The organism is Streptomyces sp. NPDC020489 (assembly GCF_044386545.1).
GTDB lineage: Bacteria > Actinomycetota > Actinomycetes > Streptomycetales > Streptomycetaceae > Streptomyces.
The window spans coordinates 80,359-122,314 of the sequence record NZ_JBIRUZ010000010.1 but is presented as its reverse complement, the minus strand read 5'-3'; the positions used below and the strand labels follow the sequence as shown (position 1 = coordinate 122,314).

The 41,956-nt window shown below is 71.8% G+C and carries 42 protein-coding genes; 18 read left to right on the top strand and 24 right to left on the bottom strand.

Annotation, left to right across the window (positions count from 1 at the left end):
• Nucleotides 1-185 precede the first annotated feature (185 nt).
• The 7 genes from ACH41F_RS26355 to ACH41F_RS26325 all read right to left on the bottom strand — a co-directional run bounded on the left by ACH41F_RS26355 (nt 186) and on the right by ACH41F_RS26325 (nt 8,675).
• Nucleotides 186-1,862 carry a dipeptide ABC transporter ATP-binding protein gene (locus ACH41F_RS26355; protein WP_398837779.1) on the bottom strand — a complete coding sequence of 559 codons (1,677 nt, stop codon included), beginning with the start codon at nt 1,860-1,862 and terminating at the stop codon, nt 186-188.
• Entirely contained in the window at nt 1,859-2,857 is a 999-nt protein-coding gene (locus tag ACH41F_RS26350; RefSeq protein ID WP_391244740.1) for an ABC transporter permease subunit, read from the bottom strand. Before ACH41F_RS26350 ends, ACH41F_RS26355 begins: the two co-directional genes overlap by 4 nt.
• 48 nt (nt 2,858-2,905) lie before the next feature.
• Nucleotides 2,906-3,895: an ABC transporter permease subunit gene (locus ACH41F_RS26345; protein ID WP_391244742.1), complete on the bottom strand. Its 990-nt coding sequence runs from the start codon at nt 3,893-3,895 to the stop codon at nt 2,906-2,908.
• Nucleotides 3,896-3,898: 3 nt separating this feature from the next.
• Nucleotides 3,899-5,617: an ABC transporter substrate-binding protein gene (locus tag ACH41F_RS26340; RefSeq protein WP_391244745.1), complete on the bottom strand. Its 1,719-nt coding sequence runs from the start codon at nt 5,615-5,617 to the stop codon at nt 3,899-3,901.
• A gap of 150 nt (nt 5,618-5,767) precedes the next feature.
• Complete coding sequence (locus ACH41F_RS26335; RefSeq protein ID WP_391244748.1) at nt 5,768-5,860, bottom strand: Ms4533A family Cys-rich leader peptide; 93 nt, start codon at nt 5,858-5,860, stop codon at nt 5,768-5,770.
• 56 nt (nt 5,861-5,916) lie between these two features.
• Complete coding sequence (locus ACH41F_RS26330) at nt 5,917-7,488, bottom strand: DUF3152 domain-containing protein (protein ID WP_391244750.1); 1,572 nt, start codon at nt 7,486-7,488, stop codon at nt 5,917-5,919.
• Between the two features lie 8 nt (nt 7,489-7,496).
• Nucleotides 7,497-8,675, bottom strand: coding sequence for an alpha/beta fold hydrolase (locus ACH41F_RS26325; RefSeq protein ID WP_391244753.1), 1,179 nt, complete (start codon nt 8,673-8,675; stop codon nt 7,497-7,499).
• 164 nt (nt 8,676-8,839) lie between these two features.
• On the opposite strand from ACH41F_RS26325, the gene ACH41F_RS26320 reads away from it, so the two are divergent.
• The 4 genes from ACH41F_RS26320 to ACH41F_RS26305 all read left to right on the top strand — a co-directional run bounded on the left by ACH41F_RS26320 (nt 8,840) and on the right by ACH41F_RS26305 (nt 10,741).
• Nucleotides 8,840-9,058, top strand: coding sequence for a hypothetical protein (locus ACH41F_RS26320; protein ID WP_391244756.1), 219 nt, complete (start codon nt 8,840-8,842; stop codon nt 9,056-9,058).
• A gap of 191 nt (nt 9,059-9,249) precedes the next feature.
• A complete protein-coding gene (locus tag ACH41F_RS26315) occupies nt 9,250-9,891 on the top strand; it encodes a TetR/AcrR family transcriptional regulator (RefSeq protein WP_155060749.1) in 642 nt (213 codons plus the stop codon).
• 128 nt (nt 9,892-10,019) lie between these two features.
• On the top strand, nt 10,020-10,247 hold the full coding sequence (locus ACH41F_RS26310; protein WP_391244759.1) for a DUF3107 family protein: 228 nt from the start codon (nt 10,020-10,022) through the stop codon (nt 10,245-10,247).
• A gap of 224 nt (nt 10,248-10,471) precedes the next feature.
• Nucleotides 10,472-10,741, top strand: coding sequence for a hypothetical protein (locus ACH41F_RS26305; protein WP_391244838.1), 270 nt, complete (start codon nt 10,472-10,474; stop codon nt 10,739-10,741).
• 211 nt (nt 10,742-10,952) lie between these two features.
• Here the strand turns inward: ACH41F_RS26305 and ACH41F_RS26300 are convergent, their stop codons facing one another.
• Nucleotides 10,953-11,690 carry a ferritin-like fold-containing protein gene (locus ACH41F_RS26300; protein ID WP_391244762.1) on the bottom strand — a complete coding sequence of 246 codons (738 nt, stop codon included), beginning with the start codon at nt 11,688-11,690 and terminating at the stop codon, nt 10,953-10,955.
• A 503-nt stretch (nt 11,691-12,193) separates the two neighbouring features.
• Here ACH41F_RS26300 and ACH41F_RS26295 point away from each other — a divergent pair.
• Nucleotides 12,194-14,815 (top strand): DEAD/DEAH box helicase, encoded by a 2,622-nt coding sequence (locus tag ACH41F_RS26295; RefSeq protein ID WP_391244765.1) that lies wholly within the window; start codon nt 12,194-12,196, stop codon nt 14,813-14,815.
• 136 nt (nt 14,816-14,951) lie between these two features.
• A complete protein-coding gene (locus tag ACH41F_RS26290) occupies nt 14,952-15,833 on the top strand; it encodes an alpha/beta fold hydrolase (protein ID WP_391244767.1) in 882 nt (293 codons plus the stop codon).
• A 159-nt stretch (nt 15,834-15,992) separates the two neighbouring features.
• Here ACH41F_RS26290 and ACH41F_RS26285 read toward each other — a convergent pair whose 3' ends face one another.
• A complete protein-coding gene (locus ACH41F_RS26285) occupies nt 15,993-16,886 on the bottom strand; it encodes an NYN domain-containing protein (protein ID WP_391244769.1) in 894 nt (297 codons plus the stop codon).
• A gap of 195 nt (nt 16,887-17,081) precedes the next feature.
• Here ACH41F_RS26285 and ACH41F_RS26280 point away from each other — a divergent pair, with 195 nt between their 5' ends.
• On the top strand, nt 17,082-17,234 hold the full coding sequence (locus tag ACH41F_RS26280) for a hypothetical protein (protein ID WP_391244772.1): 153 nt from the start codon (nt 17,082-17,084) through the stop codon (nt 17,232-17,234).
• Nucleotides 17,235-17,329: 95 nt separating this feature from the next.
• Here the strand turns inward: ACH41F_RS26280 and ACH41F_RS26275 are convergent, their stop codons facing one another.
• The 3 genes from ACH41F_RS26275 to ACH41F_RS26265 form a co-directional block, all read right to left on the bottom strand.
• Nucleotides 17,330-17,935 carry a MarC family protein gene (locus ACH41F_RS26275; protein ID WP_398837776.1) on the bottom strand — a complete coding sequence of 202 codons (606 nt, stop codon included), beginning with the start codon at nt 17,933-17,935 and terminating at the stop codon, nt 17,330-17,332.
• 79 nt (nt 17,936-18,014) lie between these two features.
• Nucleotides 18,015-18,872 carry a PHP domain-containing protein gene (locus tag ACH41F_RS26270; protein WP_391244777.1) on the bottom strand — a complete coding sequence of 286 codons (858 nt, stop codon included), beginning with the start codon at nt 18,870-18,872 and terminating at the stop codon, nt 18,015-18,017.
• A 238-nt stretch (nt 18,873-19,110) separates the two neighbouring features.
• Entirely contained in the window at nt 19,111-19,752 is a 642-nt protein-coding gene (locus ACH41F_RS26265) for a DUF6758 family protein (protein WP_391244780.1), read from the bottom strand.
• Between the two features lie 162 nt (nt 19,753-19,914).
• Here ACH41F_RS26265 and ACH41F_RS26260 point away from each other — a divergent pair, with 162 nt between their 5' ends.
• Complete coding sequence (locus ACH41F_RS26260) at nt 19,915-21,138, top strand: MFS transporter (RefSeq protein WP_391244782.1); 1,224 nt, start codon at nt 19,915-19,917, stop codon at nt 21,136-21,138.
• A gap of 30 nt (nt 21,139-21,168) precedes the next feature.
• On the opposite strand, the gene ACH41F_RS26255 is transcribed toward ACH41F_RS26260, so the two are convergent.
• Nucleotides 21,169-21,753, bottom strand: a complete 585-nt coding sequence (locus tag ACH41F_RS26255) for a suppressor of fused domain protein (RefSeq protein ID WP_391244784.1) — start codon at nt 21,751-21,753, stop codon at nt 21,169-21,171.
• Between the two features lie 511 nt (nt 21,754-22,264).
• Here ACH41F_RS26255 and ACH41F_RS26250 point away from each other — a divergent pair.
• Together ACH41F_RS26250 and ACH41F_RS26245 are read left to right on the top strand one after the other, a co-directional pair.
• Nucleotides 22,265-23,383: a CorA family divalent cation transporter gene (locus ACH41F_RS26250; protein WP_391244786.1), complete on the top strand. Its 1,119-nt coding sequence runs from the start codon at nt 22,265-22,267 to the stop codon at nt 23,381-23,383.
• A gap of 23 nt (nt 23,384-23,406) precedes the next feature.
• Nucleotides 23,407-23,919: a hypothetical protein gene (locus ACH41F_RS26245; RefSeq protein ID WP_391244789.1), complete on the top strand. Its 513-nt coding sequence runs from the start codon at nt 23,407-23,409 to the stop codon at nt 23,917-23,919.
• Here ACH41F_RS26245 and ACH41F_RS26240 read toward each other — a convergent pair whose 3' ends face one another.
• The gene (locus ACH41F_RS26240; RefSeq protein ID WP_391244792.1) at nt 23,920-24,675 is read right to left on the bottom strand and encodes a hypothetical protein; all 756 of its coding nucleotides are present in this window, start codon (nt 24,673-24,675) and stop codon (nt 23,920-23,922) included.
• A 174-nt stretch (nt 24,676-24,849) separates the two neighbouring features.
• On the opposite strand from ACH41F_RS26240, the gene ACH41F_RS26235 reads away from it, so the two are divergent.
• The 3 genes from ACH41F_RS26235 to ACH41F_RS26225 are packed head-to-tail and all read left to right on the top strand — an operon-like array spanning nt 24,850 to nt 27,986.
• A complete protein-coding gene (locus ACH41F_RS26235) occupies nt 24,850-26,133 on the top strand; it encodes a magnesium transporter MgtE N-terminal domain-containing protein (protein ID WP_391244794.1) in 1,284 nt (427 codons plus the stop codon).
• Nucleotides 26,123-26,809: a DUF1003 domain-containing protein gene (locus ACH41F_RS26230; RefSeq protein ID WP_391244797.1), complete on the top strand. Its 687-nt coding sequence runs from the start codon at nt 26,123-26,125 to the stop codon at nt 26,807-26,809. The genes ACH41F_RS26235 and ACH41F_RS26230 overlap by 11 nt, the downstream gene beginning before the upstream one ends.
• A 43-nt stretch (nt 26,810-26,852) precedes the next feature.
• On the top strand, nt 26,853-27,986 hold the full coding sequence (locus ACH41F_RS26225; RefSeq protein ID WP_391244800.1) for a P-loop NTPase: 1,134 nt from the start codon (nt 26,853-26,855) through the stop codon (nt 27,984-27,986).
• Between the two features lie 64 nt (nt 27,987-28,050).
• Here ACH41F_RS26225 and ACH41F_RS26220 read toward each other — a convergent pair whose 3' ends face one another.
• The 5 genes from ACH41F_RS26220 to sigE all read right to left on the bottom strand — a co-directional run bounded on the left by ACH41F_RS26220 (nt 28,051) and on the right by sigE (nt 33,614).
• Nucleotides 28,051-28,713: a hypothetical protein gene (locus ACH41F_RS26220; protein WP_391244803.1), complete on the bottom strand. Its 663-nt coding sequence runs from the start codon at nt 28,711-28,713 to the stop codon at nt 28,051-28,053.
• Nucleotides 28,714-28,975: 262 nt separating this feature from the next.
• Complete coding sequence (locus ACH41F_RS26215) at nt 28,976-29,407, bottom strand: sec-independent translocase (protein ID WP_391244806.1); 432 nt, start codon at nt 29,405-29,407, stop codon at nt 28,976-28,978.
• Between the two features lie 171 nt (nt 29,408-29,578).
• Nucleotides 29,579-31,831, bottom strand: coding sequence for a trypsin-like peptidase domain-containing protein (locus ACH41F_RS26210; protein ID WP_398837770.1), 2,253 nt, complete (start codon nt 31,829-31,831; stop codon nt 29,579-29,581).
• 158 nt (nt 31,832-31,989) lie between these two features.
• The gene (locus tag ACH41F_RS26205; protein ID WP_391244811.1) at nt 31,990-32,922 is read right to left on the bottom strand and encodes a zf-HC2 domain-containing protein; all 933 of its coding nucleotides are present in this window, start codon (nt 32,920-32,922) and stop codon (nt 31,990-31,992) included.
• The gene (sigE, locus tag ACH41F_RS26200) at nt 32,919-33,614 is read right to left on the bottom strand and encodes an RNA polymerase sigma factor SigE (protein WP_391244814.1); all 696 of its coding nucleotides are present in this window, start codon (nt 33,612-33,614) and stop codon (nt 32,919-32,921) included. The genes ACH41F_RS26205 and sigE overlap by 4 nt, the downstream gene beginning before the upstream one ends.
• A 235-nt stretch (nt 33,615-33,849) precedes the next feature.
• On the opposite strand from sigE, the gene ACH41F_RS26195 reads away from it, so the two are divergent.
• Complete coding sequence (locus ACH41F_RS26195; RefSeq protein ID WP_391244841.1) at nt 33,850-34,548, top strand: class I SAM-dependent methyltransferase; 699 nt, start codon at nt 33,850-33,852, stop codon at nt 34,546-34,548.
• 96 nt (nt 34,549-34,644) lie between these two features.
• On the opposite strand, the gene ACH41F_RS26190 is transcribed toward ACH41F_RS26195, so the two are convergent.
• Nucleotides 34,645-34,812 carry a DUF3117 domain-containing protein gene (locus ACH41F_RS26190; RefSeq protein ID WP_003966491.1) on the bottom strand — a complete coding sequence of 56 codons (168 nt, stop codon included), beginning with the start codon at nt 34,810-34,812 and terminating at the stop codon, nt 34,645-34,647.
• A gap of 351 nt (nt 34,813-35,163) precedes the next feature.
• Here ACH41F_RS26190 and ACH41F_RS26185 point away from each other — a divergent pair, with 351 nt between their 5' ends.
• Nucleotides 35,164-35,955, top strand: coding sequence for an enoyl-CoA hydratase-related protein (locus ACH41F_RS26185; protein ID WP_391244816.1), 792 nt, complete (start codon nt 35,164-35,166; stop codon nt 35,953-35,955).
• A 67-nt stretch (nt 35,956-36,022) separates the two neighbouring features.
• Here the strand turns inward: ACH41F_RS26185 and ACH41F_RS26180 are convergent, their stop codons facing one another.
• Both ACH41F_RS26180 and ACH41F_RS26175 read right to left on the bottom strand, forming a co-directional pair.
• On the bottom strand, nt 36,023-36,607 hold the full coding sequence (locus ACH41F_RS26180; RefSeq protein WP_398837768.1) for a DNA-3-methyladenine glycosylase I: 585 nt from the start codon (nt 36,605-36,607) through the stop codon (nt 36,023-36,025).
• On the bottom strand, nt 36,604-36,978 hold the full coding sequence (locus ACH41F_RS26175) for a DivIVA domain-containing protein (protein ID WP_391244821.1): 375 nt from the start codon (nt 36,976-36,978) through the stop codon (nt 36,604-36,606). Before ACH41F_RS26175 ends, ACH41F_RS26180 begins: the two co-directional genes overlap by 4 nt.
• A gap of 142 nt (nt 36,979-37,120) precedes the next feature.
• On the opposite strand from ACH41F_RS26175, the gene folP reads away from it, so the two are divergent.
• Nucleotides 37,121-37,981: a dihydropteroate synthase gene (gene folP / locus ACH41F_RS26170; RefSeq protein WP_391244824.1), complete on the top strand. Its 861-nt coding sequence runs from the start codon at nt 37,121-37,123 to the stop codon at nt 37,979-37,981.
• Between the two features lie 87 nt (nt 37,982-38,068).
• Here folP and ACH41F_RS26165 read toward each other — a convergent pair whose 3' ends face one another.
• Together ACH41F_RS26165 and dapE are read right to left on the bottom strand one after the other, a co-directional pair.
• Nucleotides 38,069-38,827, bottom strand: coding sequence for a TIGR00730 family Rossman fold protein (locus ACH41F_RS26165; RefSeq protein WP_391244827.1), 759 nt, complete (start codon nt 38,825-38,827; stop codon nt 38,069-38,071).
• A 110-nt stretch (nt 38,828-38,937) separates the two neighbouring features.
• Entirely contained in the window at nt 38,938-40,017 is a 1,080-nt protein-coding gene (gene dapE, locus ACH41F_RS26160; protein ID WP_391244830.1) for a succinyl-diaminopimelate desuccinylase, read from the bottom strand.
• Nucleotides 40,018-40,101: 84 nt separating this feature from the next.
• On the opposite strand from dapE, the gene ACH41F_RS26155 reads away from it, so the two are divergent.
• Complete coding sequence (locus tag ACH41F_RS26155) at nt 40,102-41,064, top strand: heavy metal transporter (protein WP_391244832.1); 963 nt, start codon at nt 40,102-40,104, stop codon at nt 41,062-41,064.
• Nucleotides 41,065-41,374: 310 nt separating this feature from the next.
• Nucleotides 41,375-41,821 (top strand): ATP-binding protein, encoded by a 447-nt coding sequence (locus ACH41F_RS26150; protein ID WP_391244835.1) that lies wholly within the window; start codon nt 41,375-41,377, stop codon nt 41,819-41,821.
• Nucleotides 41,822-41,956: the final 135 nt, after the last annotated feature.

The following is a 41,956-nucleotide window of genomic DNA, read 5'->3' as shown; positions in this document are numbered from 1 at the left end:
ACCTCGGGCCCCCCCCCCCCCCGGGGGGGGGGGGGGGGGGGGGGCCGGGGGGGGCCCCCGGGGCCCCCCCCGGGGGGGGGGGGGCGGGGGGGGCCCCCCCCCCCCCACCAGAAGGGGTGAACGGTCGTAACTTTCCCGTGCGGGTCGCGTTCGATCGCGCTAAGAGATCAAACAGTTACGTTACGTCAGGCAACGGCCAGTTCCCGACGTGCGGCTCTGCGTCTCGCGGCCACCTCGGGATCGAGCGCCGGGACGGCCGCCAGGAGTTGCCTGGTGTACGGGTCCCGGGGGTTGTCGTACACCTCGTCGGCGGGTCCCGACTCCACGATCCGGCCGCGGCGCATCACCGCGACCCGGTCGCTGACCTGCCGTACCACGGCGAGGTCGTGGGCGACGAAGACGAGCGCGAGTCCGAGTTCGCGCTGGAGCTCGCCGAGCAGGGCGACCACCTGGGCCTGGGTCGTCACGTCGAGCGCGGACACCGGCTCGTCGCAGACGATGACGCGCGGGTCGGCCGCGAGCGCCCGCGCGATGCCCACGCGCTGGCGCTGACCGCCGCTGAACTCGTGCGGGTAGCGGTCGTAGTGCGCCCCTTCGAGCCCCACGCGCTCCAGCAGTTCGCTCACGCGCCCCCGGATGCGTCCCTCGTCCTTCTCGCCGCGCGCGCGGAGCGGGTCCGCGATGGACTCGCCGACGCTGCGCCGGGGGTTGAGGGAGGAGACGGGGTCCTGGAACACCATCTGGACGGCGGCGTTCACGCCCACGCGCGCGTGCCCCTCGTCCCGCACCTCTCCCGCCGTGGGCTCCAGGAGCCCGACGAGCATGCGTCCGAGCGTTGTCTTGCCACTGCCGCTCTCACCGACGACGCCGAGGGTCTCCCCTCGCCGGACGGTCAGCGACACGTCGTCCACGGCCGTGAACGCCCGCTTGCCACGCCCGAACTCCCGGTGCAGGCCACGCGCTTCGAGAACGACGTCGGCCGCCTCGGAGGACCCCGCGCCGGGGGTCGCCCCCACGACCCGCTGCCCCGCGTCCGAGCTGACGGCCACGCCGCGCCCCGCGTCCGCCGCCGTCGCCGCGACCCGCCGTGTGTCCACCCGCGGCACCGCCGCCAGCAACTCCCGCGTGTACGTCTGCGAGGGCGCCCCCAGCACGTCCCCGACCGGCCCGTGCTCGACCACGCGCCCGTGCCGCATGACCAGCACGTCGTCGACGCTCTCGGCCGCCACGCCCACGTCGTGGGTGACCAGCAGCAGGCCCATGCCGGTCTCCTCGCGGAGCGTGTGCAGCAGGTCGAGGATCTGGGCCTGGACGGTGACGTCGAGGGCGGTGGTCGGTTCGTCGGCGATCAGCAGGTCCGGCTCGCAGGCCAGCGCCATCGCGATGAGGGCACGCTGACGCATGCCGCCGCTGAACTCGTGCGGCCGGGACCGGGAGCGGCGCCGTGCGTCCGGAATTCCCACCCTCTCCAGCACCTCCACCGCACGCGCGCGTGCCGCTCGTCGCGACGCACGCGCGTGTACGCGGTACACCTCGGCGATCTGGTCGCCGATCGCGTAGTACGGGTCGAGGGACGACAGCGGGTCCTGGAAGACCATGGCCGCCCTGCCGCCCCGCAGCCGCCGCAGCTCGGTGTCCGAGGCCGCGCCCACGTCGACACCGGCGACCTGGATCGAGCCGCCCACCGTCGCGCCCGTGCCGCGGTGCAGCCCCAGCAGGGCGGAGGCGACCGTGGACTTGCCGGAGCCGGACTCGCCGACCAGGGCGAGGGCGGCGCCCTCCCGCAGCCGGAAGGACAGCCCGTCGACGGCGCGCAGCTCGCCGAACTCGACCGTCAGGCCGCTGACTTCCACCAGGCTCATGCGAGCACCACCCGTCGGTCGGCCACCGCGTACAGCACGTCCGCGACGGCGTTGGCGACGACCACGAAGAATCCGATGACCAGGACCATGCCGACCACGACCGGCAGGTCGATCACATTGACGGCATGGACGAGTTCCTGTCCGATGCCGGGCAGCCCGAAGAGCGTCTCGGTGAGCACCGCGCCGCCGACCGCTCCGCCGAAGTTGTTGGCGTTGAGCGCGATGACCGGTGCGAGCGCCCCGCGCAACGCGTGCCGCCCGATGACCGACCGCTCCGCCACGCCGTAGGCGCGGAAGGTGCGGATGTGGTCCTCGGCGAGCGTCTCCAGCATCGCCGCGCGCGTGAGGCGGGCGAAGGCGGCCGCCTCGATGAGGGCCAGCGACAGCCAGGGCAGCAGGAGGTTCCACGCCCACTGTTCGGGGTCGTCGGTGAACTTCACGTACTGCGGGAACGGCAGCAGTCGCAGCTGTCCGCAGACGACGATCATCAGGACGAGTCCGATGACGAAGACCGGCGTGGCCACACCGGCGAGCGTGATGCCGGTCAGGACGCGCTCGGTGAGCCGGCCGCGCCGCCAGGCCGACAGGACGCCCGTGCCGACGCCGAGGATCAGCCACAGCACCATCGCGCCGAACACCAGCGACAGGCTGACCGGCAGCTTGGCCAGGATCAGCTGGGTGACCTGCTGGTCGCTCTGGTACGACAGTCCGAGGCAGGGCGCGGAGCAGTGCTCCACGGAGGTGCCCGTCGAGTAGTCCTGACCGGCGACGAGCCCTTGCAGGAAGTGCCAGTACCGCGTGTACAGCGGGTCGTCGAGGTGCAGTTGCTCGGCGACCTGGTGCACCTGGGCCGGTGAGCAGCGCGGGCCGCAGGTGATCTGGGCGACGTTGCCCGGGGTGACGTAGAAGACGACGTAGACGATCACCGAGACGGCGAACAGGGTGACGACGGCGCCCAGGAGACGGCGCAGGACGAATCCGGTGAAGCCGTTCATGCCCCGGCCTCCCTCGTGCGACTCATGCCTTGGCCTCCCTCGTGCGGGTCATGCCTTGGCCTCTCTCTTGCGGCCCGTGCCGACGCGCAGCCGGGAGGCCGCGCGCGGGTCCAGCGCCGTGCGGATGCCGTCGCCGAGGACGGTGAGGGCCAGCACGGTCACGAAGAGCGCGCCGGCGGGCAGCAGCAGGTACTGCGGGGCCGCCTGGTACCAGACGTCGGCGGCGGTGAGCATCTGTCCCCAGGAGGGCGTCGGGGGCTTCACGCCGACGCCGAGGAAGGACAGGGCGGCCTCGACGGTGATGTTGATCGGGACGAGGAGGGCGGCGTACGTGATGACCGGCGCGGCGAGTCCGGGCAGCAGCTCCCGGCGGGCGATCCGCCAGGTGCTCCAGCCGCTGAGCCGGGCGGCGGCGACGTAGTCGAGCCGCTTGAGGGTGAGGGTCTGCGCGCGCGTGATCTTCGCGATGTTGCCCCAGGCGATGAGCCCGATGACGAGGGCGACCAGGACGGGCCGGGGGAAGTCCGACGGCACGATCGCGAGCAGCGCCAACGCCATGATCATGAGCGGCAGGGCGACGATGATGTCGGTGAGCCGGCTCAACAGTTGATCAACCCATTGACTGCCGAGTGCGGACGTCACGCCCACCACGACACCGATCAACACCTGGACGACGGTGGCGGCCAGCGCCACCCCCAGTGACACACGCGCCCCGTAGACGAGCCGCGCGAACAGGTCGCGCCCGGTCTGCGGTTCGACACCGAGCCAGTGGTCGCCGCCGGCACCCCCGAAGGAGCCGATGGGCACGCCACCGCGCGCGGAGTCCACGAGCGAGGGGTGGTAGGTGGTGGGGTCCTGGCCCTCCAGGGCGGTCAGCAGCGGTGCCGCGAGCGCGACCAGGACGAGCAGGGCGACGACGGCCGCCGCGACGAGGGCGGCGCGCTGCGTCCGCAGCCGCCGCCAGAACTGACGGGCCCCCGAGGCCCCCGGGACGACGGACGCCCCGGGAGCCTGGGTGGCGACAAGTGCCTCGCTCACGGCCTACTTCACCGCGACCTGCGAGATGTCCAGCACGCCGGTCCAGTCGCTGATCACGACGTTCTTGATGTCCTTGCCCACCAGGCGCTTGTAGACGGGGTGGAACAGCGGCACGGTCAGCGCCTGCTCGCCGATCTTCTTGTCCAGCGCACCCCACCTCTTGGCGGCAGCGTCAAGATCGGTCAACTTGTTGATCGCGTCAATCTCGGCATTGACCGACTTGTCGTTCAACAGGCCCGTGTTGAAGTTCGCGCCGTCCTTCACGATCTGCCGGCCATCGAAGATCGGGGCGAGGAAGGGCCCGCCGGACGGCCAGTCAGCGCCCCAGTGGGCGAGGAAGAACCCGGGCTCCGTCTTCACGTTGTGGATCTTGTCCGAGTAGTCGTTCTCCTCCAGCCCCTGGAGCTTGACCGTGATACCGGCCTTCTTCAGCGCGTCCTGGATGGCGGTCGCGATCTCCGGGCTGGTCTCGAAGTCCTTGGCGTTGGAGTGGGTCAGCGTGACGGTCAGCCCGTCCGCGTACCCCGCCTCCTTCAGCAGTTCCTTCGCCTTGGCAGCGTTGCCGGAGTCGCCCGCCGGGAACAGGTCGTAGGGCTCGTGGCCGAAGGACTTCTGGTTCGGCAGGAAGGTGGTCGCGGCCTCGGCGAGCGAGGACCCACCGGCGGCGTTCACGACCGACGACCGGTCGATGGCGTACGAGATCGCCTGCCGCACCTTGACGTTGTCGAACGGCTTGACCTTCGGGTTGAACGCGATGTAGTTCGTGTAGCCGAAGTGCCCGGTGCCGACGCGCGCGGCGAGTTCCTTGTCGCCCGTCACCTTGGCGAGCTCGGCCGGTCCGAGGTTGGTGTCCGTGGTGACCGCGGTCGCGTCCGCCCCTCGGGACGCGGACAGCCGCTGGTTGATCACGGAGGAGTCGAGCCCGGACCGTACGTCGATTCGGTCCGGGTAGGCCTTGCGCTCGGCGTCCGTCGCGGCGGACCAGTGCGTGTTGCGCTCCAGGACGAGGTGCTCACCGTCGTTCTCGTTGGTGACGACCTTGTACGGGCCGGACGAGACCGGGTGCTCCTCGTACTTCGTCCCGGTGTCCTTGGCCTTCGGCACCGGCGTGAACTGCGTCTGCGTGGCGAGGTACGGGAACTCGCCCTCGGGCTTGTTCAGATGGAAGACGATGGTCCGGTCGTCCGGCGTCTCGATCGCGTCCAGCCCGCCCTTGTCCTTGTACGGCCCCTGGTAGTCCGCGGCACCGACCAGCCAGTCCCGCAGGTAGGGCGCACCACCCGACAGCTCGGGCGCGAAGGACCGCTCGATGCCGTACTTGATGTCGGCGGACGTGATGGCGGTGCCGTCCTCGTAGGCGAGCCCCTTCTTCAGGGTGTACGTCCACACCGTCGCGTCCTTGTTGGGCCGACCGGTGTCGGTCGCGAGGTCCGGGACGACCTCGGCGCCGGCCTCGCCGTTCTCCCGGTTGCGGGTGGTGAGCGTACGGAAGACCAGGGAGGGGACGTTGCCGCCGCCGGAGGTGTAGAGGCGGGCCGGGTCGAAGTCCTGCTGCGGGTTGGAGTTCAGGACCGTCAGGGTGCCGCCCTTGTGGGGCGTGGAGTCACCACCGGAGCCCTTGGCATCGTTGTCCTCAGGGCCGCAGGCGGCGGCGCCCGCGGCCAGAACCAGGCTTACGGATGCCGCGGCCACGCGGCGCGCTATGACGGACGGGTGACGCATCGGAGACGACCTCTCGAATGGTGAGACAAGTAGACAAGGGGTGAGACGAACGTGAACAGACGTCTGCCCGGGCGTCAGGTCGCCGGAAAACCGCGACCGAGGGTCACGGAAAAAAAGAGAGATCGCGACGCGAGCGCCTGAGGGCGAACGTCAGCGACAGTGGATGTCGGCCACGCACAGAGCGGTCACACCGATGAGCGCCAGCTCGATGGCTGCGCGTGCGGAGGCGTGACGGGTCGACATGCGCAGAAATATGTACGACTTTTCTGCGCATGTCAACGTGACGTCCGAGGCGTCCGTCAACTCCCGGGATAGGCCCAGGGGTTGGGCTTGCAGGTGACCCCGCCGTAGGACAGGAACTTGGTCTGCTGCTGCATGACCGGGGCGAGTTCCCCGCTCTTGTCGCAGGTCACGTGGTGGTAGCCGAGCCGGTGGCCGACCTCGTGGTTGATCAGCATCTGCCGGTAGGCGTGAATTCGATCACCGTAGGTCCGGGATCCCTGGGCCCATCGGTACGCATTGATCATCACGCGCTCGGTGGCGGCCGAATCGCAGGACACGTTGTCCACGGTCGTGTCCAGACCGGACTTCGCGCACCACTTCGCGGTCGTCCCGGGACTGGCGAGCGTGATCACGAAGTCGGGCTTGCCGGAGTGGATCCGCTCGAAGGTGCGGGCACCGTTGTGCGCCCAGCTGCGGTCGTCGTTGAGCGTCTTCTGCACGGCCTCGGCGAACAGCTCGCCGTCGAGCCCGAGCCCCTGCTCCACGTCCACCCGGTAGGTGAACTTCTGCCCGGTCCCGGGCGCCTTGGCGATGCCCTCGACCGCGTCGAACTTCCCCGACCCGGCGAGCTTCGCGCTGAGCGCGTACTTCTGCCCCATCTTCTGCTCGTACGTCAGCGCCACGGCCGGCGACGTGGACGGCGTCGGCCGCCCGTCCGACCGCGAGGCCGAGTCCCGGGCGTCCCGCGCCTGATCGGTGGCGGCCTGCGACCGTACGTCGCCGCCGTCCCGCCCGTCGGTGACCTGCCCGGCGACGACGACGGCCAGCACGGTGGTGACGGCGGCGGCCGCGATACCGGTGAAGGTCCGGCCCTTGCCGCCCTTCTGCCGCACGGGCTCACCACTGGGCGGCGCGTCGTCGTCCACGTCGGTACGCGTCGGCGGGGCCGCCGGCCAGTCGGTGACGGAGGCGTACGGATCGGCCGGGCGCCGAGGACCGCGGGGTCCCCGGGCCGCGAAGAGGTCCACGTCCTCCCCGAAGGCGTCGAGATAGTCCTGGCGAGGACCGCCCCGCCGGGCCCCGTCGGGCGGCGCCTGCCGCTGCCTCGGGAAAGCGACCCCGGGCGCGGCAACCGCCCCGTGCGCCCCCGTGTCACCCCAACCGCCCCCGCGTTCCCGCTGCTCGGGATGCCCACCACGAACCCCGGGCACGCCACGCGCGGGAGTGCCGTCAGGAATTCGAGGCGTCCCGCGGGCGGGCGTCCCCTCCGGGAACCGGGACACACTCGGCGTCCCGTGAGCGGGCGTCACACTCGGCGTCCCGTGAGCGGGCGTCCCCTCCGGGAATCGGGGCACCCCACGCGCGGGAGTGCCGTCAGGCATCCGCGGCACGCCTCGCGCGGGCGTTCCCTCCGGGGCCCGTCGACCCCCCGGAGCGACCCGGTAGACCGGGTCCCCGTAGGCCACGGGGCCGACCGCGGGCATCCCCTGCTGCGGCGGTGCGCCCTGCTGCCATGCGGAGGCGGGACCTGGCCGGGGGGAGGTTCCTGTGGGCGGCTGAGGGCTCTCGGTCCCCCGGCCGCCCGGTCTTGCGGTGATGTCCGCGGAGTCACCCTTGGGAGCGGGCCCGCGACGGCTGTGCCGTCCCACGTCGCCCCTCAGCTCCCCGCGCTCGAAGACTCGACGGTGCCGGACGCACCGGCCGTCCCGGACGACTCCGGCGCACGCGAAGAGCCTGCCGCAACCGAGGACCGGGCCCCGCCCGACGCCCCACCCGTGCCGGACGCCCCCGGCGCACCCGAAGAACCCGGCGGTTCCGGGGACCCGGCCGCATCCGAAGATCCGGTGCCACCCGACGATCCAACCCCGTCCCCGCCCCCGGCGCCCCCCTTGTCCGCCACGAACTCCCGGAACGCCCGGGACACCGTCTGCGGGTACTCCATCATCGCCACGTGCCCCGCCTCCGGCAGGCTCAGCAGCCGGGAGTCACGGAAGGTGCGGGCCGCCTTCTGGGCCATGCGGTGGCCGATGAGCTGGTCGCGGGCGCCGTAGACGAGCAGGGTGGGCGCGAGGACCCGCTCGGCCTGGCGCCACAGGGCGTGCTGGCCGCCGAGCGTGTAGGCGTTGACCAGCCCGCGCGCGGACCGGGTCATCGCGTCCCAGAAGTACGGCAGTTGTTGTCGGCGCTCCATCTCCTCGACGGCGTGCCGGAACCCCTCCGGCGTCACCCGCGTGGGATCGCCGTAGCAGAGCGCCGTGACCCCGCGGACCCGCTGCTCGGCCGTCCAGTCGCGGCTGAGGCGCGTGAACAGCGCGGCCACGCCCGGCACCGCCAGCAGCGCGGTCGGTACGGCGGTGCGCTGGATGCGGATCTCGGGAAGCGCCGGCGACACGAGCGTGAGCGTCCGGACGAGGTCGGGGCGGACCGCGGCCACGCGCGTGGCGACCGTGCCGCCGAGGGAGTTGCCGAAGAGGTGCACGGGCCCGCGGCCGGAGGCGTCCAGAAAACGAATCACCGCACGCGCGTGTGCGGTGATGGAGTAGTCGCCGTCGTCCGGCGGCGGCGAGTCCCCGAAGCCCGGCAGGTCGACGGCCTCGCCGTCGAGGTCGCCGTCGAGCTCCTGCATCAGCGCCGACCAGTTCTGCGAGGAACCGCCGAGGCCGTGGACGAAGAGCGCGGGCGGCAGACCCTCGCGCGCGGGCGGCCGCGACCGCACCGTCAGAGTGAACCCCCGCAACCCCACCGACCTCAGCCGCTCGCCCTCCGCCACCCTGACGGGTGCCACCTTCGGGAGCACATTGGCGGCCGGTACGGGCGGCGACTCGGTCGAAGACATGCGGCAATGTTACGAGACGATCACGCACTGGTTCATGTGTTCGCCGTCACAAAGACTGCGCACATCGCATGGCGTCCAGATCGCGTGTCTCCTAGGCTCGTACGCAGGGCACCCGTACGTGGCCCCCTGTGTAAGTCAGGGACGTTCTAGGAAGGGAGCCCGTGATGGCCTACGACCCCAGTGACCCCGACACCTTCGAGGACAGCGGCGGTGACGTCGAGCTCGACGTGGAGGCCCCCGAGGGGGACGCCGCCGAGCAGCACAAGGACGTCGCCCCGGATCGCGACGACCCGCTGACCGGCGTCGATCCCGGCGTGGCGAACGAGGCCGACCTCGTCGAACAGGCCCGGGTGGTCCAGATCGACGAGGACGACTATCGGTGACGCCCCCGAGCCCCGGTCCGGGCGGGAGCGCGAGGGTCGCTGCCCGCTACATACCCGTTTGAAACCTTCGTGCGGCTGTCGTCACCGTCCGGTACGTGAAATTCTGCGCTCTCACCGCGCACAGCACGGTTACCGAAAAGTACGATGGCGGCGCGGCGCACACCGCACGTGGACGACTTTTGGGAGGCGGCGTGACAGCCATCGAGCAGACAGAGGCGGCACGCCCGCGAGGTACGCGCCTGCCGCGCCGTGCCCGCCGGAACCAGCTGCTGGGCGCCGCACAGGAAGTGTTCGTGGCACAGGGTTACCACGCGGCCGCGATGGACGACATCGCCGAACGCGCCGGGGTCAGCAAGCCGGTGCTCTACCAGCACTTCCCGGGCAAGCTCGACCTCTACCTCGCCCTGCTGGACCAGCACTGCGAGTCGCTGATCCAGTCCGTACGGCACGCGCTGGCGTCGACGACCGACAACAAGCAGCGGGTCCGGGCGACCATGGACGCCTATTTCGCGTACGTGGAGGACGACGGCGGCGCCTTCCGCCTGGTGTTCGAGTCGGACCTGACGAACGAGCCCGCGGTGCGCGAACGCGTCGACAAGGTCACCAACGAGTGCGCCGAGGCGATCTGCGACGTCATCGCCGAGGACACGGGCCTCTCGCGCGCGGAGTCCATGCTGCTGGCCTCCGGTCTGGGCGGACTCGCGCAGGTCGTGGCACGGTCCTGGCTGCACAGCGACCGCAGTGTCCCGCGGGACCAGGCGGTCCAGCTGCTGACGTCCCTGGCGTGGCGCGGCATCGCCGGGTTCCCGCTGCACGGCATCGACCACCACTGATTCATTCCCGGCCGTTGTTCGCTCTTGGCGTTCTTGCGCGGAGCGTGCACGTCCCCTCACCGGGCTAATGTGTGCGGGGTACGGCGCGGAAGGTCGCGCACTTCACTGACCGTCGGAGGGACATAGCCGTGGAGGTCAAGATCGGCGTGCAGCACGCGCCCCGCGAGATCGTTCTGGAGAGCGGTCAGAGCGCCGAGGAGGTCGAGCGCGTGGTGGCCGACGCACTTGCCGGAAAGTCGCAGCTGCTGAGCCTCACGGACGATCACGGCCGCAAGGTCCTGGTCCCGGCGGACCGCCTGGCCTACGTGGAGCTCGGTGAGCCGGCCCCGCGCAAGGTGGGCTTCGGCGCGCTGTAGGCGGACGTATGACGAGAGGGGCCCGGCGACTTCAGGTCGCCGGGCCCCTCTCGTCATGCCTGCTCGTCGGCACTCTGCGGCGCCCATAGCGAGCCCCGCACGGTTGTTTTATCCACGTATGGAGCACACTGCGAGCCCGGAGGAGGATTGCATTCCGCAGGTCACGGGTATGACGGGCTACGACCGTGATACGCAGCGTGGCCATGTGGGAGGGACCCTCGATGATGTTGCTGGAAGCGCTCGGCTCCGCTCTGCTCGGTCTCGCGCTGGCCGCTCTGGCGGCCCACAGGCTGGGGCACCGGCTGCCCACCCGCTCCCTGGTGCTGGCGACGGGCGTCGCCGGAGCCCTGTTCGGCGCCTTCGTGACCCACACGTCCCTGGGCCCGGGCAGCATCCTGCTGAACCTGATCGGGGCGATCGTCTTCTCGGCGGCGTCCCTGTCGCTCCTGCTCCGCCCGGCGCGCAGATTCCGCCGCAGGTCCGCACCGGCGTAAACGCCGAGGCCCCAGGGGCGAGCGGAACCCACCACGACGTACCCAGGGGGCGAGCGCGGACCCGCGCGACCCACCGCGACGTACCCGGGGGGCGACCGCGGACCCGCGCGACCAGCCACGACGACCCCGCAGTCGGCCATCCACGGACCTCGCCCCGCGCGGAGCCCGCGCGCTCCCCCGCGGACCTCGCCCCCGCTCCCGCAGCGCTGCGTTACGCCGCCAGCCCCAGCGCGGCCATCCGCTTCGTGTGTGCCTCCGTGATCCGCGAGAACATCCGCCCCACCTCGGCGAGATCGAACCCGTCGGCGACGCCGCCTACCAGCATGGTCGACAGCGCGTCCCGGTCGGCGACCACCCGCTGCGACTGCGACAGCGCCTCGCCCATGAGACGCCGGGCCCACAGGGCGAGCCGCCCGCCCACGCGCGGTTCGGCGTCGATGGCCGCCCGCACCTTCTCCACGGCGAACTCGGCGTGCCCGGTGTCGTCGAGGACGCCGAGCACCAGCTCACGCGTGTCCGAGTCCAGCCGCGCCGCGACCTCCCGGTAGAAGTCACTGGCGATGGAGTCGCCGACGTACGCCTTGACGAGCCCCTCCAGCCAGTCCGAGGGTGCCGTCTGCCGGTGGAAGCCGTCCAGGGCGGCGACGAACGGCTCCATCGCGTCGGTCGGCTCGGCACCGATCTCGGTCAGCCGGTCCCGCAGCTTCTCGTAGTGGTGGAACTCCGCCGACGCCATCTTGGCCAGCTCCGCCTTGTCCGCCAGGGTCGGCGCCAGCTTGGCGTCCTCGGCGAGGCGCTCGAACGCCGCCAGCTCCCCGTACGCGAGCGCGCCGAGCAGGTCGACGACCGCGGCCCGGTACTGCGGTTCGGCGGAGGCCGTCGCCCAGTCCTGGGCGGCGACTCCGGTGGGTTCGGGAGCAGCGTCAGAGGTGTTGTCAGGCGTCGTCATGAAGCGCACAATAGCCCGCTCCCAGCGCCGGGGAAGTCCCTGGTGAACCAGTGTGACAACGGCTACGTGACCGAATCGGCCATCGCATGTGCGCGTTTCCGGGGTATGGTGGTAATGCGCCTGCTGAATACGTACGTCTCCAGAAGACACCGTAGACCGCGTATCTCGACGGGCCGCACGTATGAGGATGCCCGGTCGGTGGCCCGATCGGCTCCGACCTGACAGCTCTCCTTGGCCGTACGGCACTGTGCGTACGGCATCCGGAGGGACCCTCAGCGGTTCGAGCGCTAGAGCGTCGGCAGAGGTCCCGTGCCATTACGGCCCGCCCGTAAGGCAGTCGACGTCCCCAGCACGGTCTTTCAGAGACCCCCGCGCTCGCCTCGCACCGCGCACACAGAAGAGGCAGCACCCTGACTACGACCTTCCGCGATCTCGGAATTCTGAACGAGACGGCCGAGGCCCTCGAAGCCGTCGGCATCATCACCCCCTTCCCCATCCAGGAGATGACGCTCCCGGTCGCCCTCTCGGGCTCCGACGTCATCGGCCAGGCCAAGACCGGCACCGGCAAGACGCTGGGCTTCGGCCTCCCGCTCCTCGAGCGCGTCACCGTCCCCGCCGACGTCGAGGCCGGCCGCGCCAAGCCCGAGGCCCTGACCGACGCCCCGCAGGCGCTCGTCGTCGTCCCCACGCGCGAGCTGTGCACGCAGGTCACCAACGACCTGCAGACCGCGGGCAAGGTGCGCAACGTCCGCGTTCTCGCCATCTACGGCGGCCGCGCCTACGAGCCCCAGGTCGAGGCCCTCAAGAAGGGCGTCGACGTCGTCGTCGGCACCCCGGGCCGGCTCCTGGACCTCGCGGGCCAGAAGAAGCTCAACCTCGGCCACATCAAGGCGCTCGTCCTCGACGAGGCCGACGAGATGCTCGACCTGGGCTTCCTGCCCGACGTCGAGAAGATCATCAACATGCTGCCGGCCCGCCGCCAGACCATGCTGTTCTCGGCGACCATGCCGGGCGCGGTCATCAGTCTCGCCCGCCGCTACATGTCGCAGCCCACGCACATCAACGCCACCTCGCCCGACGACGCGGGCCGGACGGTAGCGAACACCAAGCAGCACGTGTACCGCGCGCACAACATGGACAAGCCCGAGATGGTCGCGCGCATCCTCCAGGCCGAGGGCCGCGGGCTGGTCATGGTCTTCTGCCGTACCAAGCGCACCGCCGCCGATCTGGCCGACCAGCTCCAGCAGCGCGGCTTCGCCGCCGGCGCGGTCCACGGCGACCTCGGCCAGGGCGCCCGCGAGCAGGCGCTGCGCGCCTTCCGCAACGGCAAGGTGGACGTGCTCGTCTGCACCGACGTCGCCGCCCGTGGCATCGACGTCGAGGGCGTCACGCACGTCATCAACTACCAGTGCCCCGAAGAGGAGAAGACGTACCTGCACCGCATCGGCCGTACCGGCCGCGCGGGTGCCAAGGGCATCGCGATCACCCTCGTCGACTGGGACGACATCCCGCGCTGGCAGCTGATCAACAAGGCGCTGGAGCTCAAGTTCAACGACCCGCCGGAGACGTACTCCACCTCCCCGCACTTCTACGAGGACCTGAACATCCCCGCGGGCACCAAGGGTGTCCTGCCGCGGGGCGAGCGCACCCGCGCGGGGCTCGCCGCGGAGGAGCTCGAGGACCTGGGCGAGACCGGCGGCCGCGGTGGCCGCGGTCGCGGTGACCGCAACGGCGGTGACCGGGGAGGCCGCGGGGGTCGGGACGAGTCCCGTTCCGCCGACCGCGAGCGCCCGGCCCGTACGCCGCGCCGTCGCCGCCGTACGCGCGGCGGGACGGAGCTGGACGGAACCGCCGCTCCGACGGGCGCCGTCGCGCCCGAGGGGACCGCGGCCGCGGTGACCGAGGACGCCCCGGCGTCCCGCACCCCGCGTCGCCGTCGCCGCACCCGCAACAACGGCGCCGCCCCGGCGGAGTCGGCGCCGGCCACGGTCACGACGCCCTCGGACGTCGTGGAGGCCGCCGAGAGCGCGGTCGACACCGTCGAGGCCGTGGAGGCCAAGCCGCGCCGCCGCCGCACCCGCAGGTCCGCGGAGACGGCCGCCGTCGAGGTCGCGGAGCGCGCCCAGGAGGTCGTCGCGGAGGTCAAGGAGCCCGAGGCCCCTGCCGCCGAGGTCACCGAGACGAAGCCGCGCCGCCGGACCCGCAAGGCCGCGGAGCCGGTCGTCGCCGAGGCGCCGGTCGCCGTCGAGGTCGCGGAGGCCGAGGCCCCCGCCGCCGCGCCGCGCCGCCGTACGCGCAAGACGGCCGCCGCCGCGGAGACCGCGGTGGACACGGCCGAGGGCACGGAGACCAAGCCGCGCCGGACCCGCAAGGCAACCGTCACCGCCGACGCCCCCGCCGAGGCCCCTGAGGTCACGGAGGCCAAGCCGCGCCGTACACGCAAGACGGCTGCCGCCGCCGAGACCGCGGTCGACACGGCCGAGGCCGTCGAGGCCAAGCCCCGCACCCGCCGCACCCGCAAGGTCGCCGAGGCACCCGAGGCCGCCGCCCCGGTCGCCGAGATCCCGGCCCAGGCCGCGGAGGAGCCGGTGGCCGCCAAGCCGCGCCGCACCCGCAAGACGGCTGCCGCCTCCGCGGAGACCGCGGTGGACACGGCCGAGGGCACGGAGGCCAAGCCGCGCCGCACGCGCAAGACGGCCGCCGCTTCCGAGGCCGCCGCCGAGGTCGCGGAGGCCGCGCCGCGTCGCCGTACCCGCAAAGCGGCCGACGCCGAGCCGGCGCCGGAGACCACCGAGGCCAAGCCCCGTCGTACGCGCAAGACGGCCGCCGCCGAGACCGCGGTCGACACGGCCGAGGCCGTCGAGGCCAAGCCCCGCACCCGCAAGGTCGCCGAGGCACCCGAGGCCGTGACGGCGTCGGAGACCACCGAGGCCAAGCCGCGCCGCGCGCGCAAGACGGCCGCCGCCACGGAGACCGGTGCGGAGACCGCCGCCGCCAAGCCGGCGCGTGCGCGGAAGACCGCCGCAACCGCCGGCATCCCGGCCCAGGCCGCCGAGGAGCCGGAGGCCAAGCCGCGCCGCCGTGCCCGCAAGGCCACGGCCGCCGCGGAGTCCGCGGAGAGCTGACCGCTCACCCGACGGCCCGGTCCTCATGCGATGTGAGGGCCGGGCCGTCGGCGTTCCCCGGCCGACTGAGCCACATGGCCCACCTCACACGACCGCCCCCCGGCCCCCGGCCCGCCCCGCCGGATAGCCTCGTGCCATGAGCAGGCCCCCCACCTTCACCCCGCCCCCAGGCGCCCGCGCCTCCTCCCTGCGCACCGCGCGGGGTGCGTTCGCGGTCGTCGACGCGCCCGTGGCGGACGGCGTCGCGGCGCGGGGGACCGTTCTGCTGCTGCCCGGGTTCACCGGCAGCAAGGAGGACTTCAACCCGCTGCACGTGCCGCTCGCGGCGCGCGGGTACCGGACGGTCGCCGTGGACGGGCGGGGACAGTTCGAGACGGACGGTCCGGCGGACGACGAATCGGCGTACGCGCAGGACGAGTTGGCGAAGGACGTGCTCGCGCAGGCCGCGGCTCTCGGTGCCCCCGTGCATCTCGTCGGGCACTCCCTGGGCGGGCTGATCGCGCGGGCCGCCGTCCTCCTGGACCCCGGGCCCTTCCTCTCACTCACCCTCATGTCCTCGGGCCCCGCCCAGATCTCCGGCTCCCAGCAGCAGCGCGTGAAGCTGCTCCGGGACGCGCTGGCCGTGATGAGCATGGCGGAGGTGTGGGACGCCATCCAGGCCATGGAGCCGCCCGAGGAGACCGACACCGGGGGCGAGTTGGACTCGGGGCTCGACGACCGCGAGGACCTGCGCCGCCGCTGGCTGTGCAACCAGCCCGCGCAACTCATCGCCACCGGGCGGCAGTTGTGCGCCGAACCGGACCGGGTGGCCGAACTGGCCGCCGTACCGCTGCCGTTCCACGTGCTGTCCGGCTCGCACGACGACACCTGGCCGATCCCGCTGCTCGACCGGATGGCCGTCCGGCTGCGCGCCCACCGGACCGTCGTCCCGGGCGCCGACCACTCCCCCAACACCGACCGCCCCCTGGAAACGGCCCACGCCCTCGCCGACTTCTGGGACGGCACCGGGCAGCCCTGACGACCAAGGAACGGCAGCGCCGGGCAACCCTGACAGCGCACCAGAAGCCCCCGACGCCCCAAGGGACGGCAACACCGGCCAGCCCACCGCCCCGAGGGGGACGGCAACACCAGCCGGCCCTGACGCGCCCCAGCGCCACCCGGCACCCCCCGACCGCCCCTAGAACTGCCCCCGCACGTGCTCCCAGAACCCGTCCCGCAGGGCCCGCCGCAGATCCGCCTGGCCCCGCAGGGAGTACTGGAGCAGCCCCTCCGCCTCGACCAGCAGATCCTGGTCCACGGACCCGGGCAGATACGGATAGCCCGGCAGCAGCTCCCCCACGGACTCCCGCCCCCGCGCGGCCAGCCACTTCGCCGCGACCTGGGCGCCGACGAAACGGACGTCCTCGCGGGTGGGCCGGTTCACGGAGGCGTCATAGGCGGCGCCCGTACGCCGTGACACGTACGGCTTGAAGAAGTCGAGGTCGAGGACGCGCTGGCTGTCGACCTCCCAGAGCAGCGGCTCGGCCTGGTTGCGGCCCTCCGGCGCCTCGATGCCCCACAGATGGACGCGGGCGCCGTACCCCTGGGCCGCCTCGACCGCCGACACCAGGTCCTCGTCGCCGCCGAGCAGGGCCGCGTCGCTGATCGCGCGGTGCCGGGCGAGGGACTCCAGGTCGCTCCTGATCAGCGAGTCGACGCCCTTCTGCTGATTGTTGGCGTTGAGGTTGCCGAGCCGCACCTTGACGTCCGGGAGCTCGGCGATGGTCTGCTGCTCGGCGGTGTGGATACGGCGCCGGGCGCCGTCGTACCAGTAGACCCTCAGCAGCCTGCTGTCCGCGAAGATGGTGCGGGCCCGGTCGATGAGCGCCTCGATCAGCCCCTCGGCGTCCAGGTCGAAGGCCCGGCGGTCCTCGGTCCCGGCGACGAGACGGCCCGCGGCCGCGTAGAGGTATCCCGCGTCGACGAAGATGGCGTGGGTCGAGGGCGTCTTCGCCACCTCGGCGAGCATGCGCGTCAGCAGCCCGTTGGTGTGGTCGATGCGGGCGGCGAGGGCCGCCAGGTCGTCGTTCATCAGCACCATTGTCCCGGCGGTCACGCTGCGAACACAACCGGTCCCGATCAGTCCCGGAGGGGTCGCTTACCCGTCAGTAGTTAGTTGTTCGAAAAATTTCTTTAGCGTAGGGAATGTTTGTAACACGCACCCCGTTGACTACTTCTGTACGCAGTAATTCTCCGCAGGAGGATGACCAGACGAAGGGAGAAGCCCATGCGCTTCGAAATCATGCGACTCGACGACGTCGACGGCACGCCCGTGGACAGCACCGTTGTGGACGCCGCCTCCGTCAATCGGATCGTTCAGCAGGCCGCCGCAATCGGCCAGCGACTCTGGATCCGCCCGACCGAGGCCGCGGCCTCGTAACACACACGCTTCGGAGCCCCGTACGACATCGATGTCGTACGGGGCTCCGTGCATGTCGGCCGAGCGCGTCAGCTGCCCTGGTCAGCCGCTCCGGATCAACTGCTCTGGATCACCTGGGTGACGCCGTTGATGATCTGCTGCACGGCGATCGCGGAGAGCATCATGCCCGCGAGCCGGGTCACCAGGACCACTCCGCCGTCCTTGATGACCCGGATGATCAGCAGCGAGTACCGCATCACCAGCCACAGCACGACATGGATGGCGAGGATCGCCGTCCACACCGAGGCCTGCGTCGCGACGCTGTCCGCCTTCTGCACGGCGAGGATGACCGACACGATCGCACCCGGACCGGCGAGCAGCGGCATGCCCAGCGGTACGAGCGCCACGTTGACGTCCTTGGTCTGCTTGGGCTCGTCCGTCTTGCCGGTGAGCAGGTCCAGGGCGATCAGCAGGAGCAGCAGCCCGCCCGCGATCATCAGCGCGGGGACGGAGACATGCAGGTAGTCGAGGATCTGGTGCCCCAGCAGCCCGAAGACGGCGATGACACCGCCGGCGACACAGACGGCCTGGAAGGCCATCCGCTTCTGCACCTTGGCGGGCCGGCCGGAGGTCAGCGCCAGGAAGATCGGGGTGATCCCGGGGGGATCCATGATGACGAACAGGGTCAGGAACAGGGAGCCGAAAACGGCGACGTCGAACACAGCGGAGCCTTGCGAGGAGAAGGACGTACAGGTGGGCGCGGGGAACGGCCCTCGAGCCGAGGAGGCGTGCGGACCGGTCTCAGGCCCCGCCGGTCCCCGGCACCGGGAAGGCGCCGGTGGCGCGCCGGGTGATCTCGCCGTAGACCTCGGGATCGGTGCGGTACTCGCCGAGCGTGACGGTCTTGCGGCTGCCGTGGTAGTCCGAGGAGCCCGTGACGAGCAGTCCCAGGTCGGCGGCGAGCCCGCGCAGCGCGGTGCGTGTGGCGTCGTCGTGGTCCATGTGGTCGACCTCGATGCCGTCGAGCCCGGCCGCGGCCATCTCGGCGATCGTGGACTCCGGCACGGTGTGCCCGCGCTTGCTCGCCCCCGGGTGGGCGAAGACGGTGACCCCGCCCGCGGCCTTGACCAGCCGGATCGCCTCGAAGGGGTCAGTCTCGTGCTTCTCCACATGGGCCCGGCCACCGTCGGCGAGCCAGTCCTCGGTGAAGGCGTCGCTCACGGCCGGTACGACCCCGAGCTCGACGAGCGCGGTCGCCACGTGCGGCCGCCCCACGGACCCGTCCCCGGCGATCCGCATGACCTGCTCCCAGGTGACGGGCACGCCCAGCTCGTTGAGCTTGCCGACCATGCCCCGAGCGCGAGGCACCCGGTCGTCCCGCACGAGCTCCCGCTCGGCGAGCAGCTGCGGCTCCTCGGGGTCGAAGAGGTAGGCCAGCAGGTGCAGGGACACCCCGTCGACACGGCAGGACAGCTCGGCCCCGGTCACCAGCGTGAGCCCGGCCGGCAGCGCGGCGATCGCCTCGGCGTACCCACGGGTGGTGTCGTGATCGGTGAGGGCTACGACGTCCAGCTCGGCAGCGGCGGCGTTGCGCACCAGCTCAGCGGGCGTGTCCGTCCCGTCGGAGGCCGTGGAGTGGGTGTGCAGGTCGATACGCACGACACGAACTCCAGACACTGACGGGACACAAGGGGACGCTCAAGGATAGCCGCAGTTCCAGCCCTCCCTGTCACACCCCAAACCTGCGAGCACCCTTTACACACACCGACCCAGGGGCGCGGGGACCCGCGCGATCAGCCACACCGAAGCCGAAGCCGAATCTGAAGCCGCACCCACAGCCACAACCGGCACCCCAGGCACCCCACCTCTCAGGCGCCACGGCTCGGCCAGCGCAGCGCTACGACTCCAGCAAGCGCGGCGACAGCGCCCCGCAGGGAACCAGTTCCACCTCGGCCCCCGCGTCCCGCAGATCCGTCAGCACCAGCTCGTCGTACATCAGCAGCCCGGACTGCTCGGGCCACACGACCGCCCACAGCCACAGCCCGAGCGCCTCGCCCGCGAACACCGCGCGGTCGTCGGGGACCCCGGCGACATGCCACAGCGGAGTGGGCCGGCCGGCGGCCAGCACCTTGGCCTGGGGAGGTTTCTCGACGTTCATGTACGGCCCCGGGTCCGGTCCGTCGATGCCCGCGTACCGCGCGCCGAGCCCGACCCCGAGTTCCTCGGCGACCAGGATCAGCTCGCCGATGCCGCCGAGCGGCCCGGGTCCCGAGCAGGCCACCGCCGTGGCGCGCCCTCCGCTGCGGTCGTCGCCCGCGCAGGTCACGCCCGTGAACAGCCAGCCGACCGGCAGGGGCCACGGCATCCACACCGGTACCTGCGTGCGGTGCACCACGACGCCGAGCGCCTCGACGCTGGGCGGGATCACCGGCTGGAGCGGATGCACCGTCCCGTGCACATCGCACTGCCAGGTGTCGGCGAAGAGTCCGGGAGCCCTGACCCGGCCACCACACTTCGGGCAACTGGGTTCGCCCCTCATAGGGCCCCACGGTCCTACCCCTGCCGCCTCACGTCAAGGACGATCACCCGTCCGGGCGGAAACGTCCGCACCACGCAGAACTAGATGTAGCTTGCATTATTTAGCCGTCCTAACTTACTATGTGTATATAGCAACCATTGCCTCGCCGGAATTGGAGAAACCATGGACGCCTTCGACGCGGGGGCGGGCAGCCTCCTGCGACAGCCCAAGGCGGTCTGGGCCACGGCCGGTGCGTCCGTCGTCGCCTTCATGGGCATCGGCCTGGTCGACCCGATCCTGCCGTCCATCGCCCAGGGCCTCGACGCCACGGCCAGCCAGGTCTCCCTGCTCTTCACCTCGTACTTCCTGATCACCGCGATCGCGATGCTGGTCACCGGCTTCGTCTCCAGCCGCATCGGCGGCCGCAAGACCCTGCTGCTCGGCCTCGCGCTCGTGGTCGTCTTCGCGGGCCTCGCCGGCACCTCGGGCTCGGTCGCCGAACTGGTCGGCTTCCGCGCGGGCTGGGGCCTGGGCAACGCCCTCTTCGTCTCGACGGCCCTCGCTGTCATCGTCGGCTCGGCGGCCGGCGGCAGCGCCGCGGCGATCCTGCTCTACGAGTCCGCGCTCGGCCTCGGTATGGCGTGCGGGCCGCTGCTGGGCGCCCTGCTCGGCGACGCCAGCTGGCGCTACCCGTTCTTCGGCACGGCCTTCCTGATGGCGGTCGGCTTCCTGTGCATCACGGCGTTCCTGAAGGAGCAGCCGACGCCCGCCAGGAAGACCTCGCTCCTCGACCCGCTCAAGGCCCTCGGCCACGGCGGCCTGGCCTCCGCGGCCGTCTCGTCGTTCTTCTACAACTACACGTTCTTCACCGTGCTGGCCTTCACCCCGTTCGTCCTGGACATGACCCCCTACAAGTCGGGGGCCGTGTTCTTCGCCTGGGGTGTGCTGCTCGCCGTGTTCTCGGTGCTCGTGGCGCCGCGCCTCCAGGAGCGGTTCGGCTCGCTGAAGGTGCTCGGCGGCTCACTCGTGCTGCTTGCCGTCGACGTCCTCGTCCTCGGCTACGGCGACCACACCACCGCGATCGTCTGCACGATCCTGTCCGGCGCGTTCATCGGCGTGAACAACACGGTCTACACGGAACTGGCGCTCGGCGTGTCGGACGCGCCGCGCCCGGTGGCGAGCGCCGGCTACAACTTCGTGCGCTGGTTCGCAGCCGCCGCCGCGCCGTTCTTCGCGCCGAAGATCGAGGAGTGGACCGACATCCACATCCCGTTCGTGGTGGCCGCGGTCACCGCGCTCCTCGGCGCGCTCGTGGTGCTCGTGCGCCGCACGGCGCTCACTCACCAGGCGGCGGAGCTGGAGTCGAGGCACGCCACCGAGGACAGCGTGGCCGTCTTCGCCAACTGACGGCCTTCAGGCACTACTTGGTGACCTTGCTCACCCCAGCGGGACGGATGTGCGGGAGGGATCCCGCAGGTCCGTCCCGTGCGTCAGCCAGCGTTCCTGGAGGGCCTGGGCGCCGTGGACGCGCTTCCAGGCGGCCTCGTTCGGGGTCATGGGCAGCAGCGGCAGGAAGTGCACCGGGTCCATGGGCGCGTCGAGCTCCAGGTCCTCGACCAGGCCGCCGGGCTCGGCCACCAGCACCGAGGTGAACGGGGCGCCGGGCCACAGGGGTTCGCCCACGTCGAGAGAGGCGCCGGGGGTCACGACCACCCCCTCGACCTGCGGGGACGCGGCCAGCACGGCGAGCGGGCGGAGCACCTTGTCGGTGTCCGCCAGACCGCCCCTGACGGAGAGGACCAGCTCGGCACGGGGGCCCTTGACCGGGTCGGCGAGCATCGCGGTGGGGTCGCCCATAGGCTGCGCGGACATGCCGAGGGTGGCGTAGCGGACGACGTCCCCGTCGGTGAAGCGGAGCACCTCGATACGGTCCGTGCCCAGGAAGGTCACCGCCGCGCGCGCGTCCGGTTCGCCCAGCGCGTTGCGCAACCGGGCCTCGACCAGAGGAAGAACATCAGCCATGCCGCGAGCATAGAACTCGTCAGTACCGGGCAAAGCAGCGCCTTGACACTTCAGCCGGCTGGTACTCTGGCCCGGTCGTTCGGGCAGCACGCAGAAGCGTCGCGATCGAGTCCCGACGCCAGTGAGACTCCCTTGCGGGAATGGATCGTCCCTTACGAGGGACCGGCCGGAGGAGGTGGGGCTGTCATGGATCGAAGTCACCCGTGCAGTACCACTCGCTCTTCCGCCCAGTGAAGTGAAGTAGCTGATCCAGCCCCGGCTGACCGCCGCCTCTCACCTTCGCGCCTTCGTCATCGGAAGAGCACTTCGTCTCGTCTTGCCTGATCTGTTTGATCTGTATCAGCAGCGAAACCCGCCACCGCAATGGTGCGGTGCTCCCCGCTTTGTGGACGTGCCAAACATCCTTCCCTGGTTTTCGAGGGCGGGAGTTCCTCCTCGTCAGGACGTCCCCATTCCGGGCAGTTCCACCCGTTGAAGCGGCTTTTCGTTGCCTGTCGCGAAGGAGCCCGCCATGTCGATGATCCGCGACCTGCGTGCCGTGGTCCGTCCCTCCCGTGTCTCGCTGCGCAAGAGCAGCAGCGCCGACTACGACACCACCCGCGACCCCGGCACCCCCTCGGCCGTCGTCGACTGCGCCGTCTACCGCGACGGCGCCCGCGTCCAGACCCCCACGCCGCTGGCGCCGCACGAGGCGATGCGCCAGGTCCGCCGGGACGGCGGTTTCGTGTGGATCGGGCTGCACGAGCCGACCGAGGCCGAGTTCTCCGGTATCGCAAGCGAGTTCGGGCTGCACCCGCTGGCCGTGGAGGACGCGGTCCAGGCCCACCAGCGGCCCAAGCTGGAGCGCTACGACGACTCCCTGTTCACCGTCTTCAAGACCATCCACTACGTCGAGCACGACGAACTCACCGCCAACAGCGAGATCGTCGAGACCGGCGAAGTCATGTGCTTCACCGGACGGGACTTCTTCATCACCGTCCGGCACGGCGGGCAGGGCTCGCTGCGGGCCCTGCGCCACCGGCTCCAGGACGACCCCGAGCTGCTCGCCAAGGGCCCTTCGGCGGTGCTGCACGCCATCGCCGACCACGTCGTCGACGGGTACATCGCGGTCGCCGACGCGGTGCAGGACGACATCGACGAGGTGGAGACCGAGGTGTTCTCCCCGGGCCGCAAGGGCACGCCGCGCGGTACCGACGCCGGCCGGATCTACCAACTCAAGCGTGAGGTACTGGAGTTCAAGCGGGCCGTCTCACCGTTGCTGCGTCCCATGCAGCTGCTGAGCGAGCGGCCGATGCGGCTGATCGACCCCGACATCCAGAAGTACTTCCGCGATGTCGCCGACCACCTCGCCCGGGTCCAGGAGCAGGTCATCGGCTTCGACGAGCTCCTCAACTCGATCCTCCAGGCCAACCTCGCGCAGGCGTCCGTCGCGCAGAACGAGGACATGCGGAAGATCACCTCGTGGGCGGCCATCATCGCCGTACCGACGATGGTGTGCGGGGTGTACGGCATGAACTTCGAGCACATGCCCGAGCTGCACTGGCGGTACGGCTACCCGGTGATCATGAGCGTCACGGTCTGCATCTGTCTCGGCATCCATCGCACCCTCAAGCGCAACGGCTGGCTGTGAACCCGCCTCGCTAGGCTGGGCGCATGACAAGCGAGCTGCTCGACAAGGCCCTCGTCGAGGAGGCCACCAAGAAGTCCGGCCTCATCTGGGTCCGGGGCCCCGAGGGTCCGGCCCGGGCACTGTGGCACGTGTGGCACGAGGGTGCCGCGTGTCTGGTGGGCGACGGGCCGGGCGAGCAGCCCCTGCCGGGACTAGCCGACAGCGCCGGGGCCGAGGTGACGGTCCGCAGCAAGGACAAGGGCGGCCGGCTCGTCACCTGGGCGGCGAGGGTCGTGCAGCTGTCCGCCGGTTCACAGGCCTGGGAGGCGGCGGTCGCCGAGCTGAAGGGGAAGCGGCTCAACGCGCCCGACGGCGAGGCGATGACGGAGCGCTGGGCGCGGGAGTGCCGGGTGCTGCGGCTGGAGCCGACGGGGTCGACATCACCGTTGCCCGACGGCTCGCTGGCCGAGGCTCCCCTGCCCACGGCGGCCACGACCCGGCAGCCGATCCCCGCCGGGCTTCCCCGGCTGCTGCTGAAGAAGCGCCGACGCGGATAGTCAGGACGTCGGCAGCTGCTTGCCGTAGTCGACCGTCTCGTCCTTGCCCGGCTCCTTCAGCGCGAAGGACCTGCCCCAGGCCGAGAAGGTCAGCGTGCCCGCGCCGCCCGCCCGTTCCAGGCGCAGCGGGTACGGCTTGCCCTCCAGGGAGACGTCGAGCCGGCCGCCGGCGCCGTCGCCGCCGGTGATGCGGATGGTGCGGATGCCGGACTGCTCGTGGTGGCCGTCGGTGGACAGCTCGCCGTGCAGGGTGAGCAGACCCGCCAGCAGGACGTCCTTGTCGGTGAAGCCGCTGAACTTCTTGTACGAGGGGTCCGCCTGCGGCACCTTCACGAACTTGCCGTCGAGCTTCTCCGCGGCGGCCGTGTCCGAGGTGCCGTCGTCGTCCTCGCCGTCCTCGTGGCTCCAGAACTCCGCGTCGGCCTTCAGATAGAGCTGCTCGCCGATGCGCAGGAGGCCGAAGGTGGCCCCTTCGGAGGTGACCGATCCGCTCGCGCCGTCGGACTTCAGACGCATGTCGAGTTTGTAAGTGCGCCCGCTGGTGACCACGTTCCCGGAGAGACGCACCGCGTCGGCGGAGCGGGCGGCCGCCTTGGTCCTCGTCTGGATCTGGTCGGCCGGCAGCTTGCCGACACCGTTGGTACCCGCGTCGGGGTCGTCACCGCACCCCGTCAGGCCCGTTCCCGTCACGACCAGGGCGCACATCGCGCCCACGAGTCCGATCCGGCGGTTGCGGCCCTGGGGAATCGCAGTCACAGGTGGGCTGCCTTTCTGGCGAGGGTCCATCGGCGGCGTACCGCAGAGTACCGGTGCCCCGGTGGCCGGACGGAGCCAGTCCGTCCGGACCCCCCACCAGGGCGTCCCGCATCGGGACGGGCTAGCCTGAAGCCCACCCGAGCGGGCAATTCAGCGCGAACAGGAGGCGCAGAGATGGCAGGGGGTGTCCCCAGGATCTTCGTCTCGCACCTCTCCGGTGTCGCCGTCTTCGACCCCAACGGCGACCAGGTGGGCCGGGTGCGGGACGTGGTCGTGATGCTGCGCGTGGGCCGCAGGCCGCCGCGCGTGCTCGGGCTGGTCGTCGAACTCTCCACCCGGCGCCGCATCTTCCTGCCCATGACCCGGGTGACCAGCATCGAGTCCGGCCAGGTCATCACCACCGGCGTGCTCAACGTCCGCCGCTTCGAGCAGCGGCCCACCGAGCGCCTGGTCTTCGGCGAGCTCCTGGACCGGCGGGTGACCCTCACCGAGGCCGGTGAGGAGGTGACCGTCCTGGACCTGTCCGTGCAGCAGCTGCCGGCCCGCCGGGACTGGGAGATCGACCGGGTCTTCGTCCGCAAGGGCGGCAAGGGCGGCGCGTTCCGGCGCAGGGGCGAGACGCTGACCGTGGAGTGGTCCGCGGTGACCGGCTTCTCCCTGGAGGAGCACGGACAGGGCGCCGAGAACCTCCTCGCCACCTTCGAGCAGCTGCGCCCCGCCGACCTGGCCAACGTGCTGCACCACCTCTCCCCCAAGCGGCGCGCGGAGGTGGCCGCCGCCCTCGACGACGACCGCCTCGCCGACGTGCTCGAGGAGCTTCCGGAGGACGACCAGATCGAGATCCTCGGCAAGCTCAAGGAGGAGCGGGCCGCGGACGTCCTGGAGGCCATGGACCCGGACGACGCGGCCGACCTGCTCTCCGAGCTCCCCGAGGAGGACCAGGAGCGGCTGCTGAGCCTCATGGAGCCCGCCGACGCGGCCGACATGCGGCGCCTGATGTCGTACGAGGAGCACACGGCCGGCGGTCTGATGACGACCGAGCCGATCGTGCTGCGGCCCGACGCCACCGTCGCCGACGCCCTCGCCCGGGTCCGCAACGCCGACCTCTCCCCCGCCCTCGCCGCCCAGGTCTACGTCTGCCGTCCGCCCGACGAGACGCCGACCGGCAAGTACCTCGGCACGGTCCACTTCCAGCGCCTCCTGCGCGACCCGCCGTACACCCTGGTCAGCGCGATCATCGACGACGACCTCCAGCCGCTGGACCCGGACGCCGCGCTGCCGGTCGTCGCCGGGTTCTTCGCCACGTACGACATGGTCGCGGCGCCCGTCGTGGACGACTCCGGGTCGCTGCTGGGCGCGGTGACGGTCGACGACGTGCTGGACCACATGCTCCCGGAGGACTGGCGTGAGACGGAGTTCCACCTCGACGAAGGCGAGGTGAGCCCGCATGACGCCTGAGCGGCGCACCGCGTCCGAGCGACGCGCGTCCCCCGCGCGGCGCACCCCTGCCGAACGCCGGCACGCCGCCGAGCGGCGCGCGGCCGCCGAGCGGGAGGCGGTCCGCGAACGCACCCCCGCGGGCGCCACGGCCACCACCCGCCCGCGCGCCCGCCTGGACCAGCCCCGGTCGCCCCGGCGGCGGCTGCTGCCCGAGTGGGACCCGGAGGCGTTCGGCCGGCTGTCGGAGCGCATCGCGCGGTTCCTCGGCACGGGACGGTTCATCGTCTGGATGACGGTCGTCATCATCGTCTGGGTGCTGTGGAACGTCTTCGCGCCGGGCGATCTGCGCTTCGACCACTACCCGTTCATCTTCCTGACCCTGATGCTGTCCCTCCAGGCCTCCTACGCGGCCCCGCTGATCCTGCTCGCGCAGAACCGGCAGGACGACCGGGACCGGGTCAACCTCGAACAGGACCGCAAGCAGAACGAGCGGTCGATCGCCGACACCGAGTACCTGACCCGGGAGATCGCCGCCCTGCGGATCGGACTCGGCGAGGTCGCGACCCGGGACTGGATCCGCTCCGAACTGCAGGACCTGATGAAGGAACTCGAGGAGCGACAGAACGGGCACGGGCCCGGCCACGGCGTATTCCCGGCAGAACGGTCGCCGGGACGTGACGTAGAAGACCGCTGACCGGCATCCCGGGGGTGCCTCCGGGCGCCGTACCATCGTCCTCATGGCTACGGAAGACGCGGTGCGCGAGGCACTGGCGACGGTGAACGACCCCGAGATCAACCGCCCCATCACGGAGCTCGGGATGGTCAAGTCGGTCGACATCGGCGCGGACGGGGCCGTCGCGGTCACCGTGTACCTGACGGTCTCCGGCTGTCCGATGCGCGAGACGATCACGCAGCGCGTGACCGACGCGGTCTCGGCGGTCGAGGGCGTCAGCCGCGTCGACGTCACGCTCGACGTCATGAGCGACGAGCAGCGCAAGGAGCTGGCGACGGCCCTGCGCGGCGGCCAGACAGAGCGCGAGGTCCCCTTCGCCAAGCCCGGCTCGCTCACGCGCGTGTACGCGGTCGCCTCCGGCAAGGGCGGCGTCGGCAAGTCCTCGGTGACGGTGAACCTGGCGGCGGCGCTCGCCGCGGACGGCCTGAAGGTGGGCGTCGTCGACGCCGACATCTACGGCCACTCCGTGCCGCGCATGCTGGGTGTCGACGGCCGGCCCACCCAGGTCGAGAACATGATCATGCCGCCGTCCGCGAACGGCGTGAAGGTCATCTCCATCGGCATGTTCACCCCGGGCAACGCACCCGTGGTGTGGCGCGGCCCTATGCTCCACCGCGCGCTCCAGCAGTTCCTGGCGGACGTGTACTGGGGCGACCTCGACGTGCTCCTCCTGGACCTGCCGCCGGGCACGGGCGACATCGCCATCTCCGTCGCCCAGCTGGTCCCGAACGCCGAGATCCTGGTCGTCACGACCCCGCAGCAGGCTGCCGCCGAGGTCGCCGAGCGGGCCGGCGCCATCGCCGTGCAGACCCACCAGAAGATCGTCGGCGTGGTCGAGAACATGTCGGGCCTGCCCTGCCCGCACTGCGACGAGATGGTCGACGTCTTCGGCACGGGCGGCGGCCAGACGGTCGCCGACGGGCTGACGAGGACCACCGGCGCCACCGTCCCGGTGCTCGGCTCCATCCCCATCGACGTCCGCCTGCGCGAGGGCGGCGACGACGGCAGGCCGGTCGTCCTGACCGACCCGGACTCCCCGGCGGGCGCGGCCCTGCGGGCCATCGCGGGCAAGCTCGGCGGCCGTCAGCGCGGCCTCGCGGGCCTGTCCCTGGGCATCACCCCGAGGAACAAGTTCTAGCTCCTCCTGTACGACGAGGGGGCGCCGTCCGGCTCGGACGGCGCCCCCTCGTCGTACCCGCGCGCTAGGCGTAGGCGCTGATGTCCTTGATCATGGCGAAGCCGAGCCCGTACGCGCTCATGCCTCTGCCGTACGCCCCCACGTGCACGCCCTCCGGCGTGGACCCGGCGAGGACCCACCCGAACTCCGACTCGCGATAGTGGAACGACGTCGGTACCCCGTCCACGGGGAGCGACAGGGTCGACCAGTCCGGGCCGTCGAGGTCGTCGGCGAGCGCCCACGCGGTCTCGGTCTGCTGGTCCAGCCAGTCGTCGCGCAGCGAGTGGTCCATCTGGCCGGGCCAGGTGAAGGACAGCAGCCCCACACCCGCGAGCCACGCCGCCGAGGAGACCGAGGTGGCCTCCAGCAGGCCCGTGCCGTCGGCGCTCCGCCGGGACGGGTTCGCCGCGACGGTCACCACCACCGCGAACTTCTCCTTGTCCTCCGACGCCTCGTTGCGTACGGAGGGCTCGTCGCCGTGCCCGATCGAACCGTGCTCGACGGCACCGTCGGCCGCCGTCCCGACCTGCATCAGCCAGCGCGGCCCCGTGAAGGCCTCGTCGAGGCCGTACCACGGGAAGGGCGCCCGCAGGTAGCCGTCGACCGTGCGCCGGGCGGAGGGAACCTGCTGTCCGCCCTCCGCGGCCGACGCCTGCGCCTGCGCGACCGCCTGACTCGTCGTCTCCATGTGCCCGGACGCCTCCTTGTTCCTCGTCGGTCCGGAACGGCCCGCCCCCCATTCGGGCGACTCGTCCGGTCCGCACAACAACTCGGCAGCATAGCCACCCCACCGGGACCAGCAGGGAAAGCGCCCGGCGCGCGGGGCGTCCGGGGGGTCGGGTTCAGGCCGCGCGAGGGGGGTCCGGCGTATGAGACGCGTCACGTACGACGGAGCCGCACGTCACTGACGTGCGGCTCCGGAGGGCCTGTGAGGCTGCGGGGTACGGCGCTCAGGTGGCGTCCGCGTCGAAGACCGGGCGGTCGTCCTTGCCGTCGCCGTCGGGCTTCTTGGTCATGTCGATCCGGCCGCCGGAGGACGCGGAGGACGACGAGTCCGTGTCGCGGCCGTGGACGGCGTCGGTGACCTCGGCCATCTCCTTCTTCAGGTCGAAGCCGTTGCGGATCTCCTTGAGCCCCAGCTCGTCGTTGTCCAGCTGCTTGCGGATGAACGTCTTGGGGTTCAGGTCCTCGAACTCGAAGTCCTTGAACTCGGGGCCGAGTTCCGAGCGGATGTCCTGCTTGGCGCTCTCCGAGAACTCGCGGATCTTGCGTACGGTCCGCATGACGTCCTGGATGACCTTCGGGAGCTTGTCCGGACCGAAGACGAGCACGGCGAGGACAACGAGCGTGATCAGCTCGAGCGGTCCTATGTCATTGAACACCTGAAGCTCCTTGCCATGTCCGGGCCGGGTCCACGGTACCCGGCGATCCGGTACGACCGGTACTGTCCCGGGCCCCCCGAGTGGGCGTACCTGAGTGGTTTTGAGCGTTGTTTGCCTTGTGGGACGGGGTGGGCGGGCGCGCCTGTGAGGTTCGTGTCAATCGCCGGGCTCTCAGTCGCCGCCCGAGGAGCCGAGCACCAGCGAGATCGTCAGCTCCTTGCCGCCGCGCTCCACGGTGAGCTCCAGGCGGTCGCCGGGGCGGTGGGCGCGAGTCTTGACGATCAGCTCCTCGCCGGAGTGGACGCGCTGCCCGTCGACCTCGGTGATGACGTCGCCCGCCTTGATCCCGGCCCTGTCCCCGGGGCCGTCCGTGTTGACCGCGGGGCCGCCGTCGCTGCCCTCGGTGCCGACCCGGGCGCCGTCGCCGGAGTACTCCATGTCGAGGGTGACGCCGATGACCGGGTGGGTCGCCTCACCGGTGTTGATCAGCTCCTCGGCGACACGCTTGGCCTGGTTGACGGGGATGGCGAACCCGAGCCCTATGGACCCGGCCTGACCGCCGCCCTCCTCGGAGCCGCTGTCGGCGGAGCGGATCGCGGAGTTGATGCCGATGACGCGGGCCGCGGAGTCGAGCAGCGGCCCGCCGGAGTTGCCGGGGTTGATGGGCGCGTCGGTCTGGAGGGCGTCCACGTACGACACGTCACTGCCGTCGCCGCTCTCGCCGCCGGCCGTGATGGGCCGCTCCTTGGCGCTGATGATCCCGGAGGTGACGGTGCCCTCCAGGTCGTAGGGGGCGCCGATGGCGACGACCGGGTCGCCGACCTGGACGCTGTCGGAGTTGCCGAGGGTCATGGGCTCCAGCCCGCTGACCCCGGTGACCTTCACGACGGCGAGGTCGTAGCCGCTGTCCCGGCCGACGACGGTGGCCTCGGCGGTGTCCCCGCTGTGGAAGGTGACGGATATGTCGCCGTCGGCCCCGGCGGGCTCGACGACGTGGTTGTTGGTGAGGATGTGGCCCCGGTCGTCGAGCACGAAGCCGGTGCCGGTGCCCTGCTCCTCGGCGCCGCTCACATGCAGGGTGACGACACTGGGCAGCGCCCGCGCGGCGATCCCCGCCACGCTGTCCGGTGCCCGTCCCGCGGGCTCGGCGTCGGCCTGCGGCAGCTCCACGTCCGCCATCGCGCCGTTGCGCTCCAGATACACACCCACGGCCCCGCCGACGCCCCCCGAGACCAGCGCGAGCACCACGGCCCCCACGACGAGCAGCTTCCGACCACGCTCGCGCCGCCCACCCGGGACGGGGCCACCGGTGCCGGTCTGCTGGAGGGGGACGGGGATGGGGACGGGGGCCCAGGGGTCGTAGTTCCGCCAGGGGTTGGCGGGAGGCGGAGGGTCGCCGTGCGGTGCGGGGGCTGCGCCGGCGGTGGTGTGCGCCGGGGTCGGGATCGGCGCCGTCGGCAGCGCGGCGCCGTGCGGGGGCACCGCCACGGGGCGCTGAACCGGCGGCGCCGGGGCCCAGGGACCGGGTTCACCGTACGGCGGGGTGCTGTAGGGGTCGGGGTCGTGGAGGGAGGTGGGGCGGGCGTGGGGGGTGGGGGTGGCGTTGGCGGGAGCGTTGTCGGGGACTCCGGTCGCGGTGTGGGTGCCGGGGGCGGGGGCGTCGGTCGGGACTCCGGTCGCAGCGTGGGTGCCGGTCGCGGGGGCGTCGTCCGGGACGCCGGCCGCAGTGTGGGTGCCGGTCGCGGGGGCGTCGTCCGGGACGCCGGCCGCAGTGTGGGTGCCGGTCGCGGGGGCGTCGTCCGGGACGCCAGCCGCATCAGCGTGGGCGCGGGACGGCGAGGGCTCGTCTGGGACACCGGCCGCGTGGGCGTCGGCTCGGGACGGCGAGGGTCCGTCCGGGACCCCGGCCCGGTCGGCGACGCCGGTCCCGGAAACCCCTTCCAGGGCCCCGCCCGCATCTGCGTCGGCACGGGACAGCGAAGGCCCGTCCAGGCTCGCCGCCGGGTCGGCCTCGGGCTCGGCGCGGGCCGGTGCGGGTGGGGCCGTGGGCCTGGGCAGGTCCAGCTCGAAGTCGCCGGTTCGCGTACCGGCAGCATCCTCCGGTGCCCGCAGCTCGAAGTCGCCCTCGGAACGCGTCCCGGCGGAGCGGCGCCCGACTACGGCGTCGGTACCGGCGGCGGTGTCGGTGGCGGGGGCCGTGTCGGTCACCGCTCGGGACGACGCCGAGTCGCAAGCGGCCTCGGTATCAGTACCGACGACCGCGTCAGTCACCGCCGGGACCGGAGTCCCGTCGACCCGCTCGCCGCCCACCGTCTCCTCAGGCCGCCGCAGCTCGTAGTCCCCGTCGGCGGTCACGCCCCGCGCCGGTTCCTCCGGGCGCGGTCGGCTCCACCACTTCGCCCTCGTGGGCTTCCCCTCGTTCATGCTCTCCCCACAGCCAGGGCCTGGCCGGCACGTCGGCCCCGTTCACCTGTGCCGGTCAGGCACGTCGCCACGGCCACGGCACCTGGTCTGCCGGACAGGCACGGGCACGGCTCTAACTGGATTCAACCAGGTTCGAGGAACGATGCGCAGAGACCGGCTCAGCGGGTGGTGCCGGAGGGGGAGGAGGTCGCGAGGGGGACGGGTGCGGCGAGCAGGCCCGGCGGGGCGAGACCCGGGGCGGTGGACAGGGAGGTCAGGGTGACCGGCGGGGTCGCGCTGAGCGGACGTATCAAGGGGGACATGGCGGCCGCGCCGGCCACCACCGGGGTGGTCACCGCGGCCTCGTGCGCCCGCGTGCCCGGCACCAGCGGCGCGGACATCTCGGTCGAGGCGACCGGGGCGTCGAACCGGGACTGGTCCTGGGCGAACAGGGGGCCCAGCGCACGGCGCCGCTGGGTGTCGGGCGTCGCCGCACCGGTGCCGCCCTGGGTGCGCGCCGGGGTCACATTGCTGCCGCCCGGCCCTCGGGCGTCGGCATCGGTGGGCGTTCCGGTGGTGACGCCGCCCAGCGCGATCGCGGCCAGCGACACGGCACCGCCGACGACGAACGCGAACCGCATGCCGCGTGAGGCCGAGCGGTCGGCCTCGTGCCGGCCGACGTCGTGGAGGGGGAAGGCGTCGCGAGACGAGGAGCCGAGGGCGGGGGTGTGCGCCGCCGGGACGTAGTCGAACGCGAAACGCTCGGGGCGCTTCACACCGAAGACCCCGCTGGTGCCGGGCCGTCCGGAGAAGCCGTCGCGGAATCCGCCCCCGAACGGCGAGCCGCCGTCCGTGTCACCGCCCCCGGGCAGCCCTTGGAGGCGGGCCAGGAAGCTCTCGGAGGGAGGCGGGGGTGCGGCCTCCGCGAAGACGTTCTTCAGTCGGCGCTGGGCGTCGGCCTCGGCCTTGCACTTGGCGCAGGTGGCCAGGTGGGCGAGGACCCGCTCGCGCGTCTCATGACCGAGCTCGCCGTCGACCAGCGCGGCAAGTCGGTCTCCCAGGTGCTGTTCCGCAAATCGCCCTTCGGCGGGATTGGGCCGTGATCCACTCACGCGGTCGCGCCCCCTCCCCCCAGTGCGGGAACGCGCGGCACGAAGGAGCGGCGCTCCTTGCGGGCCTCGGGCGAACGGTGGGCGAGGGCCTTGCGCAGCTGGGAACGGCCGCGGTGGATCCGGGACCGGACCGTGCCGAGCTTGACGCCCAGGGTCGCGGCGATCTCCTCGTACGACAGCCCTTCGATGTCGCACAGGACGACCGCGGCGCGGAACTCGGGTGCGAGGGTGTCGAGAGCCTGCTGGACGTCGGCGTCGAAGTGCGCGTCGTTGAAGACCTGCTGCGGGGAGGGCTCACGGCTGGGCAGGCGCTCGGCCGCGTCCTCGCCGAGGGCGTCGAAGCGGATGCGCTGCTTTCGCCGGACCATGTCCAGGAACAGGTTGGTCGTGATGCGGTGCAGCCAGCCCTCGAAGGTGCCGGGCGTGTAGGTCGACAAGGAGCGGAAGACGCGGACGAAGACCTCCTGGGTGAGGTCCTCGGCGTCGTGCTGGTTGCCCGTCAAGCGGTAGGCGAGCCGGTAGACACGGCCGCTGTGCGTGCTGACGATCTCCTCCCACGTCGGGGGAGTCCACGCCTGCCCGTCCGCGTCGGTGGTGAAGGTCGCGGTGGCGTAGTCGTCGTGGCTGTGGTCAGCAGCGGTGTTGTTCACAGATGTCGGCCTGCCCGCCGATCCGAGGAAGCGCCGCAACACTCCGCCCCGATCCCCAGGCGCAGCCGCACCTCCCCTATCGGCTCTGGTGGTGTCCAGTGGAGCCCCTACCATAGCCACCTCGCCCGTTAGCTCCGGATAAGCGGTTTTACGCGAATTTGATCTGGGCTGACACGGCTCATACGGCTGCGTCACCGCCTGCTCGAGCCCCTGCCCGTCATCGTGATCCAACTGTGTCCCCCCGGGTGCGTCTCCACCCCTCTAAACGTCCGGTCCCATCTGCGGGTTCCCGGGCCCAACGGATACAGTCACGCCCAGGCAACCACGGGGACAGGAGAGGGTCATTACCGCCAACCGGCAGACGAGCTGGGCGTTCGCCGACGCCTATGTCGCCGAGGACGAAGCGCTGCGCTGGGCCCGTGACCGGGCCCGCGAGGCAGGGCTGCGCTCGGTGTCGCCCGGCGCGGGTGCGGCACTGCGGTTGCTGGCGGCCTCCGTCGACGCGAAGGCGGTCGCCGAGATCGGCACCGGCACCGGCGTCTCCGGCATCCATCTGCTGCACGGCATGCGCCCGGACGGCGTGCTGACCACGGTCGACCCCGAGCCGGAGCACCAGCAGTTCGCCCGGCAGGCCTTCCGCGCCTCGGGCTTCGCCAGCAACCGGGCCCGCTTCATCCCCGGGCGCGCCCTCGACGTGCTGCCGCGTCTCGCGGACGCCGGCTACGACCTCGTCTTCTGCGACGGCGACCGGCAGGAGGTCATGGACTACCTCGCTGAATCGTTGCGCCTGCTGCGCCCGGGGGGCCTGGTGGTCTTCGAGGGCGTCTTCGCGCATGGCCGTACGGTCGACTCCGGTCCGCAGCCGACCGAGGTGCTGCGGCTGCGTGAGCTGCTGCGGTCGGTGCGCGAGAGCCAGGAGATGGTGCCGTCGCTGCTGCCGGTGGGCGACGGCCTGCTGTGCGCGGTCAAGCGCTGACCTCAGGTCGGCGGGCCCGCTCCCACCTGGGCAGACAACTGCCCCGGCACCGATGACGATGCCGGGGCAGCTGAAAGGGGTATGGTCGCTTCCGCGTCAGCCGACGACCTTCTTGAGGGCGTCACCGAGCGCGTCGGCCTCGTCCGGGGTCAGCTCGACGACGAGCCGACCGCCGCCTTCGAGCGGAACGCGCATGACAATGCCCCGCCCCTCCTTGGTCACCTCGAGCGGGCCATCGCCCGTCCGCGGCTTCATGGCCGCCATGCTCGTTCCCCTTCCTGAAACCAGCTCATCGTCAAAGCCGACGGCCCTGGGAGGGCACGCGTGTCGTGCGTGAAGCACGCGACACCGGCATCGAACACATTGCTTCCAAGCCATTATCCCGCATCTCAGGACCCGATGACCAACATCAGTCGGCATCGCTTGGGCAACGCGCGCGAGCAAAACCACTCATTTCGGCGATGTGACTGCGATACTGCGCGCCCGCACACGTTTCCGCCGACCGATCTAGGCCGCGCATTCTTTGACGCAGGTCACACGTCCGTTCCGGTCCATGGCCGGTGATCTCCGCCATGCTGTCCTTCGGACCGGCGAAGACGCAGGAGGGGATGGACCATGGCAGACACCGTGCTCTACGAGGTGAGCGACGGGCTCGCGACGATCACGCTCAACCGCCCCGAGGCGATGAACGCGCTGAACATCGCGACGAAGGTCGCCCTGCGGGAGGCGGTGGAATCCGCGGCGTCCGACACGGCCGTACGGGCGGTGCTGCTGACGGCCGCCGGGGACCGGGCCTTCTGTGTGGGCCAGGACCTCAAGGAGCACATCGGTCTGCTGGCCGAGGGCTCCACGAAGGTCATGAGCACGGTCGCGGAGCACTACAACCCGATCCTGCGGGCGCTGACGCAGATGCCGAAGCCGGTCGTGGCCGGGGTGAACGGGGTCGCGGCCGGCGCCGGGTTCGGCCTGGCGCTGGCCGCGGACTACCGGGTGGTGGCGGACACGGCGGGGTTCAACACCTCGTTCGCGGGGGTCGCGCTGACCGCCGACTCCGGGGTCTCGTGGACCCTGCCGCGCGTGGTGGGTCCAGGACGCGCCGCCGACCTGCTGCTCTTCCCGCGGACGGTCAAGGCGCAGGAGGCGTACGAGCTGGGGATCGTGAACCGTCTCGTCGCCTCCGCCGAGCTGGCGGGCGAGGCCGAGAAGGTCGCCCGGGCGCTGGCCGAGGGCCCGACGGTGGCGTACGCGGCGATCAAGGAGGCCCTGGCGTACGGGTCCTCCCACTCGCTGGCGGAGACCCTGGAGAAGGAGGACGAGCTGCAGACACGGGCGGGCTCGTCCGAGGACCACGCGATCGCGGTGCGGGCCTTCGTGAACAAGGAAGCGCCCACGTACCTGGGGCGCTGAGTCGTCGGCGAGCGCGGGTGCGTGGGGGCCGGCCGCGTGAGGTCCCCGCGCCCCGGGCCGGCAGGGCCTAAGGGGCGCTCCGGGCGACGCATGTCTCCAGGTGGTCGTTCACCAGGCCGCACGCCTGCATCAGTGCGTACGCCGTGGTCGGGCCGACAAAACGCAGGCCGCGCTTCTTCAGCGCCTTCGACAGGGCCGTCGACTCCGGGGTGATCGCCGGAACGTCCCCCAGGGCCTTCGGGGCCGGGCCCGGTGTCCTCGGGGCATGGGACCAGATCAGCTCGTCCAGCTCACCCGGCGCCCAGTCGGCCAGGACGCGCGCGTTGGCGAGCGTCGCGTCGATCTTGGCGCGGTTGCGGATGATGCCCTCGTCCAGCAGCAGGCGCTCCCGGTCGGCGTCCGTGAACAGGGCCACCTTGGCGATCTCGAAGCCGGCGAACGCGGCCCGGAAGCCCTCGCGGCGGCGCAGGATCGTGATCCAGGAGAGCCCGGACTGGAAGGCCTCCAGGCTCAGGCGCTCGTACAGGGCGTCGTCGCCGTGGACCGGGCGGCCCCACTCCTGGTCGTGGTACGCGACGTAGTCCTCGGTGGACAGGGCCCAGGGGCAGCGCGGCGCGCCGTCCGGACCCGCGAGGGCGGTCCCGTCGCTCACTGCTGTTCCCCCGCGCCCTGCTCGGGCTTCTCCATGGACACGTGCGAGCCGTGGGGGACGGTCGCGGCGGCCTGGGCGCCGGCCAGCGCGGACTCCAGGTCGGCGATCCGGGCGTCCCGCTCGGCGAGTTCGGCGCCGAGGCGGCTGAGGGCGTCGTCCACGTCGGCCATGCGGTAGCCGCGGGCGGCGAGCGGGAAGCGCAGAGCCTCGACGTCGGCGCGGTTGACCGGACGCTCCAGGGGCAGGGGGTCCTGGAGCCGCTCGGGGGCGACGTCGGGCAGCGGGCCCGTCTCGCCGCCGCCCACCACGGCGAGCGTCACCGCGGCGACCACGACGGCCAGCGCGACGACCAGGAACAAGAACATAACCATCGCTGAGGGCCCCCACGCTCGGTGAATGTGTCCGGAGTCGAATGTGTCAGAGTCCGATCGTGCCATGCGAGTCTGACAGTTAGGGTCGCAGGCGGCCGAGGAAGCGGCCGCTCCCAGGTCGTACTACGAGAGGTCACAGCGGATGCTCAGGCTGGGCAGTCGGGAATTCGGGCCGCACGAGCCGGTGATCATGGCGATCGTGAACCGGACCCCGGACTCCTTCTACGACCAGGGGGCGACGTTCCGTGACGAGCCGGCCCTCGCGCGCGTGGAGCAGGCGGTGGCCGAGGGCGCGGCGATCATCGACATCGGCGGGGTCAAGGCCGGCCCGGGCGAGGAGGTCTCCGCCGAGGAGGAGGCGCGGCGGACCGTCGGGTTCGTGGCGGAGGTGCGGCGGCGGTTCCCGGACGTGGTCATCAGCGTCGACACCTGGCGCGCGTCGGTCGGTGCGGCGGTGTGCGAGGCGGGCGCGGATCTGCTCAACGACGCGTGGGGCGGGGTCGATCCCGGGCTCGCGGAGGTCGCCGCGCGGTACGGGGTGGGGCTGGTGTGCACGCACGCGGGGGGCGCGGAGCCTCGTACGCGACCGCATCGGGTGTCCTACGACGACGTCATGGCCGACATCCTGCGGGTGACCGTGGGGCTGGCCGAGCGGGCGGTCGCGCTGGGGGTGCCTCGGGAGTCGGTGCTGATCGACCCGGGGCACGACTTCGGGAAGAACACGCGGCACAGCCTGGAGGCGACGCGCCGGCTGGGCGAGATGGTCGGGACCGGGTGGCCGGTGCTGGTGTCGCTGTCCAACAAGGACTTCGTCGGGGAGACGCTGGACAAGCCGGTGAAGGAGCGGGTGGTGGGGACGCTGGCGACGACGGCGGTGTCGGCGTGGCTGGGGGCCCAGGTGTACCGGGTGCACGAGGTCGCGGAGACGCGGCAGGTGCTGGACATGGTGGCGTCGATCGCGGGCCACCGACCGCCGGCTGTCGCCCGGCGGGGGCTGGCGTAGGGCCTTCCTCGCCCCCGCCGCCCCTCCTGCCGTGCCGGTCCGGGGCTGCCGCCCGGACCCCCGCCTCGGCCCTGGACGGGCCTCGGTCTACCGGCCCGCCTCCTTCGACACCAGGGCCACGGCCTCGTCCACGTCGTCCGTCACGTGGAACAGCAGCAGGTCCTTCTCCGACGCCTTGCCCTGGGCCACCAGGGTGTTGGTGAGCCAGTCGACGAGGCCGCCCCAGTACTCGGTGCCGAAGAGGACGATGGGGAAGCTCGTGACCTTCTGGGTCTGGACCAGGGTCAGGGCCTCGAACAGCTCGTCCAGGGTGCCGAGGCCGCCGGGCAGGACCACGAAGCCCTGCGCGTACTTCACGAACATCATCTTGCGGACGAAGAAGTACCGGAAGTTGAGGCCGATGTCGACGTAGGGGTTGAGGCCCTGCTCGAAGGGGAGCTCGATGCCGAGCCCGACGGACGTGCCCTGCGCCTCGCACGCGCCCTTGTTCGCCGCTTCCATGGCGCCCGGGCCGCCGCCGGTGATGACCGCGAAGCCGGCCTCCACCAGACCCCGGCCCAGCCGGACCCCCGCCTCGTACTCCGGGGAGTCCGCCGGCGTCCGGGCCGAGCCGAACACGCTGATGGCGGGCGGGAGTTCGGCGAGCGTGCCGAAGCCCTCGATGAACTCCGACTGGATGCGCAGGACCCGCCAGGGGTCGGTGTGGACCCAGTCCGACGGGCCGCCCGCGTCCAGGAGGCGCTGGTCCGTGGTGCTCGCCGTGACCTGGTCCCGCCTTCGGAGGACCGGTCCCAGGCGCTGCTCCGACGGTGGCTGCTTCTTACCCTCGGGGTTGCCGGTAGCCATGTGCGCTCCCTCCACTTGCGGGTGTTTCCACCTCAGGGTAGATCTACGCGGGTTACGGAGGGGGGACATGCGCATGTCCGACGTGCGGTGCCCCCGAGCGGGCCGTCGGATCAGGCCGTCAGCCAGGCGCGCAGGCGTTCCTCGGCCTCGGGGATCAGCGACACCTGCACCCGCTCGTCCACCTTGTGCGCCAAGAGCGGGTTGCCGGGGCTGTAGTTCACCGCGGGCACGCCGAGCGCGCTGAAGCGGGCCACGTCGGTCCAGCCGAACTTGGGGAACACCTCGCCGCCGACGGCCTCCACGAAGGCCGCCGCGGACGGGTGGTTCAGGCCGGGCCGCGCACCGCCTGTGTGGTCGTCCACGACGAACTCGTCGACGCCGCAGTCGGCGAAGTACTCGCGGACGAAGGCCTCCGCCTCCTCCTCGCTGCGGTCGGGCGCGTAGCGGAAGTTGACCGTCACCGTGCAGGCGTCGGGGATGACGTTGGTGGCGACCCCGCCCTCGATCCGGACCGCGTTCAAGCCCTCGTGGTACTCCAGGCCGTCCACCACCGGCTTGCGCGGCTCGTACGCGGCGAGCTTCGCCAGCGCGGGCGCGGCGGCGTGGATCGCGTTGGAGCCCATCCACGCGCGCGCGGAGTGCGCCCGCTCCCCCGTGAACTTCAGCAGCATCCGCAGCGTGCCCTGGCAGCCGCCCTCCACCTGGCCGTTCGTCGGCTCCAGGAGGACCGCGAAGTCGCCCGCGAGCCAGTCCGGGTGGGCCTCGGCGACATGGCCGAGCCCGTTGAACTCGGCGGCGATCTCCTCGTTGTCGTAGAAGACGAAGGTGAGGTCGTGCTTGGGGGACGGGACCGTCGCCGCGATGCGGAGCTGGACCGCGACCCCGGACTTCATGTCGCAGGTGCCGCAGCCCCAGAGGTAGCCGTCCTCGTCCAGGCGCGAGGGGACGTTGTCGGCGATCGGGACCGTGTCGATGTGCCCGGCGAGGATCACCCGCTCCGCGCGGCCGAGGTCGGTGCGGGCCACCACGTTGTTGCCGTACCGGTCGACCCTCAGGTGCGGGAGCGCGCGCAGCGCGGTCTCGATGGCGTCCGCGAGCGGCTTCTCGGTGCCGCTGACGGAGGGGAAGTCGACGAGCCGCGCGGTGAGCTGTGCGGCGTCCAGCGTGAGGTCAAGCGGGGTATCGGCCATGGCGCCGACCCTAACGCGCCGGTCCCCCACCGCTCTGTCCACACCCGGCTCGGAGGCCACAGGTGCCTCCGCTACCTTGGACGGATGCCAGAGCCGTCCCGCCCTCAACAACGTCGTCGAGGCCGTTTCGTCCGTGGTCTCGCGGCCTTCGTGGTCCTGTGTGCCGTCGCCGGTTACCTGGTGGTGCAGTACATCACCGCAGGCACCGGGGAACCGGGCTGCGAGGTCGTCTCGGGCAAGGACGACGGGGTGGCGTACGAGTTCACGCCGGAGCAGGCGGTCAACGCGGCGACGATCACGGCCGTCGGCACCGGACGCGGGCTGCCCGAGCGGGCGGTGGCCATCGCGCTGGCGACCGCGCTCCAGGAGTCGGGCCTGCGCAACATCGCCCACGGCGACCGGGACTCGCTCGGCCTCTTCCAGCAGCGGCCCTCGCAGGGCTGGGGCACCGAGAAGCAGGTCATGGACCCGACGTACGCGGCGGGCGAGTTCTACGAGCACCTGGTCAAGGTCTCCGACTACACCGAGCTGCCGCTGACCGTGGCGGCGCAGCGGGTGCAGCGCAGCGGCTATCCGGAGGCGTACGCCAAGCACGAGCCGGACGCCACCGTGCTGGCCGCCGCGCTCACCGGCTCCTCCGCGGCCACGCTGACCTGCGAGGGCCGCCCGGAGGCGAACCTCGCGGCAGGTCCGCAGGGGGTGCGTGAGGCGCTCGTGCGGGACTTCGGCGGGGACGCGCTCGACACCACCGCCGACGAGGTGCGGGGTGCCGGGGCGAGCCCCGCGCCCGAGCCCACGGTGTCCGGGCGGACCGTGACGGTGCCGGTGCGGGGCGCGGTCAAGGGGCGCAGTGTCCGGGAGCGCGGCTGGCAGCTGGCGCACTGGGCGGTGGCCAACGCTTCGGCGCTGCACATCCAGCGGGTGACGTACGCGGGGCGGGAGTGGACCGCCGGGAACACCCAGAGCGAGTGGCGGGAGACGTCCTCCGAGGGGACGGGCGGGGCGGAACGCGGCACGGGATCGGTGCGGATCCTGACTGCGCAGTAGTGCGAACGATCACCCGCAGGGGTTACGCACGACCGCCGCGTCCCCTGGGGTGCGCAGGTTTTCGCGCGTTCCTCCCCGCATTCGCGAAATCCCTTGAGAACAAAGGGCTGCAAGGATTCGACACACTTTCCGACCAGGCACCCTTTGCCCGTTTTTATCCGCAGCCGATAATGCGACGCATTGCCAACTCTTTACGTTGGCCCGCCGCAACCTTCGCGGGGTTCGAGCGGTAGTCACTGCGTCCGAGCCCGGTGATCAACTGCCGGGCACGGACGGCAACTTCCTTGTTCTCTCCCGTCAAAGGAGCATCATGTCCCTCCCCCTGACCCGCAGGATCGCCCGTGCCGCGCTGCTCGTCGCTGCGGGAGCGGCAGCCGGGGTCGGTGCGGCCGGCTCCGCCAGTGCGGCCCCCGCCGAGCTGCCCACCTCGAACCTCAGCGGGCTGACCGCGCTGGACGGGGCGAGCGTCGGCAACACCGTCGACGGTGCCGCGCAGAAGGCCACGGGCATCGCGGGCAACACCGGCGGCAACGCGGTGAAGAAGGCGGTCCCGACGGCGGGCAAGACCAGCGGCAAGGTCGCGAAGAAGGCGGCCCCGGCCGCGCAGCAGACCGCGGGTGACGCGGCGGGTTCCGCCGGGGACATCCTGGGCGACACCGCGTCCACCGCGACGAAGGGCGGGCTGCCGACGGAGTCCCTCACCAAGGGCGGGCTGCCCACGGAGTCCCTTCCGATGAAGAGCCTCCCGCTCGGCTGAGATCCGGCCGTCACGACGACGGGGCCCCGGGGGGGGGCCCCCCCCCCCCCCCCCCCCCGGGCCCCCGCGCCCCCCCCCCCCCCCCCCCCCCCCCCCCCAAAAGGGCCCCGGCCCCCCCCGCCCCCCCACCCCCCC

What these genes read in the sequence shown, in the direction of transcription:
- ACH41F_RS26280 (WP_391244772.1), top strand. Translation starts at nt 17,082, where the DNA reads ATGCGCTTCGAAATCATGCGACTCGACGACGTCGACGGCACGCCCGTG.
- ACH41F_RS26210 (WP_398837770.1), bottom strand. Translation starts at nt 31,831, where the DNA reads ATGAACGAGGGGAAGCCCACGAGGGCGAAGTGGTGGAGCCGACCGCGC.
- ACH41F_RS26225 (WP_391244800.1), top strand. Translation starts at nt 26,853, where the DNA reads ATGGCTACGGAAGACGCGGTGCGCGAGGCACTGGCGACGGTGAACGAC.
- folP (WP_391244824.1), top strand. Translation starts at nt 37,121, where the DNA reads ATGCTCAGGCTGGGCAGTCGGGAATTCGGGCCGCACGAGCCGGTGATC.
- ACH41F_RS26320 (WP_391244756.1), top strand. Translation starts at nt 8,840, where the DNA reads ATGGCCTACGACCCCAGTGACCCCGACACCTTCGAGGACAGCGGCGGT.
- ACH41F_RS26325 (WP_391244753.1), bottom strand. Translation starts at nt 8,675, where the DNA reads ATGTCTTCGACCGAGTCGCCGCCCGTACCGGCCGCCAATGTGCTCCCG.
- ACH41F_RS26255 (WP_391244784.1), bottom strand. Translation starts at nt 21,753, where the DNA reads ATGGCTGATGTTCTTCCTCTGGTCGAGGCCCGGTTGCGCAACGCGCTG.
- ACH41F_RS26335 (WP_391244748.1), bottom strand. Translation starts at nt 5,860, where the DNA reads ATGTCGACCCGTCACGCCTCCGCACGCGCAGCCATCGAGCTGGCGCTC.
- ACH41F_RS26155 (WP_391244832.1), top strand. Translation starts at nt 40,102, where the DNA reads ATGCCAGAGCCGTCCCGCCCTCAACAACGTCGTCGAGGCCGTTTCGTC.
- ACH41F_RS26290 (WP_391244767.1), top strand. Translation starts at nt 14,952, where the DNA reads ATGAGCAGGCCCCCCACCTTCACCCCGCCCCCAGGCGCCCGCGCCTCC.
- ACH41F_RS26350 (WP_391244740.1), bottom strand. Translation starts at nt 2,857, where the DNA reads ATGAACGGCTTCACCGGATTCGTCCTGCGCCGTCTCCTGGGCGCCGTC.
- ACH41F_RS26245 (WP_391244789.1), top strand. Translation starts at nt 23,407, where the DNA reads ATGACAAGCGAGCTGCTCGACAAGGCCCTCGTCGAGGAGGCCACCAAG.
- ACH41F_RS26185 (WP_391244816.1), top strand. Translation starts at nt 35,164, where the DNA reads ATGGCAGACACCGTGCTCTACGAGGTGAGCGACGGGCTCGCGACGATC.
- ACH41F_RS26355 (WP_398837779.1), bottom strand. Translation starts at nt 1,862, where the DNA reads ATGAGCCTGGTGGAAGTCAGCGGCCTGACGGTCGAGTTCGGCGAGCTG.
- ACH41F_RS26250 (WP_391244786.1), top strand. Translation starts at nt 22,265, where the DNA reads ATGTCGATGATCCGCGACCTGCGTGCCGTGGTCCGTCCCTCCCGTGTC.
- ACH41F_RS26165 (WP_391244827.1), bottom strand. Translation starts at nt 38,827, where the DNA reads ATGGCTACCGGCAACCCCGAGGGTAAGAAGCAGCCACCGTCGGAGCAG.
- ACH41F_RS26150 (WP_391244835.1), top strand. Translation starts at nt 41,375, where the DNA reads ATGTCCCTCCCCCTGACCCGCAGGATCGCCCGTGCCGCGCTGCTCGTC.
- ACH41F_RS26340 (WP_391244745.1), bottom strand. Translation starts at nt 5,617, where the DNA reads ATGCGTCACCCGTCCGTCATAGCGCGCCGCGTGGCCGCGGCATCCGTA.
- ACH41F_RS26190 (WP_003966491.1), bottom strand. Translation starts at nt 34,812, where the DNA reads ATGGCGGCCATGAAGCCGCGGACGGGCGATGGCCCGCTCGAGGTGACC.
- ACH41F_RS26220 (WP_391244803.1), bottom strand. Translation starts at nt 28,713, where the DNA reads ATGGAGACGACGAGTCAGGCGGTCGCGCAGGCGCAGGCGTCGGCCGCG.
- ACH41F_RS26235 (WP_391244794.1), top strand. Translation starts at nt 24,850, where the DNA reads ATGGCAGGGGGTGTCCCCAGGATCTTCGTCTCGCACCTCTCCGGTGTC.
- ACH41F_RS26305 (WP_391244838.1), top strand. Translation starts at nt 10,472, where the DNA reads ATGTTGCTGGAAGCGCTCGGCTCCGCTCTGCTCGGTCTCGCGCTGGCC.
- dapE (WP_391244830.1), bottom strand. Translation starts at nt 40,017, where the DNA reads ATGGCCGATACCCCGCTTGACCTCACGCTGGACGCCGCACAGCTCACC.
- ACH41F_RS26295 (WP_391244765.1), top strand. Translation starts at nt 12,194, where the DNA reads ATGACGCTCCCGGTCGCCCTCTCGGGCTCCGACGTCATCGGCCAGGCC.
- ACH41F_RS26285 (WP_391244769.1), bottom strand. Translation starts at nt 16,886, where the DNA reads ATGAACGACGACCTGGCGGCCCTCGCCGCCCGCATCGACCACACCAAC.
- ACH41F_RS26265 (WP_391244780.1), bottom strand. Translation starts at nt 19,752, where the DNA reads ATGAGGGGCGAACCCAGTTGCCCGAAGTGTGGTGGCCGGGTCAGGGCT.
- ACH41F_RS26260 (WP_391244782.1), top strand. Translation starts at nt 19,915, where the DNA reads ATGGACGCCTTCGACGCGGGGGCGGGCAGCCTCCTGCGACAGCCCAAG.
- ACH41F_RS26175 (WP_391244821.1), bottom strand. Translation starts at nt 36,978, where the DNA reads ATGGTTATGTTCTTGTTCCTGGTCGTCGCGCTGGCCGTCGTGGTCGCC.
- ACH41F_RS26300 (WP_391244762.1), bottom strand. Translation starts at nt 11,690, where the DNA reads ATGACGACGCCTGACAACACCTCTGACGCTGCTCCCGAACCCACCGGA.
- ACH41F_RS26230 (WP_391244797.1), top strand. Translation starts at nt 26,123, where the DNA reads ATGACGCCTGAGCGGCGCACCGCGTCCGAGCGACGCGCGTCCCCCGCG.